Below are 57,671 nucleotides of genomic sequence, written 5' to 3'. Positions count from 1 at the left end.
TTCCTGAAAAATAGCTTCCGTCTTTTCGATATCTTGACGGATTTCATACAACTCTTGAATCTTGTGGTCAATTTCCTTTAACTTTTGCTGACCGTATTCGATTGTCCGCTCCAGTTGCTTAATACCTGTACGATCAAGGTCAAAAAGCAAAATCATTTCCTTAATTTCTTCCATAGAAAAGCCATACTTTTTTCCGCGGATAATTAGTTTGATCTTTGCCTCCTCCCGTTTGGAATAATGGCGCATTCTATTATGAGGTCGTGTCGGTTTCAAAATCCCGAGCTCTTCATAGTAGCGCAATGTTCTCGGTGTGAGTGCATATTCTTTAGCGATTGTTTTTATGGATTTCACATAAGACACCCCCATTAGGAAAATTATACCATTTACGTTAACGTCAACTTAAAGATAAATAAAGAATAAAAGAGAAAAAATGTTTGTGAAAGACGAAAATAGGGAGATATAGGAAAAGAGAGAATGGAATAGCCCATCTAAAATTCTTCTTTATAAAAAATTAAATTACAAATCTCATTGACAATCATTATCATTTAGATTTATCATTTAGAAAGTGAAAATGATAATTGTTATCAATTAAATTTAAGGAGCGTTATTCAAATGAAAACGAAAAAGTTTTATTCTTTAATGGCAATGCTTTTCGTGGCAATTGGTTTACTAGTTGTTGCGGGTTGCTCGGATAAAGAAACAAGTTCAAATGAAAACAATGAAGCAACATCAGGTTCTTCGAATTCAGAAGATTCAGCAACACAATATCCAATCGTCATCAAACATGCATTAGGTGAAACAGTAATTGAAGAAAAGCCGGAGCGTGTTGCAACGGTTGCATGGGCAAACCATGATGTGGCACTTGCTCTAGGTGTAGTGCCTGTTGGTTTTTCAGCAGCAAACTACGGCGTACAGGATGAAAGCGGAATGCTTCCATGGACAGCAGAAAAATTAAAAGAGCTGGGCGAAGAAAATCCAAACATTTACCAAGATACAGATGGCATAGACTTTGAAGCCGTTTCGGATTCGAATCCGGATGTTATTTTAGCAGCATATTCAGGACTTACACAGGAAGAGTATGATACGTTAAGCGAGATTGCACCAGTTGTTGCCTATCCGGAAACTCCATGGGTTATTACATGGCGTGACCAAATTCTATACAATGCAAAAGGTATGGGCATGGAAGAAGAAGGTAAACAATTAATCGCTGACACAGAAAAATTAATTCAAGATAAAGCAAATGAATTCCCTGAAATCAAAGGTAAAAAAGCGGCTTTCGGTATGTTTACCGCGACGGATTTATCGAAGTTCTATATTTATACACCGGCTGATCCACGTGGTGAGTTACTGGAAGAGTTAGGTATGGAATATCCGGAAAGCATTAAAGCGCAAGTTCAGGATGAAAGCAGCTTCTATATCGAGTTAAGTGCAGAAAATGCAGATGCTCTAAATGATGCAGAAATTTTGATTGCATATGGCGATGATAATACATTAAAAGCACTTCAGGCAGATCCGATTTTAGGAAAAGTACCTGCAATCCAAAATGGTTCGGTTTTAATTATTCCTGACAACACACCACTTGCAGCTGCAGGAAACCCGAACCCGCTATCACTACAATATACAATCGACGAGTATGTAACTTTAATTTCGGAAGTTGCAAAAAAGTTAAAGTAATATGAATAGTACATCCGTTTTAGAAAAGAAACAAAATATGATGCCGCGTAATTTTATTAAAGTATCATTGCTTTTGATAATTTTACTCGGACTATGTATACTAGCATCACTTGTATTCGGTTCTCGGATGATTGGCTGGACAGATCTTCTGAATGGGTTATTCCATTCAGAGGCTCAGTCTCATGAAGCGAACGTGATAAGACAGCGTGTAGTAAGAACAATTTTCTGCCTGCTATGCGGTGCAGCATTAGGTGTTTCCGGAGCGCTGATGCAATCGGTAACCCGCAACCCTATTGCAGATCCAAGTATATTAGGTGTCAATACAGGGGCATCGCTTTTTGTCGTTTGCGGCATTGCCTTTCTCAATATCAGTTCGGCAAACCAGTATATTTGGCTTGCGATAGCGGGAGCTTTCATTACCGCTATTTTTGTATTTGGGATTGGTTCCATGGGGAGAGGCGGCGCAACACCATTAAAGCTCGTGTTGGCAGGTGCAGCTACGAGTGCGATTTTATCTTCCCTAGTTGTGGCGATCATGATACCAAGAACGAATGTAATGGATCAATTCAGATTTTGGCAAGTCGGAAGTGTCGGTTCCGGCAGCTGGGATGCCATTACATTATTTATTCCATTTATAGTAGTAGGATTATTAATTGCCTTAATTACAGCGCCGGCATTGAATGCCATGGCATTGGGTGATGATGTTGCGACAGGGCTGGGTGTACGTACAGGTACTGTAAGAATTGTAGCGGCATTAGGTGGCGTATTATTATGTGGTGCTGCAACAGCATTGGCGGGTCCAATCGGCTTTATTGGGTTATTAGCTACACATATCGTACGTCTCGTAATAGGTCCTGATTTACGTTATATTATTCCGATGTCAGCATTGTCGGGAGCGATTATTTTAACCTTTTCCGATGTGATCGGAAGGCTCCTTGGCAGTCCAAGTGAGCTCGAAGTTGGAATTGTGACCGCCTTTATAGGTGCGCCGATTTTAATTTTAATTACGATGAAAGCGAAAATGCGTGCAATATGATGAATGAAACGATGAAGATGATTAAGACGTCAAGAGTAAAAAGAAAACGCCGGTTTATAATGATGACTTTCTTGATGGCCATCATTTCGCTAGTACTTTGCGGTTTGATGCTTATGCTCGGCAACACGATTTATCCGGTACAGGATGTCATAAAGGTTTTACTAGGTGAACAAGTGAAGGGAGCAACCTTTGCGGTAAATACAATTCGTTTCCCGAGAATGGTTGCCGGTTTGTTTGCAGGCTTTGCATTTGGTGCCGGGGGCTATATTTTTCAGACGATGCTGCGCAACCCGCTGGCAAATCCGAATGTAATCGGAATTACAACAGGTTCAAGTGCTGCAGCTGTATTTTGCATCATTGTATTAAATGCAAGCAATGCAGTCGTGTCCATTGCAGCTGTAATGGGAGGGCTTGCAACAGCAATCTTTATTTATCTGCTGGCAAAAGGCACATCCTTTTCGATTGGCCGACTTATTTTAATCGGTATCGGGATACAGGCAATGCTGACGGCATTTATCAACTATTTAATGCTCATTGGGGATACACATGATATTCCGGCTGCAATGAGATGGCTGAGCGGCAGTTTAAACGGTGCGAAATTAGCGAACCTTTATCCGCTAATCCTGATCGTATGTATTTGCACACCGATCTTAATTTATTTTGCGAAGCGTCTGGAAATGCTGGAACTTGGTGAACAGGCGGCAACATCTCTAGGCGTCAATACAAATCAAACAAGAGTCATCCTTATTATTACATCGGTGCTCATGATTGCATTGGCGACTGCTGCAACCGGTCCGATTGCCTTTATTTCCTTTTTGGCAGGTCCGATTGCAAAGAAATTAGTAGGTGTCGGATTTTCTGGTCTCATTCCTGCAGGTTTAATCGGTGTTATTTTAGTATTGGCGGCAGATTTAATCGGACAGTTTGCTTTTGAGACACGTTATCCGGTAGGGGTCATTACAGGAATAATTGGTGCACCCTACTTAATTTATTTATTAATCCGAATTAATCGGAAAGGAGATTTATGATGAAATCGACACATACATTCCAAACGGAAAATCTTGTTGCAGGCTATGACAACAAAGCGATTTTACAAGGTGTTAGTCTAGCGATTCCAAGCAATAAAATCAGCATTATTATCGGTTCGAATGGCTGTGGGAAATCGACGCTTTTAAAAACGATGGCACGATTAATCAAACCAATCTCCGGCCAAGTATTGTTGGATGATAAATCGATTAACAAAATCCCGCCGAAACAGCTTGCACGTGTTTTAGGACTCCTTCCGCAATCACCGGTTGTACCCGAAGGCATTACGGTTGCTGACTTAGTTGGACGGGGCCGGTTTCCGCATCAGAGCTTTTTAAAAGGCTGGTCAACGGCGGATTATGAAGCGGTAGCAGAAGCGATGGAAATGATGAACATAACGGAACTTGCCGACAGTCATATCGATGAGCTGTCAGGAGGGCAAAGACAACGTGTATGGATTGCCATGGCACTTGCACAGCAAACCGACATCTTGTTTTTGGACGAACCGACTACATACTTGGATATTACATACCAAGTGGAAATTTTGGACTTATTGACGGATTTAAATCGTAAGCATGGTACGACAATTGTGATGGTGCTCCATGATATTAATTTATCCGCCCGCTATGCCGACTATATTTTTGCTTTGCATAAAGGTCTACTCGTTTCGGAGGGAACACCAGCAAACGTAATTACGAGTGAATTGATCAAAGATATATTTAATTTAAACTGTGTTGTTACACAAGACCCTGTTTCGGATTCACCTTCCGTTGTCCCGATCGGAAGACATCATTCGAAGTCCGGAATGCTCGTTTAGCTGCAACTTAGTCAATGGAACCTGAAGGCGACTGCGCGAAAAGCGTAATTGTCCGACAAATGAAAAGAATGGAGTGTTTCGAATGAACGATATTTATGATGTAACGATAATTGGCGGTGGTCCAAGCGGATTATACAGTGCGTTCTATGCAGGGTTGAGAGATTTAAAAACAAAGATTATTGAATTCCAGCCGACGCTCGGCGGGAAACTCCACGTTTATCCTGAAAAGATTATTTGGGATATTGGTGGTATGCCTCCAACACCAGCACAGCAAGTCATTGAAAATCTCATTAAACAGGGACTGACATTCAAGCCAACCGTATGTCTAAATACAAAAGTCGATTTCATCACAAAAAAAGAAGATTTGTTTGTGATTGAGACAAGTTCAGGCGAAAAACACTATTCGAAAAAAGTGATCGTTGCAGTAGGTGGCGGCATTATTAGTCCGATTAAATTGCATATTGAAGGTGCGGAAAAGTATGAAGTATCGAACTTGCACTATACAATTCGAGGCATCCAAAGCTTTAAGGACAAGTCACTGCTAATTTCAGGCGGCGGTAACTCGGCGATTGACTGGGCGAAGGATCTGATCGGTATTGCCAAGCAGATTACCGTCATTTACAGAGGCGAAAAGCTATCTGCTCACGAAGCACAAATCCGCCATTTGCAGGATAATGGCGTTCCGATCGTTACAAATACACAGATTAAAACACTTGTAGCGAATGAAACGAAGACGAAAATTGAAGAAGTCATTTTGGAAAACGTCGTAACAAAGGAAACATCGAAAATTGTAGTAGATGATGTCCTTGTAAATCACGGCTATGACCGGGATTCTTCATTTACTTTTGATACGGCACTCTCTCCGGAAAAAGATAAAGATTACGACTATTATTATTTGACGGACGGTAAGGGGCTGACATCGGTTGACGGGATTTATGCTGTTGGCGATATTTCCAAATATGATAACAAAGTATATTTAATTACCGGTACATTCCAGGATGCGGTCAATGCGATCAACGCTATCAAAATTAGCCTTGAACCGACAGCAGATCAGTATGCAAAAGTTTCTTCGCATAATGAAGTATTCGAAAAACGCAACCGTGAACTGATGAAGGACATGCTTGTGAATGGCTAGTATGCTGAATAAATAAATTAAATAATCACAACGCAGAAGTTTACGTGAACTTCTGCGTTTTTTAATGTTGGAAGGATAGTAATCGATTATAATGGAAGTATTATGGGAATTGATGCATGTGTGAAAGGAAGGGGAGTGCTATGGTTTTCCAAAGAGTAGTTAATTATAAATGGCTTTTGATCGCTTGTGTCATTTTACTGGGCAATATTGTTGTTTATCAGTTGTCGTTTGTTTCTGCGCTTTCAGATGAGCAAGTACAAGGAATGGTAATCGGTTCACTAATTGACTGTGCGGTTGTGGCACCGGCACTTCTCTTGCTGCAAACGGGCAAATGGGCGGTCAAAAATTTTGTTGTCTTTGTTGCTGCGGGTATTTTATTTGCCCGACTTGTCATCCCTAATGGATTGATGGAACCTTTCCGCTATATAACTTTTTCTGCAATCGCAGTAGAAGCAGGATTGGTTTTGATGGAGTTAATCATTTTATTTGTTTTCATAAAATATTTACCAAGTATTATTCGAGCGGTCAAATTAGAGCAGGAGCAACTTATCTTTTCATTTCCTCGAATTGTTAGAGAGAAAGTAAAAGATAACGTATTAATGAGAGTTCTTTGCCAGGAGCTGCTTGTATTTTATTATGCGTTTTGCAGCTGGAAGAAAAAACAGCCAGGCGGATATACCGTTCATAAAAATACGATGTATATTCCTATGTTATTTATGATTTTTCATGCAGCATTATTTGAAGCAATTGCATTCCATTGGTTTTTCCATGACCGCATACCGGTTTTAGCTTGGGGGCATACAATTCTCTCACTTTATGGACTACTATTCTTGCTGGCCGATTTCCGCGCATTAATATTAAATCCGGTCCGTATCGAAAACGGAAATTTATATCTTTCCAACGGCTTATTGAAACAAACAAAAATTGACTTGAAAAATATTTCTCAATTGCATACATCTATACAAGATGAAGAAATTTATCATTTTAAAGTGTTAGGAAATACAGAGGAAAAGCCAGACTTTGTGCTGGAGTTGAAGGAACTGCAAACAATCCAACTGGTAGGCGGATTTGAAAAAAGAGCAAAATTTATAGGAGTGTACTTAGACGCCCCAGCCCTGGTACGTAGCGAAATAGAGTCAGCGATAATAGATAAATAGTGTAAAAGATGAAGAAATGGGGTATAGATTATAGAACGCAATGTTATGAGGTGAGAAGATGAACATTCGAATATTAGGTTATAAAGATGCTGAACAATATAAAAAGGTTAGATTACACGGGCTTTTACATTCTCCAACATTATTTAGCTCGTCTTTTGAACATGAGAACAATTATACGGTTCCGGAAATTGAACAACGTCTTCGTCCGCAAGCAGATATTTTTACGCTTGGGGCATTTGAAGACAACGAGCTGATTGGAATTGCAACGTTTAAAAGAGAAACAGGTGCAAAACTGAATCATAAAGGCGTTCTTGTCGGACTCTATGTTATGCCTGATTCAAGAGGAAAAGGTGTAGCACGGGATATGATTGAAGAATTGTTGCGCCTGTTACGTGAAAACGGAGGTCTTGAACAGCTTCATTTAACTGTTGAGTCTACAAATGAACAGGCAATCTCTCTTTATGAATCGCTAGGATTTAAGCGATTTGCTAAAGAGGAGCGTGCCCTAAAGGTCGACGGAAACTATTATGATCAAGTGTGGATGTTAAAAGAGCTATAGCTATTAAGAATTAAAACATGAGATAATATTGAAGTTTTTTAGAGAGGGGAAAAACTCTTAATAAGTAACGGATATTTAAAAAATTGATTGGAATGAAGGGCGACTCCAGCGGGAAAAGCACGACGCCTGAGACTAGGAACAAAAGCTAAGAACGCCACGTCCTGTGGCAACGCTTTTGTGACCAACATCCTGTTGGCCTCATGCCCGCGGAAAGCGTCCCGGAATGGAAATCAATTTATACGCATAGCAAAAAAACAGCATTTTTCTCATTGAGAAAAATGCTGTTTTTGGATTATATGCTAGCTTTTTTTACGTTATATAGCACTTCCTGCGGAGCCTTTTGATAAACGTTCTGAAATGATCAGAACAATAAGGATTAAAACAATCTGCAGCACACCATATGCGCATGCCGTACCAAACTTGAAGGCATACAGCTTCTGGAATATGGCAACCGACAATGGAATCGTCGACGTATTATAAATCAAGATTGAAGCAACGAATTCCCCGATACTTTGGACAAAAGCGAGCAATGTACCGGCAAGAACACCGGATAATGTAAGCGGAATGACAATTCTTCTGAATGTATACCACCACGATGCCCCTAAACTTCGCGAAGCCTCCTCCACGGATTGATCCAATTGCATAAGGGAAGCCGATGTCGACCTGAAGACAAGCGGCAAATGCCGGATAAAATACGCAAGCGGTAAAATCCAGAATGAACCGATCAATACTTGATTGAATGTAAATACGCTTTCCGTGGAAAACGCCGCGATTAAGTTAACAGCTACAACTGTACCCGGCAATGCCCACGGGATCGTAATTAGAATATCGAGCGCTGTTTTTCCTTTGAAGCTAAGTCTGACCATCGCATAGGCTGCAGCAACACCGAATATAATATTGCCGACTGTTGCGATGAAGCCCATTTGCAGCGAGTTCCAAATTGGGCGCCATGTCCGCTCATCCGTAAACAGCGCTTTATAATGGTCAAGCGTATATTCGGTCGGCAAAATCTGAATTGTCCAGGCACCGTCTTTTGAAAATGAAATTAAAATCAGCACTAAAATCGGCAAGATCAAAATTAGCGTCCCGATAAAGGATAGTGCAACCGCTAAATACTTCAAAGGCTTCGAGCTCACTTCCGAACGGTGAACACTGATTCCTTTACTTAAATTCTGATAGTTACGTCGGTTTTGATACCAGCGCATAATAAGCAAAAAGGTGATGGACACGAATGATAAAATGGTTGACTGCGTTGCCGCCATATCCAAATTGCCGTTTGTCCGTGATAAATAAATTTGCATCGTCATTGTACGTTCAACCCCGAACATGAGTGGCGCTGTATAGGATGCCATCGACACCATGAAAACGAGGAGGGAAGATGCGATTAATGATGGGGTAAGCATCGGCAAAATAATCTTCCGCCAAACCCGTATCCTGCTTGCTCCCAGACTGGTTGCGGCTTCTTCCAAAGAAGGGTCAAGCCCTTTAATAGCTGCTGAAGCCGTCAAATAGAAGTACGTATACATCGTAAACGTATGAACAACAATGACACCCCAAATCCCTTTTAAGGCAAACGGAACATCTTCCAATTGAAACATCTGCTGAAATAAGCGCGGGAAGATACCACTTTCACCATATAAAAATGAAAAGGATAAAACCCCCACCAATGGAGGCAATGCCATTGGGACAAGTACTAAAATAGAGAGCAGACGGCGACCCGGAAAATCGTAGCGTTCCAGTAAAAAGGCCATCATTACCCCAACAACGGCACAGCAGATGACACTAATAATCGATATATAAAAGCTGTTCCAAAGTGCCTCCAGATTGGCTGTACTTTCTAAACTGAAAAACTTCTGATAGTTTGCCAGCTGATTGTCTCCGGCAAAACTCTGAATAAACGTTGAGTAAAATGGATAAATAACATAGGCAAACAATATTAAAAACAGCGGGGAGATAAGAATATAGACAAAATAGCGTGATTGTGTAAGACGAGACCACCAACTCGCTTCGTATGTGTCAACGGATTTTTTGCTCATTGTGTGCCTCCTCTCTTATTCTCCTAGGAAATAAATATTTTGTTTCGGGATATGTAGTTCAATCATATCGCCAGCTTGCAGTATTGCAGTACCCCGACTAATAATCATTGCTTTTAATGTAGTATCATTCCATTTGATAAAGTAATTTACGCTGATTCCGGTAAATTCGATCAGCTCGACGATACCTGTAACGGTGTTTTCACCAGGACCGCTTTCAAATGCTTCAGGACGGACGGATACATAAATTTCGTCTCCGATTGCTACTTGAAGACCCGCTGCCAAGTTTTCTGTCAGGCCTTGCAGTTCAAGTCCTTTATCATTTGTAACGGTAATCATATTGTCTTCAATCGATTTTACTTTCATCGTAAGCAAGTTTGTCTCTCCGATAAAAGTAGCGACAAAGCGGTTGTTTGGCCGATGGTAAATTTCCTGTGGCGTACCGATTTGTTTGACGACGCCATGCTCCATTACCATAATCCGGTCGGACATTGCCATCGCCTCAGTCTGGTCATGGGTAACGTAAATTGTCGTCACACCCAGTTCCGACTGAATCCGTTTGATTTCAATCCGCGTTTCCTCACGTAATTTTGCATCCAAATTGGATAATGGCTCATCCAGAAGCAAAATGTCAGGTTCAATGACAAGCGCACGTGCCAAAGCAACACGCTGCTGCTGACCACCCGATAATTCATTGATTTTGCGTGAGCCATATGGACCTAGATGAACAAGCTCGCGTATCCGGTCAACCTTTTCTTTGATCGTTTTTCTATCATATTTCCGGATTTCCAGACCGAATGCAATATTTTCATTGACTGTCATATGCGGGAAGAGTGCATAGTTTTGAAACACCATTCCAATATTCCGTTTATTAGGCTGCAATGTTGTGACATCCTGATTGTCAAAGTAAATTTTACCTTGAGAAGGGTAGTAAAATCCGGCAATCATCCGTAATGTTGTTGTTTTGCCACACCCACTCGGACCTAGAAATGTAAAAAATTCACCCGATTTTATATCCAGCTCTAAATCTTTGACGCTCACGACATCACCGAATTTTTTTGAAACGTCGTTAATACGAACAGCTTTCATCCAATCCAACTCCCTTCATACCGACAAATTAGGAAAAGAAAGACCTCTTGATTCAGAGGTCTGTCATATAACTACTATTTGCCTTTTCCTTTAATATTTGTATCCCAATACTCCATCCATTCCGCTTCTTTATCGGCCATTACTTGCCAATCGATATCAAGTGGTTTTAAATCCAGCTCTTTATACCAGTCAGGCATAGCATCTTCCGCAATATCCGTACGTGTTGGAATTTGGTAATACTCTTTTGAAAGTTCAACCATCGTTTCTTGATCGAACAGGAATTCCATAAATAATTTCGCATTTTCTTCATTTTTAGCATTGTTTACAATACCGACTGCATCGACTAAAATCGGTGCACCGCTTTCCGGATAAATAAAGTCAAATGTGTAATCCGTTGTATGTTTTTTCAGTAAAATATCCTGCAAGTTCCATAACGAAATTGAACCTTCCTGGCGTGCCAGTTTTAAATACAGCGCGTTAGGATCTTGTGTATATTCTTTCGTATTCGCATCAAGTTTCATCAGCCAGTCATAGCCTTTTGATGGATCATCTGCACCTTGGCGGAAAATCATAGAAGAATAAATTGTCCGCATCGTTCCTGAAGCAAGAACACCGCGAATTAAAATTTCATCTTTCCACTTTGGATCAAGTAATTCATCCCAATCCTGTGGTCCTTCTTCCGGTGACATCACATCACTGTTAATCATAATGACTTCAGGTAACAGCATCTCACCAACCCAGCGATTTTGCTCATCCTTATGAAGAGGGTCAACAGAATCGATAAATGAAGGATCCCATTGTAAAAGCAAATCCTCATTTGCGGCAACCATCATCGCTGACTGTGTACCGCCCCACCAAAAATCGCCTTGTGGGTTGGCTTTTTCACCACGCACACGCTCTAAAATCTGCTGTGCACCCATTGTCATATATTCCACTTCGATATTCGGGTAACGCTCATTAAACTTTTCGATAACACCCTGTACCATGTTTTCGTCACGCCCCGTGTAAATTACGAGCTTGCCGGAAGCATTTTCTTCTGTTGTACCTTCTGTCGTGCCGCTATCGCCTTGAGTTGAATCATTTGTCGTCTCTTCGGAGTCGCCGCACGCAGCCAAAACTAATAAAAGAGTTGTGAGAATAAGAGAAAGCCAAGTAAATCTTTTCATCCAATGTCCTCCTTACATATAGTTTTTCTTTTTCATGCAGAATAAAAGGATATCTATTCCAATTTCATTTTATCTACAAATTTTTTAATATTCAAACAAATATCCCTATAACTTTTAAATTTTTACAGTTCATTTAATTGATATAGAGAAAAATTTACACGGGAACTACAGAATTGATAAAAGTTAAGGGGATGCAATGCCAAGTTAAATGCGAAGAAAATTGTTTTATTTAAATTTATTAAGGGAATTATAAAAGTATCAGCACAACAGCGGTTTTTCCCATTGATTTGGAATTACATACGGTTGGACGTGCTTCTCATCTCACGAATAATGGAACTTAATTTACCGGAGGAGTGAAAATATGAGCAAAAGTAATAAAGAAATTGCATTGCAAATTTTAAACGAAAACAGTATAGGCGTTATGGCTACAAATAATAACGGTGTACCGAATTCACGCTATATGACATTTGACTATGTAGAATCGAAATTATATACGGTAGCACTGGAAGATTCCGATGTCGTACGTGAAATTACGGAATACGGCGGTACCCACATTTTATTAGGATATGAAGGCGAAGGAATGCTTGAAACATTCTTGGAAATCGAAGGCAATGCAGCAACAACATTAAACGATGCTGTGAAACAGATGCTGCTTGATAAATATCCAAAGCATGCTGACGGCAATTTTGTGCTAATTCAAGTTACGCCGACACGAATGCGAATTATGAATAAAGACGGAAAAAACCAGGAAGAGATTCAACTATATTAAGGGAGGTAGTGTAATGGAAACATTAAAAGAAAAAGTACTTTCAATTATTAAAGACCATAAAATCGGGACAATGGCTACATTAAACGGACGTCACCCTTATGTTCGTTACATGACGTTTACAAACGAAGACTTCACGCTCTATGCGACAACAACTGAAGACTCTCAAAAAGTGTACGATTTAAATGAAAATCCTTACACGCATATTTTACTGGGTTATACAAAGGAAGACATGGATGCCCCGTATTTAGAAATTACAGCAAAACTAAGTGAAGTAAAAGATGATTCATTAAAGCTGAAAATCACAAACTTCTTTAAAGACGTTTTCACATCAGAAGACGGGGATATGGTGACACTTCAATTCGATCCGATCACAATCAAATTAATGAACGATGGTGAGCCACAGGAATTGAAGCTTTAAAATAGTTAAGTATAGTAAGAATAAAAGTCGTACTGCAAAAATCAGTACGTCAATAAACAAAAGCTCTTATGGCGTAGTACTGGGTACTGTCGCATAAGAGCTTTTGTATTTAGGTTAGAAGCATTGGAAAGTTAAAATTGAATTGCGATTTACGGAACTGTATACCCAGCCGAAACGACTCCATCTAAAACCTAAAATGATATTTGGCGCAACAAATGTCGGGAAGAACCAGAAACTATTGCCGTTTCGTTGCCATATAAACGTATTACGGAACATACAGCGTCTTATCCCACTGGAACCTTGCTGTGAATGGCTAGCGGAAAGTTGCTGCATTTGTGGTGTAAAGCTAGGAGGCGGTCCCATCGGCATTTGGGTATTGCCGCCAGGTCCTCCACCAGAACCTCCACGAGGTCCACCTCCGGGATTACCAGGGAAGCCGCCGGGACCCCCACCAGGGAAACCGCCAGGACCTCCACCCGAGAATCCCGGTCCAGGTCCAGGGAAACCACCTGGAGCTCCCGGGAAACCTCCCGGGCCTGGTCCTGGTGATCCCGGGAAAAACTGTTGTTGAAATGGTTGTCCTTCAGGGCTCTCATCAAAGCGTTCAAACGGATTTTGATACAACAAGCATACCTTCTTTCTTAAGTATTCTTTGTAATGTATGTAAATGAGGTAAACGCCAATAGGAATTCGCCTATTAATAGACGAAATACCAGGGTGATTATGATTTTCGACCAAATTTCCTTTAGTATGTTTTGTTCAGGAATGAATTAGGGTGAATTGTTAACTAATGAAAGATAGATGATTTGAAAAATGTATGGAACTGGACTAAAATCACAATGAAGATGTGAAAGAGAAGGGAATTTATTATGAAAAAATATTTGTTTGCTATTATCCTATTGTTGTTGGCGGGTTGTAGTAATGGAGAAAGTACAAATGTCAAATTTACCGAGAAACAGGCGGTACCATTTGAAATAATGAAATATGATGAAAAAATTGCACCGATTTATGAATCGCTCGTTCCGCATATTGCCTATGCAAATACACAAGGTCAATTTGAATCACTGCAAGGTCGTTTTGATGTAGACAATTTCACGATTGATATGGATGAGTATATGGCAGTATTTATTGTCACTTATTCGGGCAGCTGTGGTACATCAGTCGATAATGTATACAAACATGGCGATTACTTGGCGGTTCAACTGATCGACAATGTTGGTCAAAAATGTGAAGACGAGGGTATGCCCCATACATTCGTACTCCAAGTAGAGAAGGACGATTACGAAAAAGTTCAATTATATAATGGCAACATCATCAAATCTTCAGTCGATGTAGAATAAATTTATTAAAAGTTTTCAGCTTTGGTTATTCAAAGTTGAAAGCTTTTTTTTGTAATTTTATATATTTTGGGCACAATTAATTGTGATTTGAAAATAAAAACTATATAATTTTCTTAAACTATAACGTGATGGTTTTGGGCTGCGATTCTGTTAATGAAATTAGTAACCTTACCATTATTGTTTGCATGTTCAATAGAATAGTCGGGTACATAAGAGAAAGACCAAATTATTACTACATTATTTTGGAGGTGAATCCCTCGCGCTGAGGGAAATAATTGGACGTAAACACCATATTAAACATCATTTTATTAATTATCTTTTTAGGTTTAACCGGATTTTTCGTAGCAGCAGAATTTGCTGTTGTAAAAATCCGTAAATCCCGTATTGATCAATTGATTTTAGAAGGCAATAAAAAAGCAGTCATAGCTAAAAAAGTAGCAGGGGACCTTGATTATTATTTATCTGCCTGTCAGCTCGGAATAACAATCACAGCAATCGGTTTGGGTGCGTTTACAAAGCCGTATGTAAAAGAGCTGATGTATCCTGTATTCGACTGGTTAAATGTTTCGGATGTTGTTGCTTCGGCTGCTTCTTATGTCATTGCGCTTGCCATTGTAAGTTATTTGCACGTAGTAATTGGTGAAATGGCGCCAAAAACGTTAGCGATCCAGTTTTCCGAGAAAGTAACATTAATGCTTGCAGGACCGCTTTATTGGTTCGGTAAAGTAATGTATCCGTTTATCCAGGCGTTGAATGGAACTTCTCGTATATTGTTACGCGCAATCGGTGTGAAATCAGCGGGTGAAGAGCAGGCCTATTCGGAAGAAGAACTGAAAATCATTATGGCACAAAGTTTCCAAGGCGGCCAAATCGACCAACAGGAACTGAAATATTTAGAAAATGTATTTGCCTTTGATGAACGTGTTGCAAAAGACATTATGGTGCCGCGAACAGACTTAGTGACAATCGACAAAGATATGAGTGCCGAAGAGATTATCCAAATCTTAGACGAACATAACTATACACGTTATCCGATCGTTGAAAATAATGATAAAGACCGCATTCTTGGCGTCATCAATGCGAACAAATTACTTAGCCATATTGTTTCTAAGCGCCCGGTACAGCTCGAGCAGTTTTTAACGAAAGTGCCATTTGTTTTAGGTGTGACAAGTATCCAGGATGCACTTTTAAAAATGCAGAAGGCGAAAGCGCATATGACGGTTATTATCGATGAATATGGCGGGACAGCCGGTGTATTAACGATGGAAGATGTTTTGGAAGAGCTTGTTGGTGAGATTAGGGATGAATTTGACGAGGATGAAGTGGATGATATCCGAAAGTCAGGAGAAAACGAATATACGATTAACGGCCGTGTACTGCTCGATGAACTGGAGGATCGTTTCGGATTTGAGTTTGAGGACAGTGAAGAGATTGATACAATTGGCGGCTGGATTCAGCATACGAATATCGATTCCATCAAAAACGGTGAAGAACTTCAAATCGGTGACGAAATAAAATTCGACGACCATACTTGGGTCATTTCAGATATGGACAATTATCAAATTAAAGAAGTTGTATTAAGACAATATAAACTTCAGCAGTAAATGATCGATACTTATATGTCTTGGAGGTGAATCCCTCATATTTCGGGGGAATTAATTGGACAGTATTATAATTATAAATTTAATTTTAGTCGCGGTATTTATTTTGTTGACAGCCTTTTTCGTTGGGGCCGAATTCTCGATCTTAAAAGTGCGTATGTCACGAATCGACCAGCTTATCGCAGAGGGCAATAAAAAAGCCGTCACAGCAAAAAAGGTAACACAGGATCTGGATTATTATTTATCGGCCTGTCAGCTGGGGATTACGATTACTGCATTAATTCTTGGTGCACTCGGTGAACCGACCGTAGAAAAAATGCTTGAGCCTGTTTTTGACTATTTCAGCATTCCGGCAGCGGTTGCAACAGCCCTTTCCTATGTGATCGCGTTATCGGTTGTTACTTTTTTACACGTAGTACTTGGCGAGCTGATGCCAAAGACATTGGCCATCCAATATGCTGAAAAAATGACTTTAATTTTGGCACCGCCACTTTATTGGTTCGGGAAAGTTACAGGGCCGATTATCTCAGTATTAAATGGTTCGGCTCGCGGACTGCTGAAAATCTTCGGTGTCAAACCGGCTGGGCACGATACAGTTTACTCGGAAGAAGAACTTAGACTGATTGTGACACAAAGTTATGAAGGCGGAGAGATCAACCGGACGGAGCTTGCCTATTTAGAAAATATTTTCGCTTTTGATACACGAATGTTACGGGAAGTAATGATTCCCCGCAGTGAAATGATTACAATCGAAAGAAACTATACATTACAGCAAATTCTCGAGGTAATCGACGAGTATGAATTTACACGCTACCCGGTTATTGATCGTACTAAAAATACAGCAGCCTTCATCGGTTTCGTTAACACTAAGGAAATGCTGACAGATATTGCTGCAGGACGTACGAATTCAATCACTACGTATATTCGTGAGATTCCTCGCTATAAAGAAACAGTAGCGATTAAAGATGTATTTTTGAAAATGCAGCAATCGCGCAACCATATGGCGATTGTAACAGATGAAAAAGGGAAAACAATCGGTCTTGTGACGATGGAAGATATCCTGTCCGAAATTGTGGGAGAAATTGAAGATGAAGATGGTGGGGAAATGATCGTTCCCTCAACATAATAAAAGGTCGTAAATGATGGTCACCTAATCCATTATTTGCGGCCTTTTTTGCACTTCATAAAGAAAGTTGAGTAAATAGATTATTAATTCAAATGTCGATATAATTGTGGAATAAGGAGCTGAAGAAAATGCAATGTGGAGCAAAATGTTTTTTAGTGGAAATTGAGCATAATGGCGAAAAAAAGCAAGTTCAAGTCAAAGCAAGATCTTCAGTACGTGCCAGAAAAACTGTACGCATTCAATACGAAGAAGCTGTTAACATCCTGTCCGTAAAGGAAGAGAAATAAAGAGGCAGGGACATAACCCAAAAACGCTATTTTTCTAAGAGAAAAATAGCGTTTTTTTGCTAAGTGTTAAAAATTGATTTCCATTCCGGGACGCTTTCCGCGGGCGTGGCCTGAGCCTGTAGTCTCAGGCGTCACGCTATTCCCGCAGGAGTCGCCCTACATTCCAATCAATTTTTTCAATATATCCATTTCTTAATAAAGGCTTTCCTCTTATTTAGCAATAAATCTACTTATGACTCGGCCTCTTTTTTACTTGTTCTGCTTATCCAATTTTATTTGTTTCACTAAATGTACTATTAACATAATGATTCCGACTGTACAGAATAGAAGACTAAAGATGAATAATACTAGCCAAGCTGTGATGCTCCAATTGGTTGTGAAAAAGATGGAACTGATTAATAAAATTAGCCCGATAAATAATACAACATAGCCCTTTTTAGATAAAGACACGGTAAAACCTCCTTAAATACATATCATAAAAATACCATATTGTTAGTGGACTTATCTATTTAAATGGTTCCATAGAATTCATTCCGCTTATGTTACAATGCGGGAAGGAATACTAATTCAAGAAAAGAGGCGCAGTACATGGTTCAATCGCTCAATCAATTTATTCAAAGGTGGATGCCAGTATTAACACCGCTCAGTTTAGTCATCGGTGTTCTGCTCGAAAAAATCGGTACCCATTTTCTTTTTCTTGTGCCGTTATTATTTGCGGTCATGACTTTCATCAGCAGTTTGAATCTAAAATTTCGCGATATAAAAGTGTTTAAACAATATCCTAAAACAATTTTATTTATGATCGCATTTCTACATATACTCATGCCTTTATGGGCATTCATTCTGGCGGAGCTTATATTCGATGACCGCCTATTAACAATCGGTTTTCTCATTTCCGTTGCCGTGCCAACAGGGGTTACGAGCGTCATTTGGGTGACGATCAGTAAAGGGAACCTGCCTTTATCACTCGCCATCATTTTAATTGATACATTGCTTGCTCCGATTCTTATGCCGTTAATCTTGCATTTAGTTGTCGGGGAGTCCATATCGCTAAATACGCCAGCGCTTATTTTTGATCTTATTTGGATGATTGTTTTACCTTCGATATTAGGTATCCTTGTCAATGAATGGACAAAAGGAAAGTTGTTCGAACAATATGGAAAACCAATGTCTTTAATCTCGAAGCTCTGTTTGTTCGCAATTATTATGATTAATAGTAGTGCAATTGCACCCTATGTAAAAACGATAGACTGGGAGCTTGCAAAAGTAATTGCGGTTGTCTTATTTTTAGCAGTTTCCGGCTATATACTATCCCTTGTGCTTGGCCGACTGTTTTGGAAATCAGAGGCCGATCAGGCGACATTTGTCTTTAATGGGGGAATGCGGAATATTGCGGTAGGGGTCGTTATCGCTACTACATATTTCCCGTCAAAAGTAGCAATGCCGGTCGTTTTCGGGATGTTATTCCAGCAAGTATTAGCTTCGATATTTTATAAAATAATCCGAAAAAATTCGGCAGTAGAATAAAGCGGCTTGGTAAAATTGTACTGTGGAAAAATACAGTTGTATTGTTTAGTCGCACATTGTATGATTATTCTATAGTAAATAATTAAATCTAGAAGTGTTATATAAAAATGAAGCTTCAGCAGGAGAAAGATTGTAGTGTATAAAATTTCATTCACTTACTCGTCTCAAACATCCAGAAGCAATGTAACATCTTAGAATAGCGGGGGAAATTATGAAAAGATTGTTCGAAAAATGGAACAGCATCAACTTAGTAAACCGTATTATTGTTGGTATAATTATTGGCGTTATTTTAGCACTAACGGTTCCTGACACAGTAAGTGGTATTACCATTCTAGGGGCTCTATTCGTTTCAGCTTTAAAAGCAGTTGCACCTGTTTTAGTGTTTGTACTTGTTATTAATGCGATTGCTTCACATGTTGGCGGCAAAGCAACAAATATGAAGATGATTCTTGCTTTATACGGGGTAGCGACATTAGCAGCGGGATTTGTAGCAGTCGTTGCAAGCTATATTTTTCCGACAGTATTAACTTTAAAAACAGAAGCACAGGATGTGACACCGCCTAGCGGGATCCTTGAAGTGTTTGAAACATTATTGTTCAATATTGTGACAAATCCGGTAACTGCTATTATGAATGCAAATTATCTTGGTATTTTAGCTTGGGCAGTAGTTTTAGGGATTGCTTTAAAAGCAGCGAATGATTCAACAAAAGGTGTTATTGCGAATTTTTCGGATGCAATTACGAAAGTTGTACAATGGATTATTAACTTAGCACCATTCGGTATTTTAGGAATAGTATTTGAAGCGATTTCTACAACAGGACTTTCAGCATTAGGGGAATATGCCCGTCTAATTCTGATTCTTGTAGGGACAATGTTCTTCGTGGCACTCGTTGTGAATCCGCTGATTGTATATGCGGTAGCAAGAAGAAATCCGTATCCTCTAATTTTTACATCTATTAAAGAGAGTGGAATTACAGCCTTCTTCACACGTAGTTCAGCGGCCAATATTCCAGTCAATATGGCATTGGCAGAAAAGCTGAAATTAGATAAAGATACATATGCTGTATCGATACCATTAGGTGCAACAATCAATATGGGCGGAGCAGCGATTACAATTTCCGTGCTGACGATGGCAACTGCACATACATTAGGTATAGAGGTAGATTTCTTCACTGCGGTCATCTTAATGGTAATGGCTGCACTGTCAGCTGCGGGTGCATCTGGAGTTGCTGGCGGCTCGCTGTTACTGATTCCTTTAGCGTGTAGCTTATTCGGGATTTCAGACGATATTGCGATGCAAGTCGTGGCAATTGGTTTCATCATCGGTGTCATTCAGGATTCTTGTGAAACAGCATTGAATTCGTCAACAGATATCGTATTTACAGCTGCAGCTGAATATGCGAAAGAACGTAAACAAAACTAAAAAAACTGTGCTGAACGGAATCGAATCTGTTCAGCACAGTTTTTTATATTCAATCAGCACTGCCGGCAGAAATATCACTATCATAACTTCCGGTATTTGAATGCTCAGCAGCAGAGAAAATAATCGTGGAGAAATCTACATCATATGAGGGTAAATCACCGATTGCTTCAGTCGATGTATAAATTTGAGTGGCTACAAGCAGCGAATTAAATTGTCTGCGATCTAATTTTAAAAAGCGGCAAATTTCTTCGTGCATATCATGGAGTGCCGGGAACTGGTGGACTTCGAACTTGGCGAGTGAAAGCAGGGCAATCGTATTGTAATGGTGCGGTTTCAGTTTTTTTTCAGTTTTTTTAATATAAGTTGTCAGTTCTTTTAACCGGGCAAAGGATTCTTGATGAAAATCCCCTGTACCGATTGTTAAAATGACCGCTGTATTAGTCGTATCCTTTGTTCGTTCATAACCGAATGATACAAGTGCCTGATAATACTGTTCCACACTATTTGCCAGTACTTTTGTATCTTCTGTTCGTCCGGCAAGCATCGCACTAGTGGAAAGCTTTAATGGCGCATATTTTACGCTCTGTTTGGTCATTAAATCTTTAATTAACTGATCGATTCGCTCGATATGTTGTTCCGATTTTAAATAGGCAGCCGCAATATAGCTGTCATCATGGCGGGTAAACTGCTTTGAAAGAGATTTGTGAAGATTTAAAGCTTCTCCGATTTTTTCAGGTTCCTTTGCATAATGGACATAGTATGTATTGATGATTTCAGTATTAACCCGTGCAAAGTTATACCATTTTGTATTGGTTTTGATTTGCTGACGTGCCTTTTCATAATCTTCATAGTTGAATACGATATTGCGGACTGTCAGCTTTAAGGCAAGATCAATATAAAAATATTTTGCATCTGCCCCAAAATATAAAACGATTTTATCAATGTTTGTAAAAAATAATTGTAATTGAGCATTCATCCCGATCACCTCTTACTTAATACGTACGTTTTAAACGAAGAGAAGTTTCATTAAAATGTTCGGGAAATAATAAAAACCGTTTACAAAATACAGCATAAATCGATAGAGTATTGTATGATAAATAAGTGATAAATCAAATATAAAGACCGTTGAACAGATTGAGAGGTAGTATAGTAATGACTCAACAACCATTTTTACCGATTATTGTCGGTACTGATATTAATGCATATAACATGGCGATTTCTTTCCATGAAGAATATAAAATCCGTCCGATTCTAGTAGGAAAAGGTGTTTTGCCTTTTACGAACTTAAGCAATATTCCACGTGCCATTGAATATGACAAAAAACTAGGTGAACCGGATCAGTTTGCCAAAATATTAATTAGCGTTGCGAAGAAATATGAAAAAGAAGCGGAAAAGCTCATTTTAATCGGCACAAACGATTTATATGTCCGTTTAATTATTGAAAACCGTGCGATCTTAAGAGATTATTTCGTGTTCAACTATATCGATGAAAATTTAATGAATGACTTACAGATTAAATCGAATTTCTATAAGCTTTGTGAACAGTACGGCATCGATATTCCAACGACTGTATTTTATGATTGCAAAACAGATGGCTCATTTGAAACAGAGATGATGTATCCGGTTATTATTAAACCGAGTAACGGGATTGAATACAGCCGTCATCCATTTGAAGGCCAGGCAAAAGTTTTCAAAGTGGAAAGCAAAGAAGAAGTTCAGAAAGTAATCGATATGATTAAAAATAGCGGCTACAAGGAAGAGCTTATTATTCAGGATTATATTCCCGGTGATGATACAGCAATGTGGGATTCGGTTGTCTATGTGAATGCAAAAGGGGAAACTCAGCTTGTATCGTTTGCACAAGTTGTCCTTCAGGAACATACGAAAACGGCGATCGGCAATTATACAGCGCTTATAACGCGCTACAACGAAGAAGTGATGACGAAACTGCGGGGCTTTTTGGAAGCGGTCGGCTATCGAGGCTACGGTAACTTTGATTTGAAATACGATGAGCGTGACGGGAAATTTAAAGTGTTCGAAGTAAATATTCGTCAAGGCCGTTCAAGTTATTATATTAATGCGATGGGTCATAATTTGGCGCGCAACTTTGTGGAAGATCTGATTTACGATATTCCGAAACCTTGCTCCTATTTAAAAGGAGATGTCCTGTTTTCAGTCGTTCCGAAAATTGTATTGAAGAAATTCGTTTACGATGAATCGGTGAAAAAGGATATTCGACGTCTGATCAAGGAAAAGAAACTTGTAAATCCGTTGTTCTACAAACAGGACAAGCATTTGAAACGCAAAATCTACATGTTTATCCGACAGGTCAATTACTATAAAAAATATAAACAAAACGTTTGGTAAGTATCAGCCGGTTAACAGAAACTTTCTGTTAACCGGCTGTTTTCATTATCTGAAAATTTCATAGCAAAATGTTATAGTTAAAGAAAATTGAAAAGAGTGATATTTATGGCGATACATACTTTTACATTAACAATTGACTGGCCGGGGGGAAGAAATGCGGTTGGGGACTTGAAAACTGAACGATTGCAGACGCAAATTTCGATTCCACCTGAAATGGATGGTCCTGGTATTGGCACAAATCCGGATGAAATGCTGCTTGGTGCCGCAGCAACATGCTATTTAATTACATTGGCAGCAATGCTTGAGCGCAGCCAAATTGAAGCAAAGCTTGATCTGAAGTCAGAAGGGCTTGTAGATGTGACAAATGGTGTTTTTACATACAAAGCGATCCATCATTATGTCGATATTGACCTGAAGAACAAAGACGATGAACGTGCTCGTCGAATAGCGGAGCGCTATGCATATAAGGCAGAAGAAACTTGTATGATTAGTAAAGCGCTAAAAGGGAATGTAGAAGTGCATACACATTTAACTTTGATCTAAAGGAGCGATTTGAATGGATTTTCTCTCAGCTATAATTCAACTGCTCATTGCATCCGCACTTATATTCTTTATTAGCGGCCGTTTAATCGGCTCACAAATAAGTTTGATGAAAAGAATATTATCCGTGCTCATTAGTGTTTCCTTAACGACCTTTGTTTTTTGGTATACATATTTGCGCGGGTCGGACTATTATGACCAAGGAATCGTTTCAAATGTCGTCAACATGACAACAATCATCTGGCTCGGTAGTATGCTTCTCATTTCGATGCTGCTATATCTGTTCTTTGAGCTGTTTGATTCGATAGAATTGAATGAAAACGGCACACCTGTCGGCAGACGTTCCTATTTTAAAACACTCATTACGTATTGGAAGCGTCAAAAACGTTTACGTGAAGTAGTGAGGATTGCTGTAACAAACGGAGTCACACGGACGATGAAATATGCCCGTGCCCGCGAAGATGAACGTGAACTGGCAAAAGCATTACGGGATACACTTGAGCAGTGCGGCGGGGTATTTATTAAATTTGGACAAGTACTGTCAACACGTAAAGAGCTCTTGTCTCCGATATTTATTGATGAACTTGAAAAGCTCCAGCAACATGTAAAACCCCTTTCCGAACAGCAAATTGACCAACTAATTGCCGAAAACTTCAATGCAGGAACGAATCAAATTTTTTCCTATATAAGTAAAACACCGTTAGCATCCGCTTCGATCGGTCAAGTACATAAAGCGGTGTTAAAGGAAACAGATGAACCTGTCGTTGTGAAGTTTTTACGGCCTGACGTGAAAAATATCATGCAGGATGATCTATCGATTTTAATGGAGTTTGCCAGATGGATTACGAGCAAATCGCAGTGGGCTGAAAACTTAGGATTTTACGATTTGGCAAAAGGCTTCAGCATGGCATTGAAGGAAGAAATTGATTTTAATATCGAGGCACGCAATATGGAGCAGGTTGCCAAAATTGTAGAACGCGGCAGTATCGATGTGAAAGTGCCGAAAGTATACCGGGAATGCAGCAATTCCAATGTTGTGGTGATGGAATATATAAAAGGGAAGTCCGTTACAGTAGCAAATGAAGTATTTACGGATTTGGGCATTGACCGTCATCAGTTTGCCAAAACATTATTGTATTCGTTTTTGGAGCAAACGCTTATTTCTGGAATTTTCCATGCTGATCCGCACCCGGGGAATATTTATATTGAGGAAACAACAGGTCGTGTCGCAATCCTCGATTATGGGGCTGTCGGCCGTTTAGCTGAATTGCAGCAGGAAGGATTAAAGTACTTCCTTGTCGGAATCCATCAAAACGATGCAGCGCTTGTTGTTGATGGAATTGCCCAGCTTGTGGAAAATGCCGAGCAGATCAATCAGCATGAAATGGAACAGGCGATCAGCCAGATTCTGCTGAAAATCAACTATGTGTCGACGATCCCGACAGATGAGCTCATGTACTCCATTTTCTCTGTTGTGCGTGAATTTGGACTCCATTTCTATCCATCCGTCAATGTGGCATTACGTGCCATTGTAACATTGGACGGTACATTGTCTGTTATTTGCCCAGGATTCAGGATTTTCAGTGAAGTAAAAGACTTCTCCAATGATTATTTGAAATCAAGCTTCCTGAAACCGTTCAAACATCCGGTTGAGACGAAAGACTTAATCGAAGAAGAACTGGCACTGATGTTGCCGAATATACGGAAAATACCGCGCCGCCTTGATCAGTTGTTCAGAAAAGTGGAGAGCGGGAAAATCATTTTGCATCACGATATTTTTTCGGATAAAGCCAATTCCATGTTTGTAACACAGCTGTTTTCACGGTTTGTGTTGCTGATGGTCGGAATTACGTTTGGGATTATATCGGTTGCATTGCTGGGAATCTCGCAATTTATTCATAATGCCTATGCAATTTATTTAAATACGGCTGCTTATTTAGGTTTGTTTTTATGTGCGATTTTGCTCGTGCGGTTATCGATCCAAGCAATCCGAGATATGAAGCGTACAAAGTAGAGGTCCTATTACAGGATCTCTATTTTTTTATCCTTCTTCGCTTTAGCACTTCACTATAATGAAATACTAAATCACTAGAAGATTAACGTATTAGCAGGTGAACAACTTTTTAGAAATAAAACGTACAAAGCCTTTAAAATAGGTATTTTCAACTTAACTTTTGTTTTAAAGGTAAAATATTAGTAGCAATTAACTGCTATTTAAACAATAATAAATTTAAGAGATAAGAATATTTAAAGGGGTGCGGTAAATGATTCAGTTAAACGGACAAAATTTATCGATCGAACAATTGGGGAGTATTTTATATAGTGGGGAAAAAATAGAGATCGCGGAAGATGCGAAAGTACGCGTTGTTAAAAGCCGTGACGCAGTGGAAAGGATTGTCCAGCAGGATAAAACCGTATACGGGATTAACACAGGGTTTGGAAAGTTCAGCGATGTGAAAATTGCAGAGCACGAAGTAAGCAAGCTGCAAGTTAATTTAATACGTTCCCATGCATGCGGTTTCGGGGAGCCTTTTTCGGAACACGTTGCAAAAGCGATGATGGTGCTTAGATTAAATGCATTATTAAAAGGGTTATCGGGTATTCGCTTGGAAGTGCTGGAACGGCTGTTATGGATGGTTAATGAGAACGTCATTCCTGTAATTCCACAGCAAGGTTCACTTGGAGCATCCGGAGATTTAGCACCACTTTCTCATTTAGTTTTGGCGGTTATCGGCGAAGGGGAAGTATTTGTAAATGGTGGTAAACAACCGTCACATGAAATATTTGAACATCGGGGATTGCCGAAAATTGAACTGCAGGCAAAAGAAGGTCTTGCATTAATCAATGGAACACAGGCAATGACTGCACAAGGCGCCGTCAATTACTTGGAAGCGGAGAAGCTCGCTTATGCGAGTGAATGGATTGCCTCCATGACGATGGAAAGTTTGTACGGGATAATCGATGCCTTCCATCCAGCTGTTCATGAAGCGCGCGGTATGCAAGAACAAATGGCCGTTGCAGAGCGTATGCGTGATTGGTTAAAGGACAGTAAGCTCATTACACATCAAGGGGAAAAGCGGGTGCAGGATCCGTATTCGCTTCGCTGCATCCCGCAAATCCACGGAGCGAGCTGGCAAGTATTGAATTACGTCAAAGAAAAGCTCGAAATCGAAATGAATGCGGCAACAGATAATCCGCTCATTTTTGATGACGGCGGTTTGGTCATTTCGGGAGGAAACTTCCATGGACAGCCGATTGCGTTTGCGATGGACTTTCTGAAAATCGGGATGGCGGAGTTGGCCAATGTATCGGAGCGCCGGATTGAACGATTAGTAAACCCGCAGTTAAATGAAGGGCTGCCTGCATTTTTAAGTGCAAATCCAGGACTTGAATCAGGCGCGATGATATTGCAGTATAGCGCAGCAAGTTTAGTATCCGAAAATAAAACTTTGGCACATCCTGCATCGGTCGACTCCATCCCGTCTTCTGCGAATCAGGAAGATCATGTATCGATGGGCACGACAGGATCTCGCCATGCGCGCATGATTATTGCCAATGTAAGAAATGTACTGGCGATCGAGGCATTTTGTGCAGCACAGGCAGTGGAGTACAGGGGTGTAGAGAACATGTCGCCAAAACTGCGGGAAAAGTGGAAGGCGATAAGGGGAATTGCGCCTGCCATGACAGAAGACCGTATTTTCAGTCGGGATATTAACCGTATTATTGAATACTTAAAACCTTATATGTAAGTTATTGTGAACGCATTTACCTTCCGAAGTTTGCTATAATATATTTCTATCAGCAAAAGAGGAGATTACTATGACAAAACCACATTTACTAATTATTGACGGCATGGCGCTCTTGTTCCGTTCGTTCTTTGCCTCTGCCGCCATGAATCAATTTATACGACTTGATGATGGAACACCTTCCAACGGGGTACAGGGATTTGTCCGTCATGTTTTAACCGCCCAAAACTTAATGAAACCTACTCATTTAGCTGTATGCTGGGATATGGGTGCTCATACGTTCCGCAATGACCTGTATGAAGGGTATAAAGCAAATCGCCCTGCACCACCAGAAGAAATGTTGCCGCAGTTTGATATGGCAAAAGAAGTTTCGGCTATGATTGGGTGGCAAAATTTTGGTACAGCCGGCCTTGAAGCAGATGATTTAATTGGTTCCATGATTGAAAAGTGGAAAGATGAAGCACAGATTACTGTTATTAGTGGAGATAAAGATTTACTGCAATTATTAAACCCCTCCACTACAATGGCATTTACGAAAAAAGGGTACACCGAGTACGATATGTATACAGAAGGCCGTTTTATCGAGGAATATGGTATTGCACCGAAACAATTTGCAGAAGTAAAGGCTTTTATGGGAGATGCAAGTGACGGCTACCCAGGCGTTAAAGGTATCGGGCCAAAAACAGCACTTCAGCTTATTCAAAACCATGGTTCCATCGATGGCGTATTGGCTGCATTGCCGACTTTAAAGCCGGGGCAACGTATTAAAATAAGTGAGAATGAGCAGATGTTAAGGCTTTCTCATCAATTGGCAACAATTGATTGTTCAGCATCGATTGAATGTGATTTTGAAGCATTGCGTTTGACTGACTATAAGCCGGAATTGTTCGAACTGATTGAGCAAAGAGGCTATCGTCTAATTGCCAAGCATGCAAGGGCAATTTACAGATAAAATGAAAAAGCGCTGTGCCGAGTGTCAATTTGACGTTCAGCACAGCTCTTTCTTTAATCTGAAGTTATACGTTCACCTTTAACTTTTACAAGCTCCACATCCAATTTACGGATTGTTGATTCATCGAGTGGGATTTTCCCACCTTTCTCGTATTCTTTCCAAGCCTTCACATTTTTACGGTACAGTACTTCCGATAACCGGTATATATCCGTGTCGAATTCTAATGAAGCTTTATATGTTTGTTCAATTTCTTTCTTTACTTGTTGTTCAATCTCTTTTTTCAGTGAATCCATTTTCTGCTGATTAAGTATTTCATTTGTTTGAACGACCAGTTTAACATTAATATCAAATTGTATTTTATTTTCGTTTACAACAGGGATAATTTCTGTATGCACCTCGTCAACGGTTGTCGTTGTATAATGTTCTTCAGATTCCTCATTTTTAACCGTAACATCTGAGCGCTTTGTTTGGTCAATCATCCACTGCACACCGTTCAGATCATCTCCTAATAAATTTCCCTTAAAGCCAGTATCCCTATGCAGAATACTGATGCCTTTAAAAGTGTAAACCGGATCTGGTCCATCTTCCTTCGACCAGTTTTCACTAAGATCCACCAAAGGTATTTTTGCTTCATAACTAGGCTCATTTAATTCGATCATGAGCTCACGAAATTGAATTGGACGTATTCGTGATGATTGGTTATAGGAACTTAACGGATCTGAAAGCTTGGAAAGTGTAATAGATTTATTAATAATCGGTGTGATGAGCAAAACTTTATCAAGGGGCGAATTCGTCATATAAGCCAAAGTTGTATACCTTAATTCCCGATAACGAATAAATGAATTTACGATTGGTTCAACTTTGTTTTCCTTTGCAATATTTTCAGAAAAAATAACATATTTTAGATGCCCTAAAAAAACACGCTCATCCATCGTTTGATATAAATTAAAAAATGCTTCATCAAATGTCCGCCCTCTAGCAACCCCGACTTCAGCCTGTGTTGCATCTGGATTTGGCTGTTCGCTTTTGGCAATATTGGTAAAGGCAACGATTTGTGCATAAATTTCATATTGTTCATCTTTATAATCAATTCCTAGCCCGTGAATATAGTACATACGTTCAGCTTGATTCGTATCCCAGCATCCTGTAAGTAGCAACAACAAAGGAAATAAGAGGTATTTTTTCATTTTGTATTATTTTCCTTTGTTTTATCTTTAACATTCAATAGATCCGGACGTTTATTATTCGAAGTTGGTGGTGGACGGAAGAAGGACATTTTTAAATTATTCCAGCTTAAATTAGCGGCAACATTTAAATAAGGCACACCAAAAACACGAATATTTGCTATATAAACAAGGCATATATAGATCGAGAGGAAAAATCCGAACAGCCCAAATATCGATGTAATAATTATAAATACAACACGCAACATACTGATTGTAGTAACGAAGGATTGATTGACGAGTGTAAAAGTGGCAATTGTTGAAATCGCAATGACCACGATCATAGCCGGGCTCGTAATCCCTGCCCGAATGGCTGCATCTCCAATAATTAACCCTCCAACAACACTAATCGTTCCACCTAATATACTTGGTAGACGCAATCCAGCTTCTCGAAATAATTCAAACATAAATAACATACCAAGCATTTCCAAAGCTGAAGGGAGCGGTGAGCCGGTGTTTGCTTGTACAACCGTCGCAAGCAATTGAATGGGGAGCTGCTCTTGATGAAAGGTTGTTAACGCAAGCCAAAAAGCAGGGAGCAAAAGTGCGATTAAAATGCTCACTAGTCGTAATAACCTTTCCAATGAGCTGTAGATAGGCGGATAATCATTATCCTCACCGGACTTGAGTAATACTAAAATATTGATCGGTGTGATAATTGCATATGCAACCCCGTCGACCAAAATAACATATCGGCCAGCTGTAAGAGATTGCATTGCAAAGTCGGGCCGGCCAGTTGTATCATTGAGCGGAACAAGATATGAACTCTTATTAAAACGTTCAAGCAATAATTCCCCACTTAAAATGACATCTGTATCAATTGCTGAAAGCTGCTGTTTAATTTGTTTTAATATGGATAAATCTGCAATGTCGTTAAAATATAAAATCGCCACCTTTGTTTTGGAGCGCGTTCCGATTGTCATTTTCTCCACGGATAATGAATTTGTCGGCAGTCGTTTGCGAATAAGTGCAATATTGACACCTAAATCTTCAATGAAATTATCCCGGGGTCCCTTTATAAGTACTTCCAGATTAGTCTCTTCCGGGCTTCGGTTCGGTTTGTTTTCAATATTACTACATAACAAAATCTTTAAACTTTCAATATAAATAAGGATAAACCCGCTAAATACATTCGTAACGGCCTCTTGTAAATCATCAATTTTCTGTAGCTGCGGAAGATGTAGCTTCTGCATTAAAATGGCTTCATCAAATTCATCTATTTGCTGGCATGCAACCTTTAATCTCGGTACGACTACTTCATTGAATAAATGATTGTCTGTCATTGCCTCACAAGTTATGAGCATCACATTACTTGCAGGAAAGTCGAATGTCTGAAAGCGAATATCAGCACAATTGTCAAATTGCTCTTTTAAGGTAGTTTGTTCAATCATCATTTTCCACCTTTCGCTTTGTATTTCGATTCACAATTATAAAGAGAATAATTGATAGTATTAAAAAGAAAATAGTAGTGCTTATTAAAAAATACTGCCCCTTCCATTTACTAAATATACTGTCATCGAGTAAAAAAAGCGGTAGTGATAAAAAAACAAAAATGGGCACAATATACTCCCATATTTTTTTCTTTTGTCCTGTAATCCCCAACAGCTCGATCGCAATGAACAATATAAAGCCGATTCGGACAAAGGCCCCTGTCAGCCACTGGTAAATAGAAAAGAAATCCACATGGTTAATGTAGCTGCCAATTGAAGCAATACGCCATTCTTCATAAGCCGGATAGAGTTGTTTGGCCGCTTCAACCGGTCCGAATTCCGCAATGGCCCCAATTAATGGTCCCATTGTTAAACCAAGAAGTAAAAATAGCATAAGTAGTAAGTGGGTATATTTCAGTTTAGTTTTAAAATGATGCTGAATGAAGAGCAACAAATAGATTTCTACAAAGCCTGAGGCAGGGTATAACATCGATTTAAAAACAGGTGAAACCCCATGCTCAAGGAAGGGTCTTAACAATGAATAATCTTTTACCTGAATGTTCACAAAGGCAACAAAAAAACCAAGAACTACGACCACGAATAACACAATAACATTGACCATTGTTATCGTTAATATGGAAGAAGTGGCAAGTAAAAAGCAAACAACTGTAAAGAAGAAAAACAGCAGCAAAACCGGTGTATTGAGTAAAAAAGTTGTAGATACCCACTGTAATGTTTCATGCATCGTAATAACAGCCATTAAAATTAAATAAAAGACGGTGACATAAATGAGTATATTACCAAATCGAGGATGATTTTTTAGTAAGTATTCGCGAACAGATTCATCCTTTATTTTCTTTAATGTGAAAAAAGGAAGCAGTAACCAAGGTATAATTAACAGAGTTGATACAATAACAGATATCCATGCATCTCTACCTGCTCCATTAATTAAAGAAGGGATGATAGTAACGTGGTTCTTTAATCCGATAAATGTCATTGTCAAAAAAATAATATGTAAAAGACTGATTGAGCCAATTGATTTCATAATTTTTTCCTCGCATTTTTTATACAGTAATAACCAATTGAACCAACATTAATTCCCGTAAATAAAAAGAGCACTAGCAAATGCTAATGCTCTTTCGGCTCGATTTTAACAAAGCTTAATACTTTGCGGTTGTCATCATACTTAAAAGTCCGGATATGACTTTCCCGATTTCGTCCGCCGTTATCGTGGATTGTTAAATAAAGCTCGTTATTTTTAATTTCGTAGCCAATTAAAGGCACCCAGTGATATTTATAAAGAGGGTTGTAATTGGTCAGAAATTGTCCGGTAAAATAGACATCAAACTTCATCGCAACCGGATTACCTAAGCGTAATTGCTCAATCGCCTGAGTTAAGGTACATTCCTCGATACACCAGTCATCACCGAGTAATCGACTCAAGTTTCTGATCATCCGCCATTTAAAAAGTCCGATTTTTGTGCCGCCTAAAAATTGATAAAGTTCATTTACATCTTTTGTGCGGATTGTTTCATCTTCGCATAAGTAATTCAAAATAACGTGTGCAGTCGTAGGGCCGCATGCCGAGTTTTGATATTCAGGCCGGATGTCCGAACTATATTGTGACCTGCCATTTACATTTAATAATACTCGCATACTCAAAACCTCCAAATTGTTATAAAGTAGTTTAATACCCAAATTTATAAAATTTAATCATGAAAGTTGAAACTAAAAATAAAACAGCTCCGTCTAACGGTTAGCAATTAAAACAAAGGGGGGAAGAAAATGGAGCTTGAAGTGTTTATAAGAACACATGGCGAAGAATTGCTTCGACTTTCCTATACATATGTGAAAAACAAAGAAATGGCAGAAGATATTGTACAGGACGTACTGTTAAAAGCTTATGAGCAGCGTGGGCAATTTCGTGGCGATGCGAGTTACCGAACGTATTTATACCGAATGACGATCAATCGTAGTTATGATTATTTACGCAGCTGGAGCTACAAAAATACCATTTTAACGAATAAAATTCAGGAAATTTTTAAAGGCACCAAATCTGCAGAACAGCATGTACTGGAACGGAGCGAAAATCTATTGCTTGGAAATGCAGTTCTTGAGCTGCCGATTAAATACCGTGAAATTATCATTCTTTATTATTATAAGGAACTGAAAATCGATGAAATCGCGCACTTACTATCAATTTCGGACAATACCGTGAAAACTAGGCTGAGGCGTGGACGCGAGAAATTAAAAGAACAATTAAAAGGTGGTGAATGGCATGACAAATTCTCAAGTGAAGCAAGCAATTGATGAAACAATCGGCAAACAACCGCTCATGGATGAAGCATTTGTACAAAAAGTAATGCAAAAAAAGCAACGTAAAAAACCTCTGCCATTTTTACAGCCGGCCATCGTTGTTCTACTAATGCTTGCGGTTGGTGCCGTGCTGTATTTCACTCCGAATCAAACAATACAGGCAGTTGAAATTGAAACTTCATACTTGGATGAGCATCATAAACAGTTAGTAGCCGATTTTTACGAAGCAATCATTGAAAAAGACAATAACACATTGGCAAAGTTATCTACGGTTAACAGCGAACAGGCTTATAAGCGATATTCTATATTTGAATTCAATAATCCTGTTGAAGTAATTAAAACAATTGATACTGAAAAATCGATTACTCTTTTCCTGAAGCTACAGGCGAATGATATCGAGTATTTAGATAAACTCGTCATTAATAAGGAAGCCGGAATGATTGAGTTGGACGTAAGCCAATCTATGACGCTTTACACTGAGAATGTTGAACTGCCAAAAGAATTTTTGCTGGAATATAAAGAAGCACCCTACGCTCCGGTTTTAGAGAATTTTGAATTAGATTTAGATGGAGCGAAAGTTCAACGGGTAAATGAGCATATCTTGTATCAAATCCCAACGAAAGAGGGGACTTGGCGAGTATTAGAAACACCGGAAGGGAAACTACTCGATTTAAATGTCGCAAGTGATCAACCGACATTAGTTATAACCGGTACTAATGATCAGTTTTTCATTATGGATACTTTGGCAAATGACACAACATATATTTACAGAAATAAAGATGGGGATTATCAAATTGTTACAGGTCAACTTAGTTACCAAGGTGTGACAACGTATGCAACGGATTTCCATGAAGAGCCAGTATTAATAATTGGTGGAGAAGAACCTAAAGTTATTACAATTGAAGATGGACAAATGATATACGCGAATATTTTCGAAAGGGCAAACCTTGATCATCCGTCAGCATTTTATCATACAGAAAGTATTGGACCACATATACTTGTCGAATATAGTGATGACTCGCAACAATTATCGACCTATTATTCATTTACTGAGAAAGAGATTTATACAGATCAGCGTAAAATTGGCCTACTCGAAGCAAAACCGGAACATTTTAACGATATGTCAATTGCCAATCGCTATAATGACCAACTCATTTATATTTTTAATGATAATACGATTCATTATCGAGGCAATACGCTATCAGGAGAATTAATCGAAAAAACCTACACAAACATCCAAATTGAAACGAGGGACAATCAATATTTCATCATCGGTGATGACGGCTTTAGCTGGACTTTAACCCGAACGGCACCACGCATATTAAAAGATGAAAAAGGGATTGAATATACCGTCCCTATTGATTTAGATGATTTACCCGGAATAGAAAATAATAAATAAAAAAACAAAAACTACCTCAAGCTATTGGGGTAGTTTTCGTCTGTTTAAATTTAGCTGCATAAACCAACTGATTTGTTTTCGTATTGGGCATCATCCAATGCTTTCACCATAAAGTGAGCTACGCTGGCTCTTGGAATCGAGCTTGAACCTTTCGGAACCGTATCGACTGCTTCTTTATAATCGGTTTTTAACGGTTCATCTTTTAAGCCCATCGGACGTGCGATTGTGTACGTAATGTCTTTTGTTTTGTAATAGTTAAGCGCTGCACGGTGATCGGCTAATGGATTTGCGAGCATTTTCATCATCAATTTTCCCATCACACCTGGAATTTCTCCGTCTACACCAGCTGAAGCACAGTAAACTAGACGTTTTACGCCTGCTTTTTCCATACCGTCTGCAATGTTTTTACCCATCGTCTCAAGTTCATTGGATTTTTTTACCCCTGTACTAGAACCTAAACATGAAATGACTGCATCATGTCCGAAGACCGCATCAGCTACTTGGTCCGCGTTAAATGCATCGCCTTGAATAATCGTTACATTTTTTGTTTTTAATTTTTCAGGTGTACGTACAAATGCGGTAACTGTATGACCAGCTGCAACAGCCATTTCAACAAAATGCTGCCCAACGCCACCAGTCGCCCCGAATACAATAATTTTCATAATTAATGGCCTCCTTTTAGTGCTGTTTTTTGTATTTTAATACCTTTCCACATAAAAGTAAGGAGAATAGTGAAAATTAATATGATTAAACCTGCGATAAACGGGTATAGGATATCGATGTCATATAATGCGCCTGCAAGAAGAGGGCCCATAATATTGCCGATGCTCATATAGGCATTGTTCATACCCATTGCAAATCCTTGCTCATTACCCGCCATTTTTGAAATTAATGTCGTCAAGACAGGACGTAAAATGGATGTCGCTAGGAATATTAATAATGAAATCGCAAAGAACATTGTGTAGCTTCCTGCGATAATCGACAGGAAGAAGCCCGAAGCGGTAACGATTAAAAATAATTTTAATACATTTACTTCACCGATTGCTTTTACAAGGCGATCCACTACAAATAACTGCATAATCACACCGACTAATCCTGTTGATGTTACCATGAAGGCAATTTCCTGTGGTGTTGCGCCAAATTTATCATCTACATAAAGCCCTAGAACCGTTTCATAAGACATTAAACCGAAGCTCATGATCAGTGTAATGATGAGTGGAATAAAGAACGGCTTTTTAACGGATAAAATAATATCCTTTACCATTGATGTATTTTCGCCTTGTGGAATTTCGACTTTCTCTTCCTGGCTCTCCGCCAATGTAAAGTAAGAAACGACAAACGCAACAAGTCCGACTACCGCCGAAACAAGTAGCGGTGTTTTAAGTCCGAAATCCGCTAAAAAACCTCCAATACCTGGTCCGATTACAATACCAAGTGACATCGAGGCTGAAATAAAACTATTTCCTTTTGCACGCTGTTCCATTGTTGTAATATCTGCTACATATGCGAAAATCGCAGGAATCAAGAATGCACAGCCGATTCCGCCGATAGCACGTGATAAGTAAAGCAGCCATATTGAATCAGCAAAGTAGAAAAGAAACATCGAAATAGCTAGCGTAAGTAGTCCGATATTAATGAGCGGGCGACGACCATACTTATCCGTCCATTTCCCCCCGATAGGTGATACTAAAAATTGTGCGAATGCAAAAATCGCAATGATTAATCCTGCAGCTGTTCCGCCTTGCCCAATTTCTTTTAAATAGGCAGGGATAATTGGAATGATAATCCCGAAACTCCCAACTGCAATGAACATGTTAAGCATAAGTAAAGCAAGTTTTTTTCGTTGATCTGAAGTCATAAATTTTCCTTTCTTACAATAAAATTTCACGTAATCAATTGTAATTAAAAAACCGCATTATGACTAGCGCTTTAGCTTATGAAAAATAAAAAATAAATCCAAAAGCGGTAAACTTTTGGATTCATTCGTAATTACATATTATGCTTGTGCGTTTAAGAATTCTTCTACTTGTGCAGGTGATTTTGCATTAGCACTATGTAAGTGTGCTAATTTCTCACCATTTTTGAAGATTAGTAATGATGGAATCCCCATTACTTGATATTTTTCCGCTAAATCCGGGAAGTTATCACGGTTGATTGAGTACCAGTCATATTGATTGTACTCTTCAATAATTGGATCGATAAACATATCCATACGTGTGCAGTCCGGGCACCAGCCAGCGAAGAATTTTACGATTACTGGTTTTTCATTGCTTGTTAGTTCTGTGAATTGTTCAATTGTTGTAATTTCTTGCATATTAATCACGCTCCTTATGCCCATTGTACACGATTAGAACAGCTTACGAAAAGTAATTTAGCTTAATATATGTACCTTCTAGCAATAAAAATATAAGAATAATAAATTTATTTAAAATTGCGAGAAAATTATTGCTTAAATTGCCAAAATAATCTACACTAAGAACAGAAAAGCTGTTTGAAGTTTTTTTTTGATTTCAAAATGAATGACTGTTCATTCAAGGGAGAAGGGGGAAGTGCTCGTGTCTTACAAAATTGAAAAAGTAGCGGTTTTAGGTTCAGGGGTAATGGGTTCAGGGATTGCAGCACATTTGGCGAATATCGGGATTCCTACATTGTTATTGGATATCGCTCCTAGCGAACTGACAAAGGAAGAAGAAGCTAAGGGGTTAACACTTGATTCAAAACCTGTGAAAAATCGATTTGCAGTTTCAGCAATGCAAAAATTAATAAAGCAAAAACCAGCACCACTTTCATCGAAAAAAAATCTAGCATTAATTACACCAGGTAACTTTGACGATGATTTAGAAAAATTGAAAGATGTTGACTGGATTATTGAAGTAATTGTAGAAAGATTAGATATTAAAAAAGGCTTATTTGAAAAGATTGATGCGGTACGTAAACCAGGCACAATCATTTCATCAAATACATCAGGGGTGAGTATTAACGCAATGGCAGAAGGGCGTTCAGAAGATTTCCAGGCTCATTTCCTTGGAACACATTTCTTCAACCCGCCACGCTATTTAAAATTACTTGAGATCATTCCGGCTAACACGACAAAACCGGAAGTTGTAAGTTTCATGCAAACATTCGGCGAGGATGTATTAGGTAAAGGTGTTGTTATCGCAAAAGACACACCGAACTTTATCGCGAACCGAATCGGAACATACGGCTTGATCGTAACAATGAACGAAATGATTGCACGTAACTATACAGTAGGTGAAGTAGATTCAGTAACAGGTCCACTAATCGGCCGTCCGAAATCTGCAACATTCCGTACATTGGACGTTGTTGGTCTTGATACTTTTGCACATGTTGCAACAAATGTATATGACCAGACAACAGGTGAAGAACAGGCAGTATTTGAAGAATCGCCTATTTTAAAGAAAATGATCTCAAATGGCTGGATCGGTGCAAAATCGGGCCAAGGTTTCTTCAAAAAAGTAGGAAAAGAAATTCTGCAATTGAATTTATCGACATTTGAATATGAACCGACTACTAAACTAGTTGCTCCGTCACTAGAAATGGCAAAACAAGCGAAAGGTCCAGGAGGTAAATTAAAAGTTTTAATTTATGCTAATGACCGCGTAGGGGAACTATTATGGAATTCATTCGCACCGACATTAATTTACTCTGGAAAATTAATAGGTGAAATTGCAGACGATATCGTTGCAATCGACAATGCGATGAAATGGGGCTTCGGCTGGGCTCAAGGTCCATTCGAAATGTGGGATGCAATCGGCGTAGAAAAATCAGTCGCTAAAATGAAAGAAGAAGGCCGTGAAATTCCCGAATTCGTTACTGGCTTATTAGAAAAGGGTCTGAAAACATTCTATTCGGAAATCGATGGCGATCTAGCTTACTACAACGGTTCAGAATACGTAAAAGTACCGGTGAACGAAAAAGCGATCGACTTAAGACGCTACAAGAAGAAACACGGTGTGATCAAATCAAATTCAGGTGCAAGCCTAATCGATTTAGGTGACGGAATCGCATTACTTGAATTCCACTCGAAATCAAATGCAATCGGTTTAGACATTGTTCAAATGATCAACTATGCGATTGATGAAGTGGAGAAAAACTTTAAAGGTCTCGTAATCGGGAACCAAGGCAAAAACTTCTGTGTCGGTGCAAACCTTGCCATGATTTTGATGGAAGCACAAGATGATAACATTTTCGAACTGGACTTTGTTATTAAGTCATTCCAGCAGGCAATGCGCCGTATTAAATATTCAACAAAACCGGTTGTTGCGGCACCATTCCAAATGGCGTTAGGCGGTGGAGCGGAAGTATGTTTACCGGCTGCACATATTCAAGCATCGGCTGAAACATATATGGGTCTTGTAGAAGTAGGTGTCGGCTTAATCCCAGGAGGCGGCGGTAACTTAGGTCTTTACCAAAAGTTCATCAAAGGCTTGCCAAATGGCGTAGATGTAGACTACCAGCAAATCGCGAACAAAGTATTCGAAACAATTGCAATGGCAAAAGTTTCGACTTCAGGTGAAGAAGCGCGTGAAAATAACTTCCTGGACTTTGCAGACGGTATTTCAGTAAATCCGGATCACTTAATCTATGATGCAAAACAAGCAGCACTTGCACTTGCAGAAGCAGGCTATACACCACCAGTGAAAAAGCCGGTGAAAGTAGTAGGCGCACCAGGTTATGCAACATTATTGTTAGGTGCTCAAGGAATGTTCGATTCAGGTTATATTACAGAGCATGATTTGAAAATCGCGAAGAAACTTGCATATGTAATCGCGGGCGGTAAAGTACCATACGGAACAGAAGTTTCTGAAGAGTACTTATTAAACCTGGAAAAACAAGCATTCTTAGAACTGGTTGCAGACCAAAAATCACAAATGCGTATGCAGCACATGCTTGTAAAAGGAAAGCCATTACGTAACTAAAAATGATTGATGAGTAAGGCATTTTAAATACACATTTAGTTGATTGGAATGTAGGCGACGACTCCTGGGGAAAGCGTTCGCCGAAATGGAAATCAACGGGTATGTCTAGAATATTTTGCCGGCAACTAGCTTACGAGTTTACTTGCTGGCTAATCACAAGGGGGAAACATCATTATGCGTGAAGCCGTTATCGTTGCAGGAGCACGAACACCAATCGGACGTGCGAAAAAAGGATCACTTGCGAACACTCGTCCAGATGATTTTGGTGCAGTAGTAGTAAAAGAAGCATTAAAGCGCGCGGGCTATGAAGGTCCGGTTGATGATTTAATTATGGGATGTGCAATGCCAGAAGCAGAACAAGGGATGAACGTTGCCCGCTTAGTTGGGGCATTGGCAGGGTTACCGGATGAAACACCGGCATTAACAGTGAACCGTTTCTGTTCATCAGGGCTACAAACAATTGCCTATGCTGCAGAGCGTATTATGCTTGGCCATGCAAAAGCAATCGTTGCAGGTGGTACAGAATCGATGAGTATGATTCCGATGACTGGTAATACAGTTCGTCTAAACCCGAAAATTGCTGAAGATGCACCACAATACTATATCGGTATGGGTCACACAGCTGAAGAGGTAGCAAATCGTTACAATGTAACACGTGAAGAGCAGGATGCATTTGCAGTACGTTCACACGAGTTAGCTGAAAAAGCGATTAAAGAAGGCAAATTCAAAGACGAAATCGTTCCGGTTGAAGTGACGGAATATTATGTCGATGAAAACAACCAGTTAAAAGAAAAAGTGACGATCTTTGATACAGATGAAGGGGTTCGTCCAGGTACATCGGTAGAAACGTTGGCAAAATTACGTCCAGCATTCAATGTTAAAGGTTCCGTAACAGCAGGGAATGCTTCTCAAACTTCGGACGGTGCAGCAGCAGTACTAGTAATGGACCGTGAAGAAGCAGAGAAACAAGGCATGCAGCCACTAGCGAAATTCCTAGGATTTGCTGTCGGCGGAGTTCCACCGGAAGTAATGGGTATCGGACCAATCGTAGCAGTACCGAAAGCACTTGAAATTGCAGGGATTACACAAGATCAGGTAGACCTATGGGAGATTAACGAAGCATTTGCATCACAATCCATTCAAGTAGTTCGTGAACTAGGTATTGATATGGAGAAAGTGAATGTTAACGGAGGGGCAATCGCATTAGGTCACCCACTTGGTGCAACAGGTGCAATTTTAACAGTGAAGCTGATCAATGAATTAAAACGCCGCGGCGGTAAATACGGTGTCGTAACAATGTGTATCGGCGGCGGAATGGGCGCAGCAGGGGTATTTGAAGTTCTTTAATTGTCTGGGGAAATAAATACAATAAAAATCACAAAGGAAACTAGGGAGGAATTTATAATGGCACAAACAACAAACAGCATTATTAAGGGCGGCGGCTTTTTAATCGAGGACGTGGATATTAACCGAGTAATTACACCGGAAGATTTCACAGACGAGCAAAAAATGATTGCTCAAACAACACAGGAATACGTAACAAACGAAGTATTACCAGTAGTTGAAAACTTAGAGCACCATGAGTTCGATCACTCTGTACGTCTATTAAAAACAGCAGGGGATTTAGGTTTATTAGCAGCTGACGTTCCTGAAGAATACGAAGGCTTAGGCTTAGATAAAATTTCTTCTGCATTAATCGCAGAAAAAATGTCACCGGCTGGCGGTTTCTCAATCACGCACGGTGCCCATGTAGGGATCGGTTCATTACCAATCGTATTATTCGGTAACCATGAGCAAAAAACGAAGTACCTACCGAAGTTGGCTTCAGGCGCTTTAATCGCAGCATATGCATTAACAGAGCCAGGTTCAGGTTCGGATGCATTAGGTGCTAAAACAACTGCTAAGTTAAATGAAGCAGGAACACATTACGTATTAAATGGTGAAAAACAATGGATTACAAATGCAGGCTTTGCAGATGTATTCGTTGTATACGCGAAAATCGATGGCGATAAATTTACAGCATTCATCGTTGAGCGTTCATTCCCAGGTGTTTCTGTAGGTCCTGAAGAGAAGAAAATGGGGATTAAATCATCTTCAACTCGTACATTAATTTTGGAAGACGCAGAAGTACCTGTAGAAAACTTACTAGGTGAAGTAGGCCGCGGTCATATTATCGCGTTCAACATTTTAAATATCGGACGTTATAAATTAGGAGTAGGTACTGTAGGTGCATCTAAACGTGCATTTGAATTAGCAGTTGCTTATACAAACCAACGTCAGCAATTCAAAACAAAATTATCGGACTTCAACTTAACAAAAGAAAAGATCGCATCAATGGCTTCTCACATTTATGCATCTGAATCGTTAAACTACCGTACAGTTGGTTACTTCGAAGACCGCTTAAGCCAGTTATCTGACGAAGAGCAAAAAGACGGCAAATCAATTGCAGCAGCAATCGCTGAATATGCAATTGAGTGCTCAATCGCAAAAGTATTCGGTTCTGAAACATTGGATTTCGTAGCGGATGAAGCGGTTCAGTTACACGGTGGTTACGGCTTTATGGCTGAGTACGAAGTAGAACGCATCTACCGCGACTCTCGTATTAACCGTATTTTTGAAGGTACAAACGAAATTAACCGTATGATCGTACCAGGCACATTCATGAAAAAAGCATTAAAAGGTGAGTTACCACTATTACAAGTAGCACAAGAACTTCAAAACGAGCTATTAATGCTTATGCCTGAAGAAATCGGTCAAGGTGCATTAGAGCAAGAGAAATACTTAGTGAAAAATGCTAAGAAGATCGCAGTACTTGCAGCAGGTGCAGCAGCACAACGCTACGGTGCAAAACTGGATGCAGAGCAAGAGCTGTTAGTTAATATCGCAAACATTGCAAACCAATTATACGCAATGGAATCTGCAGTAATCCGTACACAAAAAGCTATCGAGCGTGACGGTGAAGAAAAAGCAGCACAAAAAATTCTTTACACTCAAATTTTCTGTCAGGAAGCATTCGCAGAAATCGAAAAAGAAGCAAAAGAAACATTAATCGCTTCAGTTGAAGGTGACGATGCACGTATGATTTTATCAGCATTACGTAAATTAACGCGCAACAACCCTTACAACTTAATTCCGAAAAAACGTGTAGCTGCAGCGAAACTAATCGAAGCAGAAAAGTATGTAGTTTAATAAAGACTGTCATCGGGTGCATGAAAGTGCACCCGATTTTTCTATCGTTTTCTAATAAATCGTAAAATGTTCCAATATAATTTCAGAAGTTCTAATATATATTGGAACTTCTAATATAAGTACTATATTTTCTAATATGTCACGCAAAGGTTCAAATAAGTGAAACCGTTCTTCTAATATAAGTCCGGCATGTTCTAATATTTTCATACATCTTCTAATAAAAACCGCTCCGATCATGCGAACACATTTTTGATTTGTCCTTCTATATCCGTTACAATATAGGAAAATCCAGGGCAAAAAGGAGTACTTACATGACAATAAAATTCATCCAATATCCAAAATGTACAACTTGTAAAAAAGCGCAAAAATGGCTAGATGAGCAAGGTGTGGACTATGAAAATATTCATATTGTAGAACAGACACCATCGAAAGAAGAACTTAAAGCCATTTACGAAGCAAGCGGTGTACCGTTGAAGAAATTCTTTAATACTTCAGGTATGAAATATCGTGAGTTAGGCCTAAAAGATAAACTACCGACAATGTCCGAAGATGAGCAATTAGAGCTATTAGCATCGGATGGTATGTTAATTAAGCGACCGATCGTTACAGATGGAAAAAAATTAACTTTAGGATTTAAGGAGTCTGACTTCTTAGAAACTTGGAAATAAACAGTTATTCACATTGTATTTCCGAACGAAATATGGCAAAATGAACTTGAATGTACTACATATAACATGGAGGTTTTCAAATGAGCACACCAAAAGAATTACGTTATTCAAAAGAGCATGAGTGGGTAAAAATTGAAGACGGTAAAGCGACAATCGGTATTACGGATTTCGCACAATCTGAATTAGGCGATATCGTATTCGTAGAGTTACCTGAAGTAGGCGATGAAATTTCAAAGGATCAGCCTTTCGGTAGTGTAGAATCTGTAAAAACAGTTTCTGAACTATATGCACCACTTTCTGGTAAAGTTGTTGCAATCAACGAAGAATTACTGGACAATCCTGAATATGTAAATGAATCACCATACGGTAATGCATGGATGGTTACTGTTGAGTTAACAAGTGAAGCAGAAGTTGAAGAATTATTAGACGCAGACGCTTACACTGCATTAATCGAACAATAAGATTAAACAATAAGACCAAACACTAAAGCCTTCTAATTAAAGGTTTTAGTGTTTTTTTGTTATTCTATATATAAAGGTGATGGATGGAAGGAAGCGTGTACTATGGGAAAATGCATCGTTGTTGAAGGACGTGCCGATAAACTGAGAATACTTCCGATATTAGCGGAAGACGTGACGATACTTTGCACGAATGGCACAATAAGTGAAGTCAATTTAATTGATTTATTGGATGAATATGAGCAAGATGAAATTACGACTATGTTTGATGCAGATAAAAACGGTGAAAAGTTACGTAAACTGATGAACCGTGCATATCCCGAAGCGACACAGCTTATCATACCTCACGAATATGTGGAAGTAGAAAAAACACCTACTAAAATCTTAAGGGATATGTTACTACAAGCAAAATTTATAGTAAACGAAGGATGACAGTATAATGGAACAATGGACGAAACAGCAGTGGGAACAGAACGTACAACAGCATGATCAGACAGCGTTTTTCTTATATACGCCGATGTGCGGCACATGTGAAGTATCGGAAAAAATGTTGGATGTAATTGAGAAATTACTCCCAGATCTCCCGCTTGGTATGGCAAATATCAATTATTTAGGAGATTTACCATATGAATTGAAAATTGAAAGTGTACCTTGTTTAATCGTTTCGGATAAGGGAGAACTAACGAATAAAATTTACGCATTTAAATCCGTACCGTTTCTGTATGAAATATTAAAAAAGTAATTGACGAAGTCTCTTTATCGTGATAAAGTAACATTCATAATAATAAAACTTAATAACGTTACTCTTATATAGAGAGGTGGAGGGAAGTGCCCTATGAAACCCGGCAACCAGCGTTTACGCAAAGGTGCCAATTCACACAAAGTTTAAACTTTGAAAGATGAGAGAACGGTTTACCGTATAAATGTATGTGAAACCTTTCTACTTGTCATGGTAGAAAGGTTTTTTTCATTCAACGGATGTTTTGGATGAAAAATGAACATGATTTTGAAATAGCAGGAAGGTTATTTCAATTTAGAAGGAGTACAACCGATGATTGATATACAAAATATTACTAAAGTGTATAACACGAAAAACGGTAAACTTACAGCGGTTGATAATGTAAGCTTATCGATTAACAAGGGAGAAATATACGGTATTATCGGCTACAGTGGTGCCGGCAAAAGTACAATGATCCGCCTGCTGAACGGTTTGGAAAAGCCGACAACAGGTTCTGTCATTGTAGGTGGCCAGGATATCGCGAAAGCTTCCGGGGCAAAATTACGAGAAGCACGCCAAAAAATCAGTATGATTTTCCAGCATTTCAACCTGCTTTGGTCACGTACCGTTGAAGAAAACATCGCATTTCCACTTGAAATTGCGGGTGTTTCAAAAGCTGATCGTGAAAAGCGAGTAGAAGAGCTGATTGAACTCGTTGGTTTAAAAGGAAGAGGGAAAGCGTATCCTTCTCAATTGTCAGGAGGGCAAAAGCAGCGTGTCGGCATTGCCCGAGCGTTGGCAAACAATCCGGAAGTGCTTTTATGTGATGAAGCGACATCAGCGCTTGATCCGGAAACAACGGATTCGATTTTGGAACTACTGCTCGATATTAATAAAAACATCGGACTTACAATTGTACTCATTACACATGAAATGCATGTTATCCGCAAAATCTGTAACAGAGTAGCGGTGATGGAAGCCGGAAAAGTAGTGGAACAGGGCGATGTATTGCAAGTGTTCCAGCATCCTCAAGCACCCATTACGAAAAACTTCGTATCACAGGCTTCTGGTGAAACACCGGAAACACAAGCATCACTGGAACAAATTTTTGCCAACTATCCGGGAGGCAAAATCGCCAAATTAATATTTGCCGGTGCTACGACAGAACAGCCTGTCATCTCGCAAATGATTAAGCAGTTTGACGTAGTTGTAAATATTGTGCATGGTAAAATCTCGAATACAACGGGCGGTTCGTTTGGTACATTGTTTATTCATATCAATGGCGAACCAAATGCAGTCGCGGAAGCACTGAGCTTTTTAGCGAAGCAAGAAATTCAAACGGAGGTGATTGAGCATGTTTAATCAATTATTTCCGAACGTCGACTGGGGTAAAATGCTCGACGCAACATATGAAACCATTTATATGACGGCTGTTGCGACAGTCATTACATTTATACTCGGCATTCTGATTGGGATTGTCCTATTTTTAACGAGCGACAATCAATTATGGGCTAATAAAATTGTGCACTTTTTAACAGGATCACTCGTAAATATTTTCCGGTCGATTCCATTTATCGTCTTAATCATTTTATTAATTCCGTTCACAAAGTTTTTACTTGGAACAATCCGTGGTGCCAATGCAGCATTACCTGCGCTAATTATCGGTGCAGCACCGTTTTATGCACGCATGGTATTAATAGCGTTACGAGAAATTGATAAGGGTGTTATTGAAGCAGCCCGCTCAATGGGAGCGAAAACTTCTACGATTATTTGTAAAGTATTGATTCCGGAAAGTTTACCGGCATTAATTTCAGGTATTACAGTTACTGCTGTCGCTTTAGTAGGGTATACAGCAATGGCCGGCATTATCGGTGCCGGTGGTTTAGGTAACCTGGCATTCCTGGATGGTTTCCAGCGTAACCGAACAGATGTAACCTTAATGGCAACAGTTTTAATTTTAGTTGTCGTATTCATCATCCAGTATATTGGGGATTTCATTACAGCAAGAGTGGACAAACGATAGTTAGTGGCTTTTAAGGCCGTAATTATAAATATTGGTGCATCGAAACAATACAGGCGCAAACTTTGAATAAGTGCGCGTCTGTAAGGTTAAAAATCAGAATATATAGAAGGTTTCGATAAACTGAACAAAAAATAAAAAAGGGTAGGTAAAACAGATGAAAAAGTTATTATCAAGCGTTATTTTAGGAGCTTCAGTACTTGCTTTAGCAGCATGTGGAGGAGAAGATGAAAAATTAGTTGTTGGTGCTTCAAATACACCACACGCAGTTATCCTTGGAAAAGTTAAACCAATTTTAGAAGAGCAAGGTATTGAGCTTGAAATCGAGACATATACAGACTATGTACTTCCAAACCAAGATTTAGATAACGGTGATCTGGATGCAAACTACTTCCAGCATATTCCATACTTCGAAGCGCAAAAAGCAGATTTCGATTATGATTTTGCAAATGCTGGCGGTATTCATATCGAACCAATCGGTGTTTACTCTAAAAAATATTCATCTTTAGAAGAGCTTCCTGAAGGTGCAACAATTTTACTTTCTAATTCAGTAGCAGACCACGGTCGTATGCTTTCATTACTTGAAGCACAAGGTTTAATCACATTAGCAGAAGGTATCGATAAAACAAAAGCAGAAGTAAAAGACATTGTAGATAATCCGAAAAACTTCGTATTCGATGCAAACACTGCAGCTGAATTATTAGTTCAAATGTACGAAAATGAAGAAGGCGATGCGGTATTGATCAACTCAAACTTTGCAATCGACAACGGCATTAACCCATTGGAAGATTCAATCGCAATCGAGTCTAGTGAATCACCATATGTGAACATTATTGCAGTGAAATCCGGTGATGAAGATTCAAAAGAAATTAAAGCATTAGTAGAAGCACTACGCTCTAAAGAAGTTCAGGACTTTATCGTTGAAGAGTGGGGCGGCTCTGTAGTACCTGTTTCAGGCGAATAAAATAGAAATAATAAAAAAACCATTTTCTCTCTTTCGGGGAGAAAATGGTTTTTTTCTGGACTTAAAATGAATAAGGGATTTCTCCTTATCTATCTGTCCCAGTCTATTATTGGAAACGTGTTAACCGTGAATAAAAATTGGATATAAATTTGACGAATACTTCTTCGGATGGTGCAAGATCCCTTGATGTTGGTGCAATGATCCCAACTGTGCGTCTTATATTGGGCGTTGCGATGGGCACTTTTACAGTCATGCGCGGTGTTGAATCGTAAAGTGAACTTTCCGGTAAAAGTGTCACACCGATTCCGGCTGCCACAAGCCCTTTTAAAGCATCCATATCTTCTCCCTCGGAAGTAATATTTGGCATGAAGCCTACAGAGCGGCATGCATCAACAGCCACTTTATTTAAAATATAGCCTTCCGGAAAAAGTACAAATTGGTCATTACGCAAATCGACAAGATTAATCGACTCTTTTTTTGCGAGTGAATGTGTTGCGGGCAACAGAGCATGGATATTTTCGCTGAACAGCACGGTTGTATTGATTGCTTCGTCCTTTGGTGGCAATGGTCCAAGCAAAGCTAAATTCAGCTCGCGATTTTTGACTGCATCAATCAAATACTTATAAGAGCCCTGACGCAAATGGAAAGAAATTTCCGGATATTCTTTTTTAAACGCGGAAATGACAGTCGGCAATACATAGCTTGCTAAACTTGTAGGGAAACCAATTTTAATTGTCCCTTTTGCCGGATCTAAATATTCTTCCACCTGCTTTGCAGCAAAATCAATTCCCTTGAGTGCGGTAATACAATGTTCTAAAAAAATCTTCCCAACCGGCGTCAACTTTACGTTACGCCCAATTCGTTCAAAAAGCGGTGTGCCGAGTTCTTCTTCCAAGTTGGCAATTTGCCTGCTGATTGCAGACTGGGCAACGTGTAGATGCTCTGCTGCTTCCGAAATATGCTCTCGTTCTGCCACCTCTACAAAGTAACGTAACTGTCTTAATTCCACCATTTCCACCCCATTCATCTAAAAAGTAGATTGTTTATATCCAAACTATATATTGTTTATATTATTTCGAAAACTTTAAAATGTAAATACGGGATTGAAAGAATGAGGGGGAATGAATATGAGTTTTCATCAGTTACCAGAAGCACAAGGGTTATATAATCCTGAATTTGAACATGACGCATGCGGTATCGGCATGTATGCAAATATAAAAGGAATACCTTCACATCAGATTGTAAAAAAAGGATTAGAAATGTTATGTCGCTTAGAACACCGTGCAGGACGTGGCGGGGACGGCAAGACAGGTGATGGGGCAGGGCTGTTAGTTCAAATCCCACATGCGTTCTTTCAACAAAACTGTACTGAACTTAATTTACCTGAAATAGGTAAATATGGTGTTGGGCAAATATTTTTCACGGAAAATGAAAACGAACGCCTGAAAATTGAACAAAAGATGAACGAATTAATTGAACAGGAAAATCAGCAACTGATCGGCTGGAGAACTGCTCCGACAAATAAGGAAAATTTAAGTGAGATTGCTAAATCGACTGCACCGGTTGTTCGCCAAGTATTTATCCGTTCAAACGAAAACGATAATAAGGCGTTCGAACGAAAACTGTATGTCATCCGCAAACAGCTGGAACATTGGGCAACGCAGCAGCAATTCGAATTGTATATTCCAAGTCTTTCAAGTCAGACGATTGTTTTTAAAGGTTTGCTTTCACCAGAAGAAGTAAGTGAATTTTATGTGGATCTGCAGGACGAAAGCTTTGTATCCGCATTGGCACTCGTGCATTCACGTTACTCGACAAATACATTCCCATCATGGAAACGGGCCCACCCGAACCGCTATATCATCCATAATGGGGAGATTAACACATTGCGCGGCAATATTAACTGGATGCGTGCACGTGAGCAGCAATTCGTGTCTGAAGCGTTTGGGGATGACCTTGAAAAGCTGTTACCGATAATTGATACAACGGGTTCTGATTCATCGATGCTTGATAACGCATTTGAATTTTTTGTATTGGCTGGACGTTCACCTGCAGAAACAGCAATGATGATGATTCCGGAGCCATGGACAGAAAATCCGCGAATTGATGAAGACCGAAAAGCGTTTTATCAATATCATGCAAGCTTAATGGAGCCTTGGGATGGACCGACTGCTATTTGTTTCACGGATGGTAAACAGATCGGGGCAATTTTAGACCGTAACGGCTTGCGTCCGGGAAGACTATATGTGACAAAAGACGATCATGTTATCTTCTCATCTGAGACAGGGGTTGTCGATTACGCTGAGGAAGACATTCTTTATAAAGACCGATTAAGCCCAAGTCGCATGCTGTTAATTGATTTGGAACAAGGGAAAATCATTTCGGATGACGAGCTGAAATCTGCAGCAGCGGCAGAAAAACCGTATGCAGCATGGCTGGAAGAAAATATGATCAAACTTGAAGAGAAGGATGAGCAGTTACCGGAAATTAATGATCTTACTTTACGCCAGAAAATTCACGGTTACACATTTGAGGACATACAAAAATATATTGTACCTCTTGCAAATGAAGGAAAAGATCCGCTTGGTTCAATGGGAAATGATACACCATTAGCTGTTCTGTCAGATAGACCGCAATCCTTGTTTAATTACTTTAAGCAGCTATTTGCACAAGTAACAAACCCGCCGATTGATTCGATTCGTGAACATGTCGTGACATCGACAATGACATTGCTTGGAGCAGAAGGCGATTTATTACAGCCAAATGCACAAAATGCACGTCGCCTCTTGCTGAAAACGCCGGTTTTAACGACTGCAGAATATGAGCAAATCGTAAATAATAACGAAGAACATTTTGAAGTGGCGGAAATCTCGCTAAAATTCACGGAAAATTTAGAAAGTGAACTTAACAGAATCAAAACAGAAGCAGAAGCGGCGATCTTTGGCGGCAAGACAATCATTGTACTGTCTGATTATATGGATGACGCTAAGCAGCTAACAATGCCTGTTCTTTTGGCAGCGAGTACAATCCATCAATATTTAGTACGAATCGGTTTACGTACGAAGGCAAGCATTATCGTTAACAGTGCGGAAGTTCGGGAAGTTCATCATTTTGTTGCACTGATCGGCTTCGGTGTGGATGCGATTCACCCATACTTAGCCTATGCAACGATTGATGAAGCAATTGAAAAAGGTCATTTATCTGTACCGTTTGAAAATGCGGTTCAAAAATTCAGAAAAGGTGCAGCGGACGGTGTCGTAAAAGTAATGTCGAAGATGGGGATTTCAACAGTCCAATCTTATCGCGGTGCCCAAGTATTTGAAGCAGTCGGAATTTCAAAGGAAGTGATTGACGAATACTTCACAGGTACAGCTTCACAAATTGACGGCATTGACTTACAAACAATCGGTGAAGAAGCGAGACGCCGCCATGAGGATGCAATGCAATCGATGTCAGCACAGCTGCAATCAGGTTCAGATTTCCAATGGCGTGCAGATGGGGAGCATCACGCATTCAATCCGAAAACAATCCATACTCTTCAGTGGGCTACACGTAAAAATGATTTCGGTTTATACCGGATGTATGCGGAAATGGCCAATGAGGAACGAATCGGGTTTTTACGTAATTTATTCGACTTTAAAAAAAATGAACGCAAAATCCCGATGGAAGAAATCGAGTCAGTGGATTCCATTGTGAAACGCTTCAAATCAGGGGCTATGTCGTTTGGTTCGTTATCGAAAGAAGCACACGAAACGTTAGCAGTAGCGATGAACCGCCTAGGCGCACGCTCAAACTCTGGTGAGGGTGGGGAAGATCCGGCTCGTTTTACAATCGAACCGAATGGTGACAACAAGCGCAGTGCAATTAAACAAATTGCTTCAGGACGTTTTGGGGTGAAATCGCATTATTTAGTAAATGCCGATGAGCTGCAGATTAAAATGGCGCAAGGAGCGAAACCGGGCGAAGGCGGTCAGCTGCCAGGCAATAAAGTATATCCATGGGTAGCGGATGTACGCGGTTCAACTCCTGGGGTAGGGTTAATTTCACCGCCGCCGCATCACGATATCTACTCAATCGAGGATATGGCACAATTAATTCACGATTTAAAAAATGCAAACCGTCATGCAAGAATTTCTGTAAAGCTCGTGGCTAAAGCAGGTGTTGGTACAATTGCTGCCGGTGTTGCTAAAGGGGCAGCAGATGTTATCGTCATTTCAGGCTATGACGGTGGTACAGGGGCGTCGCCGAAAACATCGATCAAGCATACTGGCTTACCGTGGGAGCTTGGTTTAGCTGAAGCGCATCAAACATTGATGCTCAATGGACTGCGCGACCGCGTGACACTGGAAACAGACGGTAAGCTCATGACGGGCAAAGATGTTGTAATGGCAGCACTATTAGGAGCAGAGGAATTTGGCTTTGCGACAGCACCGTTAATCGTTTTAGGCTGTGTTATGATGCGTGCCTGTCATTTGGATACTTGTCCAGTAGGCGTAGCAACACAAAATCCTGAACTTCGTGCTAAATTTATGGGGTCAGCAGATCATGTTGTTAATTATATGCGTTTTGTTGCAGAGGAAATGCGTGAATATATGAGTATTTTAGGATTCCGTACTGTGGAAGAGATGGTCGGTCGTACAGATGTACTGAAAATTGCTGATCGTACGGCAAAACATTGGAAAGCAAGCCAGCTTGATTTAACGGCATTGCTTCATCAAATCCAAGGAACACGCACGAAGCAGCATCAGCAAAACCATAATATAGAGGAAAGCTTTGATTTACGCGAGTTATTGCCGAAAGTGTCAAAGGCAATTGAGGGCAATGAACGCATCGAATTAAATTATCCGATTAAAAATACAGACCGTGTAATGGGAACGATTATCGGCAGTGAAATTTCCCGCAAGTACGGGGAAGCAGGCTTACCTGATAACACAATTAACTTAACGTTTACAGGTCATGCCGGCCAAAGCTTCGGCGCATTTATCCCAAGAGGCATGTCGATGCGCGTAGTCGGGGATGTGAATGATTACTTCGGTAAAGGTTTGTCAGGAGGAAAAGTGACAGCCATTGCACCGATTAAAGGTGAACAAGAGAAAAACGTCATTGCCGGAAATGTTTGTTTATACGGGGCAACAAGCGGTAAAGCCTTTATTAACGGGCGTGCAGGACATCGATTCGGTGTTCGTAATTCAGGTGCTGAAATCGTTGTTGAAGGGATTGGAGATCACGGCTGTGAGTATATGACTGGCGGTAAGATCGTTGTATTAGGTGATGTCGGTCAAAACTTTGGTGCCGGAATGTCTGGAGGAATCGGCTATATTCTGCCGAGTGACGAGGAAAAGTTCAAAGCACAATGCAATATGGAAATGATCCATTTTGAAAAAATGACAGACAAAGCGGAGATCGAATCTGTTCGTCAGTTAATTATTCAGCATTTGGAAGAAACAGATAGTTCTTACGCATTGGATGTATTAGCGAAGTGGGAGCAATTTGTTCCGAAGTTCGTAAAAGTTGTGCCAACGGATTATAAGATAATGGTAGATAAAATAAATCAATACACTGCAACTGGTTCAGCGAAAGAAGATGCAGCAATGCAGGCATTTACGGAAGTGACGACTAGTCAGAAGAAGCTTGTAAGCACAAAATAAGAGGGGGTTTCTAGCATGGGAAAAGCAACGGGTTTTATGGAATTCAAACGAGAGAAAGTTCAAGAACAACGACCACTAGAGCGTCTTTCAAATTGGGGTGAATATACAAGCAGGCTATCTGATGAAAAATTACAGACACAAGGTGCGCGCTGCATGGATTGCGGAACACCATTTTGCCATATGGGGATTGAAATTCGCGGTACAGCAGCAGGCTGTCCGATTCAAAATGTCATCCCTGAATGGAATGACTTAGTCTATAAAGGGAAATGGCAGGAAGCGTTGGAACGTTTGCATATGACGAATAATTTCCCTGAATTCACCGGCCGTGTCTGCCCTGCACCATGTGAAGGGTCCTGTACACTGGCTATTACGGATCCGGCTGTAGCGATTAAATCAATTGAACGTACGATCATTGATAAAGGGTTTGAAAACGGCTGGATCACACCGCGCATCCCGGCAACGCGTACTGGCTATAAAGTGGCGATTGTCGGTTCAGGTCCTGCCGGCTTAGCAGCTGCAGATCAACTGAACCAGCTTGGCCATTCTGTAACAGTGTTCGAACGTTCCGACAGATTTGGCGGGTTATTAATGTATGGTATCCCGAATATGAAGCTTGAAAAAGATGTGATTGAACGTCGTGTTCACTTATTATCATTGGAAGGCATCGATTTCGTTGCAAATACAGAAATCGGTAAAGATATAACAAAAGAGCAATTACAAGCAGATTTCGATGCGGTCATTTTATGTACAGGAGCTCAAAAACAACGGGTTCTTCATCTAGAAGGAAGTGATGCAGGCAATATTCATTTAGCGATGGATTATTTAACAGATGTTACGAAAAGCCTGCTAGATTCTGATTTTGAAGATAATCAGGCATTAAATGTTGAAGGAAAAGATGTCATTGTAATTGGTGGCGGTGATACAGGGGCTGACTGTGTAGCAACAGCACTTCGTCAAAAATGCCGTTCTGTCTACCAATTCGGTAAACATCCGCAACAGGCCACTGCTCGTACAGATGAAACGATGTGGCCAAAAGACCCGAACATTTACACAATGGATTACGCTTATGCCGAAGCAGACGCAAAATTTGGCCGTGATCCACGGGAATATTGCATTCAAACTACGAAAATTGATAAAGATAGCGATGGTAATGTAAAAGCACTTCACACAATTCAAATGGAAAAAATTCTTGGTGAAGATGGCTTCCACTTCTTTAAAGAGTTGCCGGGTACTGAGAAAGTATGGCCGGCACAGCATGTATTTGTCGCAATCGGCTTTGAAGGTGCTGAAAAAGAAACGCCGGAACATTTCGGAGTAGAATTAACAAACAACCGCATCCGTGCATCGATTAAAGACTACGAAACAAGTATTCCTGGTGTATTTGCTGCCGGTGATGCACGCCGAGGCCAAAGCCTGGTCGTATGGGCAATCAAAGAAGGCCGCGGAGTAGCTGCAAGTGTTCATTATTATTTAAGTGAAATGCTAGTGAAAAATTAATAAAATCGTTTAAACGGATTTTTACAAAATTGATTGGAATGGAGGGCGAGTGTTCGTGCTGACGGTTTCACCTTTCGCACTGCTAAAACACTAGCTGACGGCTATGCCTTTCGCTACAAGCAAACCTTCCAGCGGGAATAACAAAATTTATTTTGCGACGATAGCGAAGCGCCAGGAGCACCGATGCCTGAGACTTAGGGACAAAAGCTAAGAGCGCCACGTCCTGTGGCAACGCTTTTGTGACCAACATCGTGTTGGCCCCACGCCGTGCCCGCGGAAAGCGTCCCGGAATGGAAATCAATTTTACACACTGCAAAAACGTCATTTTTCTCCCATAGAAAAATGGCGTTTTTTAGTTTTGCTCAAACTTTAAATATTTTTGGGGGAATTTAATAACAACCATTTTAATAAGTGAAATTAATTCTCAATTAAAGGATTGCTATTGAAAAAATGAAAAGCTAAATTATTACTATTTAAATAGTAGAAATAAACTGCAGTAAAGCGTTTTCTAAGATTGATAGGGATTTTTTAATTAAAATCATTCTAAACTATTTGCAACCCACAATCATTTCGGTTAAGATTGGTAATGAACTTAATTTGGCGTACAGAAAGTATGCAAATGAATATTTGGAGGTAATTTAATGTCAACATTAGAAATTAAAGATCTTCACGTTGAAATCGACGGAAAAGAGATTTTAAAAGGTGTAAATCTAACTATCAATACAAACGAAGTACATGCGATCATGGGTCCTAACGGTACTGGTAAATCGACATTAGCTTCTGCAATTATGGGTCACCCAAAATATGAAGTAACTTCAGGTGAAATCTACCTTGATGGTGAAAATGTTTTAGAAATGGAAGTAGATGAGCGTGCACAAGCTGGTTTATTCCTTGCTATGCAATACCCATCAGAAATTCCTGGTGTAACAAACGCGGACTTCTTACGTTCAGCAATCAATGCTCGTCGTGAAGAAGGACAAGAAATTTCATTAATGAAATTCATCCGTGAATTAGATAAAACAATGGAATTCCTTGAAATGCCTGAAGAGATGTCTCAACGATACTTAAACGAAGGCTTCTCAGGCGGTGAGAAAAAACGTAACGAAATTCTACAAATGATGATGATCAAACCAACATTCGGTATTTTAGATGAAATCGACTCTGGTTTAGATATCGATGCATTAAAAGTAGTTTCAAAAGGTATTAACGAAATGCGCGGCGAAGGTTTCGGCTGCTTAATGATCACTCACTACCAACGTTTATTAAACTACATCACTCCTGACCATGTTCACGTAATGATGCAAGGTAAAGTTGTAAAATCAGGTGGTGCTGAATTAGCACAACGCTTGGAAGCAGAAGGTTATGAGTGGATTAAAGCTGAATTAGGTATTGAAGATACTGAAGAAGTAACAGAAGCATAATTAAGGAGGACGACGAAGATGACGGTTGAAACAAAATTAGCGTTATCAGCAGAAGAAGTACGCTCGTTCTCGCAAAAACATGCTGAACCAGCAACATTTGCTGATTTCCGTGTGAGCGCAATGGAAAAAGCTGCTGCGCTTGACTTACCAAAACCAGACAGAACGAACATTAGCAAGTGGAACTTCATTGATTTCCCTAACCACACAGTAGAAAGCGCTCCATTTAATTCATTGGAAGAGCTGCCTGTAGAAGTGAAATCAGTAGTTGATATTGAAACACAAGAAAACCTGTATATCCAACGCAACAATACACCGGCATTCATTAAAGTTTCAGAAGAACTGAAAAACAAAGGTGTAATTTTCACGGATATCCAAACAGCGGTTCGCGATCATAAAGATTTAGTTGAAAAATACTTTATGACGACAGCTGTAAAAGTGGATGAGCATAAATTAACGGCTTACCATGCAGCACTAGTAAACGGTGGTATTTTCGTATACGTACCACGCAACGTTGTAATTGAAGCACCTCTACAAGTTGTATTTTTAAATGACGATGCAGAAGCTTCATTATTTAACCACGTGTTAGTAGTAGCGGAAGAGTCTTCGGCTGTTACTTATGTTGAAACTTATATTTCTACATTTGACGAAGCACATGGTCAAGTAAACGTTGTAACAGAAGTAATCGCAAAAGATAATGCACAAGTAACATTCGGTGCAGTCGACAACTTGGCTCATGGCTATACTTCTTATGTAAACCGCCGTGGACATGCTGAGCGCGATGCAAAAATTGACTGGGCATTAGGTTTAATGACGAACTCAGATACAATTTATGAAAATACTACAAACCTAGTTGGCGACAACTCTACTTCAGATTTCAAAATGGTAACTGTAGGTAGTGGAGATCAAAAACTTAACTTCACAACATTAATCCGTCAATGGGGTAAAAATTCCGACGGTCAAATTTTAAAACACGGTGTAATGAAAGATTCTGCACAATCAATCTTTAACGGAATCGGTCATATTATGCATGGTGGTACAAAAGCAAATGCAGAACAAGAGTCTCGTGTACTGATGCTTTCAGAAGGTGCACGCGGTGACGCTAACCCGATTCTATTAATTGATGAAGATGATGTAACAGCAGGACACGCGGCATCTGTTGGACGTGTTGACCCAACTCAACTGTACTACTTAATGAGTCGTGGTATTTCTAAAGCAGAAGCAGAGCGCCTTGTAATTCATGGATTCCTTGCGCCAGTTGTTGCTAAATTGCCAATCGAAGGCGTTAAAAAGCAGCTGACGGAGGTTATCGAAAGGAAAGTTCGATAATGATACCTAACGATATTAAAAGTTATTTTCCAATTCTAAATCAGGAAGTCAATGGACATCCTTTAGTTTATTTGGATAGTGCGGCTACATCTCAAAAGCCAATTCAAGTTATTGAAGCAATCTCAAATTACTATAATTTAGATAACTCAAACGTTCACCGTGGTGTTCATACACTTGGTAACCGTGCTACGGATTCCTATGAAGGTGCTCGTGAAAAAGTTCGTAAATTCATTAATGCTAGTTCAACACAAGAAGTAATTTTCACTCGTGGTACAACGACAGCACTTAATACAGTTGCTGCAGGCTATGGTCGCCAAAATGTACAAGAAGGTGATGAAATTGTCATTACGTACATGGAACACCATTCAAACATTATTCCATGGCAGCAGCTTGCAAAAGAAAAAGGCGCGGTATTGAAATATATCGACCTTGAAGCAGACGGTACAATTTCACTGGAAAAAGTACGTGAAACAATTACGCCACAAACGAAAATTGTTTCTATGATGTATGTTTCAAACGTATTAGGTACGATCAACCCGATTAAAGAAGTTGCACAGATTGCCCATGAAAATGGTGCGGTAGTTGTTGCTGATTTAGCTCAGGCAGCACCGCATTTGAAGGTAGACGTTCAAGATCTGGATGTAGACTTTGCGGCATTTTCAGGAC

General features: G+C 39.6%; 52 protein-coding genes and 1 riboswitch (2 of these 53 cut by a window edge). Of the genes, 37 read left to right on the top strand and 15 right to left on the bottom strand.

The features are described 5' to 3' along the window. Window positions 1-351 carry the 5' portion of a MerR family transcriptional regulator gene (locus MKY27_RS13365; protein ID WP_339195634.1) on the bottom strand. The gene continues 33 nt to the left of window position 1, outside the view, so the window shows 351 of its 384 coding nt (coding positions 1-351); the start codon lies at window positions 349-351; the stop codon falls past the left edge of the window. Window positions 352-612: 261 nt separating this feature from the next. Between MKY27_RS13365 and MKY27_RS13360 the strand changes: the two genes are divergently transcribed. The 7 genes from MKY27_RS13360 to MKY27_RS13330 all read left to right on the top strand — a co-directional run bounded on the left by MKY27_RS13360 (window position 613) and on the right by MKY27_RS13330 (window position 7,404). Then, on the top strand, window positions 613-1,674 hold the full coding sequence (locus MKY27_RS13360; RefSeq protein ID WP_339195633.1) for an iron-siderophore ABC transporter substrate-binding protein: 1,062 nt from the start codon (window positions 613-615) through the stop codon (window positions 1,672-1,674). A 1-nt stretch (window position 1,675) separates the two neighbouring features. Beyond that, window positions 1,676-2,710, top strand: a complete 1,035-nt coding sequence (locus MKY27_RS13355) for an iron ABC transporter permease (protein ID WP_339195632.1) — start codon at window positions 1,676-1,678, stop codon at window positions 2,708-2,710. Continuing rightward, on the top strand, window positions 2,707-3,738 hold the full coding sequence (locus MKY27_RS13350; RefSeq protein WP_339195630.1) for an iron chelate uptake ABC transporter family permease subunit: 1,032 nt from the start codon (window positions 2,707-2,709) through the stop codon (window positions 3,736-3,738). Before MKY27_RS13355 ends, MKY27_RS13350 begins: the two co-directional genes overlap by 4 nt. Continuing rightward, the gene (locus MKY27_RS13345; protein WP_339199729.1) at window positions 3,738-4,553 is read left to right on the top strand and encodes an ABC transporter ATP-binding protein; all 816 of its coding nucleotides are present in this window, start codon (window positions 3,738-3,740) and stop codon (window positions 4,551-4,553) included. The genes MKY27_RS13350 and MKY27_RS13345 overlap by 1 nt, the downstream gene beginning before the upstream one ends. Window positions 4,554-4,635: 82 nt before the next feature. Continuing rightward, window positions 4,636-5,688, top strand: coding sequence for an NAD(P)/FAD-dependent oxidoreductase (locus MKY27_RS13340; RefSeq protein ID WP_339195627.1), 1,053 nt, complete (start codon window positions 4,636-4,638; stop codon window positions 5,686-5,688). 140 nt (window positions 5,689-5,828) lie between these two features. Then, on the top strand, window positions 5,829-6,845 hold the full coding sequence (locus MKY27_RS13335; protein WP_339195626.1) for a hypothetical protein: 1,017 nt from the start codon (window positions 5,829-5,831) through the stop codon (window positions 6,843-6,845). A 58-nt stretch (window positions 6,846-6,903) separates the two neighbouring features. Next, window positions 6,904-7,404 (top strand): GNAT family N-acetyltransferase, encoded by a 501-nt coding sequence (locus tag MKY27_RS13330; RefSeq protein WP_339195625.1) that lies wholly within the window; start codon window positions 6,904-6,906, stop codon window positions 7,402-7,404. 314 nt (window positions 7,405-7,718) lie between these two features. Here MKY27_RS13330 and MKY27_RS13325 read toward each other — a convergent pair whose 3' ends face one another. From MKY27_RS13325 to MKY27_RS13315, 3 genes are all read right to left on the bottom strand, one after another. Beyond that, window positions 7,719-9,440, bottom strand: coding sequence for an iron ABC transporter permease (locus tag MKY27_RS13325; RefSeq protein WP_339195623.1), 1,722 nt, complete (start codon window positions 9,438-9,440; stop codon window positions 7,719-7,721). Between the two features lie 15 nt (window positions 9,441-9,455). Further along, window positions 9,456-10,526 carry an ABC transporter ATP-binding protein gene (locus tag MKY27_RS13320; protein WP_339195622.1) on the bottom strand — a complete coding sequence of 357 codons (1,071 nt, stop codon included), beginning with the start codon at window positions 10,524-10,526 and terminating at the stop codon, window positions 9,456-9,458. Window positions 10,527-10,600: 74 nt separating this feature from the next. After that, window positions 10,601-11,692: an extracellular solute-binding protein gene (locus MKY27_RS13315; RefSeq protein WP_339195621.1), complete on the bottom strand. Its 1,092-nt coding sequence runs from the start codon at window positions 11,690-11,692 to the stop codon at window positions 10,601-10,603. Window positions 11,693-12,053: 361 nt separating this feature from the next. Between MKY27_RS13315 and MKY27_RS13310 the strand changes: the two genes are divergently transcribed. Further along, a complete protein-coding gene (locus MKY27_RS13310; protein ID WP_339195619.1) occupies window positions 12,054-12,461 on the top strand; it encodes a pyridoxamine 5'-phosphate oxidase family protein in 408 nt (135 codons plus the stop codon). Window positions 12,462-12,474: 13 nt separating this feature from the next. Next, window positions 12,475-12,879, top strand: coding sequence for a pyridoxamine 5'-phosphate oxidase family protein (locus MKY27_RS13305; RefSeq protein ID WP_339172940.1), 405 nt, complete (start codon window positions 12,475-12,477; stop codon window positions 12,877-12,879). A 114-nt stretch (window positions 12,880-12,993) separates the two neighbouring features. Here the strand turns inward: MKY27_RS13305 and MKY27_RS13300 are convergent, their stop codons facing one another. After that, entirely contained in the window at window positions 12,994-13,503 is a 510-nt protein-coding gene (locus MKY27_RS13300; RefSeq protein ID WP_339195618.1) for a hypothetical protein, read from the bottom strand. A 245-nt stretch (window positions 13,504-13,748) separates the two neighbouring features. On the opposite strand from MKY27_RS13300, the gene MKY27_RS13295 reads away from it, so the two are divergent. The 4 genes from MKY27_RS13295 to MKY27_RS13280 all read left to right on the top strand — a co-directional run bounded on the left by MKY27_RS13295 (window position 13,749) and on the right by MKY27_RS13280 (window position 17,233). Next, complete coding sequence (locus tag MKY27_RS13295; protein ID WP_339195617.1) at window positions 13,749-14,219, top strand: Fe-S oxidoreductase; 471 nt, start codon at window positions 13,749-13,751, stop codon at window positions 14,217-14,219. A 275-nt stretch (window positions 14,220-14,494) separates the two neighbouring features. Beyond that, the gene (locus MKY27_RS13290) at window positions 14,495-15,823 is read left to right on the top strand and encodes a hemolysin family protein (RefSeq protein ID WP_339195616.1); all 1,329 of its coding nucleotides are present in this window, start codon (window positions 14,495-14,497) and stop codon (window positions 15,821-15,823) included. Window positions 15,824-15,878: 55 nt separating this feature from the next. Next, on the top strand, window positions 15,879-16,946 hold the full coding sequence (locus MKY27_RS13285) for a hemolysin family protein (RefSeq protein WP_339195615.1): 1,068 nt from the start codon (window positions 15,879-15,881) through the stop codon (window positions 16,944-16,946). Between the two features lie 128 nt (window positions 16,947-17,074). Further along, on the top strand, window positions 17,075-17,233 hold the full coding sequence (locus tag MKY27_RS13280; RefSeq protein WP_339172928.1) for a hypothetical protein: 159 nt from the start codon (window positions 17,075-17,077) through the stop codon (window positions 17,231-17,233). Window positions 17,234-17,482: 249 nt separating this feature from the next. Here the strand turns inward: MKY27_RS13280 and MKY27_RS13275 are convergent, their stop codons facing one another. Further along, the gene (locus tag MKY27_RS13275) at window positions 17,483-17,683 is read right to left on the bottom strand and encodes a hypothetical protein (RefSeq protein WP_339195614.1); all 201 of its coding nucleotides are present in this window, start codon (window positions 17,681-17,683) and stop codon (window positions 17,483-17,485) included. A 138-nt stretch (window positions 17,684-17,821) separates the two neighbouring features. Here MKY27_RS13275 and MKY27_RS13270 point away from each other — a divergent pair, with 138 nt between their 5' ends. Together MKY27_RS13270 and sstT are read left to right on the top strand one after the other, a co-directional pair. Further along, window positions 17,822-18,760 (top strand): bile acid:sodium symporter family protein, encoded by a 939-nt coding sequence (locus MKY27_RS13270; RefSeq protein ID WP_339195612.1) that lies wholly within the window; start codon window positions 17,822-17,824, stop codon window positions 18,758-18,760. A 211-nt stretch (window positions 18,761-18,971) separates the two neighbouring features. Continuing rightward, window positions 18,972-20,183, top strand: coding sequence for a serine/threonine transporter SstT (gene sstT, locus MKY27_RS13265; RefSeq protein ID WP_339195609.1), 1,212 nt, complete (start codon window positions 18,972-18,974; stop codon window positions 20,181-20,183). 49 nt (window positions 20,184-20,232) lie between these two features. Here sstT and MKY27_RS13260 read toward each other — a convergent pair whose 3' ends face one another. Next, window positions 20,233-21,159: a DUF4003 family protein gene (locus MKY27_RS13260; RefSeq protein WP_339195607.1), complete on the bottom strand. Its 927-nt coding sequence runs from the start codon at window positions 21,157-21,159 to the stop codon at window positions 20,233-20,235. A gap of 176 nt (window positions 21,160-21,335) precedes the next feature. On the opposite strand from MKY27_RS13260, the gene MKY27_RS13255 reads away from it, so the two are divergent. The 5 genes from MKY27_RS13255 (at window position 21,336) to MKY27_RS13235 (ending at window position 27,788) form a co-directional block, all read left to right on the top strand. Next, window positions 21,336-22,550: a carboxylate--amine ligase gene (locus MKY27_RS13255; protein ID WP_339195603.1), complete on the top strand. Its 1,215-nt coding sequence runs from the start codon at window positions 21,336-21,338 to the stop codon at window positions 22,548-22,550. A gap of 105 nt (window positions 22,551-22,655) precedes the next feature. Further along, window positions 22,656-23,093: an SACOL1771 family peroxiredoxin gene (locus MKY27_RS13250; protein WP_339195601.1), complete on the top strand. Its 438-nt coding sequence runs from the start codon at window positions 22,656-22,658 to the stop codon at window positions 23,091-23,093. A gap of 13 nt (window positions 23,094-23,106) precedes the next feature. After that, the gene (locus tag MKY27_RS13245; protein ID WP_339195599.1) at window positions 23,107-25,104 is read left to right on the top strand and encodes an AarF/UbiB family protein; all 1,998 of its coding nucleotides are present in this window, start codon (window positions 23,107-23,109) and stop codon (window positions 25,102-25,104) included. 250 nt (window positions 25,105-25,354) lie between these two features. After that, on the top strand, window positions 25,355-26,839 hold the full coding sequence (hutH, locus tag MKY27_RS13240; protein ID WP_339195597.1) for a histidine ammonia-lyase: 1,485 nt from the start codon (window positions 25,355-25,357) through the stop codon (window positions 26,837-26,839). Between the two features lie 70 nt (window positions 26,840-26,909). Next, the gene (locus MKY27_RS13235; protein ID WP_339172910.1) at window positions 26,910-27,788 is read left to right on the top strand and encodes a 5'-3' exonuclease; all 879 of its coding nucleotides are present in this window, start codon (window positions 26,910-26,912) and stop codon (window positions 27,786-27,788) included. Window positions 27,789-27,841: 53 nt separating this feature from the next. On the opposite strand, the gene MKY27_RS13230 is transcribed toward MKY27_RS13235, so the two are convergent. The 4 genes from MKY27_RS13230 to MKY27_RS13215 form a co-directional block, all read right to left on the bottom strand. Next, window positions 27,842-28,975 carry a Ger(x)C family spore germination protein gene (locus MKY27_RS13230; protein WP_339172906.1) on the bottom strand — a complete coding sequence of 378 codons (1,134 nt, stop codon included), beginning with the start codon at window positions 28,973-28,975 and terminating at the stop codon, window positions 27,842-27,844. Continuing rightward, the gene (locus MKY27_RS13225; protein WP_339172904.1) at window positions 28,972-30,402 is read right to left on the bottom strand and encodes a spore germination protein; all 1,431 of its coding nucleotides are present in this window, start codon (window positions 30,400-30,402) and stop codon (window positions 28,972-28,974) included. Before MKY27_RS13225 ends, MKY27_RS13230 begins: the two co-directional genes overlap by 4 nt. Continuing rightward, window positions 30,395-31,486 (bottom strand): endospore germination permease, encoded by a 1,092-nt coding sequence (locus MKY27_RS13220; RefSeq protein WP_339172901.1) that lies wholly within the window; start codon window positions 31,484-31,486, stop codon window positions 30,395-30,397. Before MKY27_RS13220 ends, MKY27_RS13225 begins: the two co-directional genes overlap by 8 nt. An 83-nt stretch (window positions 31,487-31,569) precedes the next feature. After that, complete coding sequence (locus tag MKY27_RS13215) at window positions 31,570-32,097, bottom strand: C39 family peptidase (RefSeq protein ID WP_339195592.1); 528 nt, start codon at window positions 32,095-32,097, stop codon at window positions 31,570-31,572. A gap of 129 nt (window positions 32,098-32,226) precedes the next feature. Between MKY27_RS13215 and MKY27_RS13210 the strand changes: the two genes are divergently transcribed. After that, a complete protein-coding gene (locus tag MKY27_RS13210) occupies window positions 32,227-32,751 on the top strand; it encodes a sigma-70 family RNA polymerase sigma factor (protein WP_339195589.1) in 525 nt (174 codons plus the stop codon). Continuing rightward, window positions 32,720-34,156, top strand: coding sequence for a hypothetical protein (locus MKY27_RS13205; protein ID WP_339195586.1), 1,437 nt, complete (start codon window positions 32,720-32,722; stop codon window positions 34,154-34,156). Before MKY27_RS13210 ends, MKY27_RS13205 begins: the two co-directional genes overlap by 32 nt. A 50-nt stretch (window positions 34,157-34,206) precedes the next feature. On the opposite strand, the gene MKY27_RS13200 is transcribed toward MKY27_RS13205, so the two are convergent. From MKY27_RS13200 to MKY27_RS13190, 3 genes are all read right to left on the bottom strand, one after another. Continuing rightward, a complete protein-coding gene (locus MKY27_RS13200) occupies window positions 34,207-34,818 on the bottom strand; it encodes an NAD(P)-binding oxidoreductase (protein WP_339195584.1) in 612 nt (203 codons plus the stop codon). A gap of 2 nt (window positions 34,819-34,820) precedes the next feature. Then, window positions 34,821-36,014 (bottom strand): MFS transporter, encoded by a 1,194-nt coding sequence (locus MKY27_RS13195; protein WP_339172888.1) that lies wholly within the window; start codon window positions 36,012-36,014, stop codon window positions 34,821-34,823. A gap of 138 nt (window positions 36,015-36,152) precedes the next feature. Further along, the gene (locus tag MKY27_RS13190) at window positions 36,153-36,470 is read right to left on the bottom strand and encodes a thioredoxin family protein (RefSeq protein ID WP_339172886.1); all 318 of its coding nucleotides are present in this window, start codon (window positions 36,468-36,470) and stop codon (window positions 36,153-36,155) included. 241 nt (window positions 36,471-36,711) lie between these two features. Between MKY27_RS13190 and MKY27_RS13185 the strand changes: the two genes are divergently transcribed. From MKY27_RS13185 to MKY27_RS13140, 10 genes are all read left to right on the top strand, one after another. Then, complete coding sequence (locus MKY27_RS13185) at window positions 36,712-39,096, top strand: 3-hydroxyacyl-CoA dehydrogenase/enoyl-CoA hydratase family protein (protein ID WP_339195582.1); 2,385 nt, start codon at window positions 36,712-36,714, stop codon at window positions 39,094-39,096. Between the two features lie 174 nt (window positions 39,097-39,270). Next, window positions 39,271-40,443 carry an acetyl-CoA C-acetyltransferase gene (locus MKY27_RS13180; protein WP_339172880.1) on the top strand — a complete coding sequence of 391 codons (1,173 nt, stop codon included), beginning with the start codon at window positions 39,271-39,273 and terminating at the stop codon, window positions 40,441-40,443. Window positions 40,444-40,500: 57 nt separating this feature from the next. Continuing rightward, window positions 40,501-42,285 (top strand): acyl-CoA dehydrogenase family protein, encoded by a 1,785-nt coding sequence (locus MKY27_RS13175; protein ID WP_339195580.1) that lies wholly within the window; start codon window positions 40,501-40,503, stop codon window positions 42,283-42,285. A gap of 311 nt (window positions 42,286-42,596) precedes the next feature. Further along, a complete protein-coding gene (locus MKY27_RS13170; RefSeq protein WP_339195577.1) occupies window positions 42,597-42,953 on the top strand; it encodes an arsenate reductase family protein in 357 nt (118 codons plus the stop codon). 80 nt (window positions 42,954-43,033) lie between these two features. After that, on the top strand, window positions 43,034-43,414 hold the full coding sequence (gcvH, locus tag MKY27_RS13165; RefSeq protein ID WP_008408686.1) for a glycine cleavage system protein GcvH: 381 nt from the start codon (window positions 43,034-43,036) through the stop codon (window positions 43,412-43,414). Window positions 43,415-43,516: 102 nt separating this feature from the next. Further along, window positions 43,517-43,843: a toprim domain-containing protein gene (locus MKY27_RS13160; RefSeq protein ID WP_339195575.1), complete on the top strand. Its 327-nt coding sequence runs from the start codon at window positions 43,517-43,519 to the stop codon at window positions 43,841-43,843. 7 nt (window positions 43,844-43,850) lie between these two features. After that, on the top strand, window positions 43,851-44,153 hold the full coding sequence (locus tag MKY27_RS13155) for a thioredoxin family protein (protein ID WP_339172869.1): 303 nt from the start codon (window positions 43,851-43,853) through the stop codon (window positions 44,151-44,153). 61 nt (window positions 44,154-44,214) lie between these two features. Beyond that, window positions 44,215-44,317: riboswitch (SAM riboswitch) on the top strand. Between the two features lie 145 nt (window positions 44,318-44,462). Continuing rightward, window positions 44,463-45,491, top strand: coding sequence for a methionine ABC transporter ATP-binding protein (locus tag MKY27_RS13150; RefSeq protein ID WP_339195572.1), 1,029 nt, complete (start codon window positions 44,463-44,465; stop codon window positions 45,489-45,491). Further along, window positions 45,484-46,152: a methionine ABC transporter permease gene (locus MKY27_RS13145; protein ID WP_339172864.1), complete on the top strand. Its 669-nt coding sequence runs from the start codon at window positions 45,484-45,486 to the stop codon at window positions 46,150-46,152. Before MKY27_RS13150 ends, MKY27_RS13145 begins: the two co-directional genes overlap by 8 nt. A 154-nt stretch (window positions 46,153-46,306) precedes the next feature. Next, a complete protein-coding gene (locus MKY27_RS13140) occupies window positions 46,307-47,113 on the top strand; it encodes a MetQ/NlpA family ABC transporter substrate-binding protein (RefSeq protein WP_339195569.1) in 807 nt (268 codons plus the stop codon). Window positions 47,114-47,219: 106 nt separating this feature from the next. Here MKY27_RS13140 and MKY27_RS13135 read toward each other — a convergent pair whose 3' ends face one another. After that, complete coding sequence (locus MKY27_RS13135) at window positions 47,220-48,122, bottom strand: LysR family transcriptional regulator (RefSeq protein WP_339199727.1); 903 nt, start codon at window positions 48,120-48,122, stop codon at window positions 47,220-47,222. 118 nt (window positions 48,123-48,240) lie between these two features. Here MKY27_RS13135 and gltB point away from each other — a divergent pair, with 118 nt between their 5' ends. The 5 genes from gltB to MKY27_RS13110 all read left to right on the top strand — a co-directional run. Continuing rightward, a complete protein-coding gene (gltB, locus tag MKY27_RS13130) occupies window positions 48,241-52,761 on the top strand; it encodes a glutamate synthase large subunit (protein ID WP_339195566.1) in 4,521 nt (1,506 codons plus the stop codon). 15 nt (window positions 52,762-52,776) lie between these two features. After that, complete coding sequence (gene gltD, locus MKY27_RS13125; protein WP_339195564.1) at window positions 52,777-54,258, top strand: glutamate synthase small subunit; 1,482 nt, start codon at window positions 52,777-52,779, stop codon at window positions 54,256-54,258. Between the two features lie 641 nt (window positions 54,259-54,899). Further along, a complete protein-coding gene (sufC, locus tag MKY27_RS13120) occupies window positions 54,900-55,679 on the top strand; it encodes a Fe-S cluster assembly ATPase SufC (RefSeq protein WP_008408673.1) in 780 nt (259 codons plus the stop codon). 18 nt (window positions 55,680-55,697) lie between these two features. Beyond that, the gene (gene sufD, locus MKY27_RS13115) at window positions 55,698-57,005 is read left to right on the top strand and encodes a Fe-S cluster assembly protein SufD (protein ID WP_339172854.1); all 1,308 of its coding nucleotides are present in this window, start codon (window positions 55,698-55,700) and stop codon (window positions 57,003-57,005) included. Next, window positions 57,005-57,671, top strand: the 5' portion of a protein-coding gene (locus tag MKY27_RS13110; RefSeq protein ID WP_339172851.1) for a cysteine desulfurase. The gene runs 563 nt beyond the window's last position; only the first 667 of its 1,230 coding nucleotides appear in the window; its start codon is at window positions 57,005-57,007; its stop codon lies beyond the right edge, outside the window. The genes sufD and MKY27_RS13110 overlap by 1 nt, the downstream gene beginning before the upstream one ends.

The sequence above is a fragment of the Solibacillus sp. FSL R5-0449 genome (assembly GCF_037975215.1).
Lineage (GTDB): Bacteria > Bacillota > Bacilli > Bacillales_A > Planococcaceae > Solibacillus.
The sequence above is the reverse complement of the archived record's forward strand: the minus strand, read 5'-3'. Positions and strand labels throughout refer to the sequence as shown.

Coding starts and splice junctions, on each gene's coding strand:
- MKY27_RS13360 (WP_339195633.1), top strand. CDS start 613: ATGAAAACGAAAAAGTTTTATTCTTTAATGGCAATGCTTTTCGTGGCA.
- MKY27_RS13355 (WP_339195632.1), top strand. CDS start 1,676: ATGAATAGTACATCCGTTTTAGAAAAGAAACAAAATATGATGCCGCGT.
- MKY27_RS13350 (WP_339195630.1), top strand. CDS start 2,707: ATGATGAATGAAACGATGAAGATGATTAAGACGTCAAGAGTAAAAAGA.
- MKY27_RS13345 (WP_339199729.1), top strand. CDS start 3,738: ATGAAATCGACACATACATTCCAAACGGAAAATCTTGTTGCAGGCTAT.
- MKY27_RS13340 (WP_339195627.1), top strand. CDS start 4,636: ATGAACGATATTTATGATGTAACGATAATTGGCGGTGGTCCAAGCGGA.
- MKY27_RS13335 (WP_339195626.1), top strand. CDS start 5,829: ATGGTTTTCCAAAGAGTAGTTAATTATAAATGGCTTTTGATCGCTTGT.
- MKY27_RS13330 (WP_339195625.1), top strand. CDS start 6,904: ATGAACATTCGAATATTAGGTTATAAAGATGCTGAACAATATAAAAAG.
- MKY27_RS13325 (WP_339195623.1), bottom strand. CDS start 9,440: ATGAGCAAAAAATCCGTTGACACATACGAAGCGAGTTGGTGGTCTCGT.
- MKY27_RS13320 (WP_339195622.1), bottom strand. CDS start 10,526: ATGAAAGCTGTTCGTATTAACGACGTTTCAAAAAAATTCGGTGATGTC.
- MKY27_RS13315 (WP_339195621.1), bottom strand. CDS start 11,692: ATGAAAAGATTTACTTGGCTTTCTCTTATTCTCACAACTCTTTTATTA.
- MKY27_RS13310 (WP_339195619.1), top strand. CDS start 12,054: ATGAGCAAAAGTAATAAAGAAATTGCATTGCAAATTTTAAACGAAAAC.
- MKY27_RS13305 (WP_339172940.1), top strand. CDS start 12,475: ATGGAAACATTAAAAGAAAAAGTACTTTCAATTATTAAAGACCATAAA.
- MKY27_RS13295 (WP_339195617.1), top strand. CDS start 13,749: ATGAAAAAATATTTGTTTGCTATTATCCTATTGTTGTTGGCGGGTTGT.
- MKY27_RS13280 (WP_339172928.1), top strand. CDS start 17,075: ATGCAATGTGGAGCAAAATGTTTTTTAGTGGAAATTGAGCATAATGGC.
- MKY27_RS13270 (WP_339195612.1), top strand. CDS start 17,822: ATGGTTCAATCGCTCAATCAATTTATTCAAAGGTGGATGCCAGTATTA.
- sstT (WP_339195609.1), top strand. CDS start 18,972: ATGAAAAGATTGTTCGAAAAATGGAACAGCATCAACTTAGTAAACCGT.
- MKY27_RS13260 (WP_339195607.1), bottom strand. CDS start 21,159: ATGAATGCTCAATTACAATTATTTTTTACAAACATTGATAAAATCGTT.
- MKY27_RS13255 (WP_339195603.1), top strand. CDS start 21,336: ATGACTCAACAACCATTTTTACCGATTATTGTCGGTACTGATATTAAT.
- MKY27_RS13250 (WP_339195601.1), top strand. CDS start 22,656: ATGGCGATACATACTTTTACATTAACAATTGACTGGCCGGGGGGAAGA.
- MKY27_RS13245 (WP_339195599.1), top strand. CDS start 23,107: ATGGATTTTCTCTCAGCTATAATTCAACTGCTCATTGCATCCGCACTT.
- hutH (WP_339195597.1), top strand. CDS start 25,355: ATGATTCAGTTAAACGGACAAAATTTATCGATCGAACAATTGGGGAGT.
- MKY27_RS13235 (WP_339172910.1), top strand. CDS start 26,910: ATGACAAAACCACATTTACTAATTATTGACGGCATGGCGCTCTTGTTC.
- MKY27_RS13230 (WP_339172906.1), bottom strand. CDS start 28,975: ATGAAAAAATACCTCTTATTTCCTTTGTTGTTGCTACTTACAGGATGC.
- MKY27_RS13225 (WP_339172904.1), bottom strand. CDS start 30,402: ATGATTGAACAAACTACCTTAAAAGAGCAATTTGACAATTGTGCTGAT.
- MKY27_RS13220 (WP_339172901.1), bottom strand. CDS start 31,486: ATGAAATCAATTGGCTCAATCAGTCTTTTACATATTATTTTTTTGACA.
- MKY27_RS13215 (WP_339195592.1), bottom strand. CDS start 32,097: ATGCGAGTATTATTAAATGTAAATGGCAGGTCACAATATAGTTCGGAC.
- MKY27_RS13210 (WP_339195589.1), top strand. CDS start 32,227: ATGGAGCTTGAAGTGTTTATAAGAACACATGGCGAAGAATTGCTTCGA.
- MKY27_RS13205 (WP_339195586.1), top strand. CDS start 32,720: ATGACAAATTCTCAAGTGAAGCAAGCAATTGATGAAACAATCGGCAAA.
- MKY27_RS13200 (WP_339195584.1), bottom strand. CDS start 34,818: ATGAAAATTATTGTATTCGGGGCGACTGGTGGCGTTGGGCAGCATTTT.
- MKY27_RS13195 (WP_339172888.1), bottom strand. CDS start 36,014: ATGACTTCAGATCAACGAAAAAAACTTGCTTTACTTATGCTTAACATG.
- MKY27_RS13190 (WP_339172886.1), bottom strand. CDS start 36,470: ATGCAAGAAATTACAACAATTGAACAATTCACAGAACTAACAAGCAAT.
- MKY27_RS13180 (WP_339172880.1), top strand. CDS start 39,271: ATGCGTGAAGCCGTTATCGTTGCAGGAGCACGAACACCAATCGGACGT.
- MKY27_RS13175 (WP_339195580.1), top strand. CDS start 40,501: ATGGCACAAACAACAAACAGCATTATTAAGGGCGGCGGCTTTTTAATC.
- MKY27_RS13170 (WP_339195577.1), top strand. CDS start 42,597: ATGACAATAAAATTCATCCAATATCCAAAATGTACAACTTGTAAAAAA.
- gcvH (WP_008408686.1), top strand. CDS start 43,034: ATGAGCACACCAAAAGAATTACGTTATTCAAAAGAGCATGAGTGGGTA.
- MKY27_RS13160 (WP_339195575.1), top strand. CDS start 43,517: ATGGGAAAATGCATCGTTGTTGAAGGACGTGCCGATAAACTGAGAATA.
- MKY27_RS13155 (WP_339172869.1), top strand. CDS start 43,851: ATGGAACAATGGACGAAACAGCAGTGGGAACAGAACGTACAACAGCAT.
- MKY27_RS13150 (WP_339195572.1), top strand. CDS start 44,463: ATGATTGATATACAAAATATTACTAAAGTGTATAACACGAAAAACGGT.
- MKY27_RS13145 (WP_339172864.1), top strand. CDS start 45,484: ATGTTTAATCAATTATTTCCGAACGTCGACTGGGGTAAAATGCTCGAC.
- MKY27_RS13140 (WP_339195569.1), top strand. CDS start 46,307: ATGAAAAAGTTATTATCAAGCGTTATTTTAGGAGCTTCAGTACTTGCT.
- gltB (WP_339195566.1), top strand. CDS start 48,241: ATGAGTTTTCATCAGTTACCAGAAGCACAAGGGTTATATAATCCTGAA.
- gltD (WP_339195564.1), top strand. CDS start 52,777: ATGGGAAAAGCAACGGGTTTTATGGAATTCAAACGAGAGAAAGTTCAA.
- sufC (WP_008408673.1), top strand. CDS start 54,900: ATGTCAACATTAGAAATTAAAGATCTTCACGTTGAAATCGACGGAAAA.
- sufD (WP_339172854.1), top strand. CDS start 55,698: ATGACGGTTGAAACAAAATTAGCGTTATCAGCAGAAGAAGTACGCTCG.